This is a genomic window from Streptomyces sp. NPDC086549, assembly GCF_044746205.1.
Taxonomy (GTDB): domain Bacteria; phylum Actinomycetota; class Actinomycetes; order Streptomycetales; family Streptomycetaceae; genus Streptomyces.
In genome coordinates, this window is record NZ_JBIVBS010000004.1 from 512930 (window position 1) to 570600 (window position 57671).

At 70.8% G+C, this 57671-nt stretch carries 48 protein-coding genes and 1 tRNA gene (2 of these 49 running past the window's edge); 27 read left to right on the forward strand and 22 right to left on the reverse strand.

The annotated features are described in order from the left end of the window. The 3 genes in view from galT to galK are tightly spaced (each overlapping or abutting the next) and all read left to right on the forward strand, a layout consistent with a single transcriptional unit that may run on beyond the window. Positions 1-370, forward strand: partial view of a galactose-1-phosphate uridylyltransferase gene (galT, locus tag ACIPSA_RS17245; protein WP_402635036.1) — the final stretch only. 692 nt of this gene lie to the left of the window's left edge; only the last 370 of its 1062 coding nucleotides appear in the window; its start codon lies beyond the left edge, outside the window; it ends in the stop codon at positions 368-370. Beyond that, a complete protein-coding gene (gene galE, locus ACIPSA_RS17250) occupies positions 367-1335 on the forward strand; it encodes a UDP-glucose 4-epimerase GalE (protein ID WP_402635039.1) in 969 nt (322 codons plus the stop codon). Before galT ends, galE begins: the two co-directional genes overlap by 4 nt. After that, positions 1335-2489: a galactokinase gene (gene galK / locus ACIPSA_RS17255; RefSeq protein ID WP_402635041.1), complete on the forward strand. Its 1155-nt coding sequence runs from the start codon at positions 1335-1337 to the stop codon at positions 2487-2489. Before galE ends, galK begins: the two co-directional genes overlap by 1 nt. Positions 2490-2598: 109 nt before the next feature. On the opposite strand, the gene ACIPSA_RS17260 is transcribed toward galK, so the two are convergent. Both ACIPSA_RS17260 and ACIPSA_RS17265 read right to left on the reverse strand, forming a co-directional pair. Beyond that, complete coding sequence (locus ACIPSA_RS17260) at positions 2599-3072, reverse strand: hypothetical protein (protein WP_402635044.1); 474 nt, start codon at positions 3070-3072, stop codon at positions 2599-2601. Positions 3073-3231: 159 nt separating this feature from the next. Next, the gene (locus ACIPSA_RS17265; RefSeq protein ID WP_402635047.1) at positions 3232-3687 is read right to left on the reverse strand and encodes a GNAT family N-acetyltransferase; all 456 of its coding nucleotides are present in this window, start codon (positions 3685-3687) and stop codon (positions 3232-3234) included. Between the two features lie 266 nt (positions 3688-3953). On the opposite strand from ACIPSA_RS17265, the gene ACIPSA_RS17270 reads away from it, so the two are divergent. After that, on the forward strand, positions 3954-4727 hold the full coding sequence (locus ACIPSA_RS17270; protein ID WP_402635050.1) for a LuxR C-terminal-related transcriptional regulator: 774 nt from the start codon (positions 3954-3956) through the stop codon (positions 4725-4727). Positions 4728-4784: 57 nt separating this feature from the next. On the opposite strand, the gene tamR is transcribed toward ACIPSA_RS17270, so the two are convergent. Continuing rightward, positions 4785-5282: a MarR family transcriptional regulator TamR gene (gene tamR / locus ACIPSA_RS17275; RefSeq protein ID WP_402635053.1), complete on the reverse strand. Its 498-nt coding sequence runs from the start codon at positions 5280-5282 to the stop codon at positions 4785-4787. Between the two features lie 88 nt (positions 5283-5370). Here tamR and ACIPSA_RS17280 point away from each other — a divergent pair, with 88 nt between their 5' ends. Beyond that, a complete protein-coding gene (locus ACIPSA_RS17280; protein ID WP_402635056.1) occupies positions 5371-6183 on the forward strand; it encodes a trans-aconitate 2-methyltransferase in 813 nt (270 codons plus the stop codon). A 2-nt stretch (positions 6184-6185) separates the two neighbouring features. Beyond that, a complete protein-coding gene (locus ACIPSA_RS17285; protein ID WP_402635058.1) occupies positions 6186-6545 on the forward strand; it encodes a VOC family protein in 360 nt (119 codons plus the stop codon). A 2-nt stretch (positions 6546-6547) separates the two neighbouring features. Here ACIPSA_RS17285 and ACIPSA_RS17290 read toward each other — a convergent pair whose 3' ends face one another. Beyond that, positions 6548-7222 (reverse strand): TetR family transcriptional regulator, encoded by a 675-nt coding sequence (locus ACIPSA_RS17290; protein WP_402635061.1) that lies wholly within the window; start codon positions 7220-7222, stop codon positions 6548-6550. After that, positions 7219-8226 (reverse strand): acyl-CoA desaturase, encoded by a 1008-nt coding sequence (locus ACIPSA_RS17295; protein WP_402635063.1) that lies wholly within the window; start codon positions 8224-8226, stop codon positions 7219-7221. The genes ACIPSA_RS17290 and ACIPSA_RS17295 overlap by 4 nt, the downstream gene beginning before the upstream one ends. Before the next feature lie 300 nt (positions 8227-8526). On the opposite strand from ACIPSA_RS17295, the gene ppc reads away from it, so the two are divergent. After that, the gene (ppc, locus tag ACIPSA_RS17300) at positions 8527-11271 is read left to right on the forward strand and encodes a phosphoenolpyruvate carboxylase (RefSeq protein WP_402635066.1); all 2745 of its coding nucleotides are present in this window, start codon (positions 8527-8529) and stop codon (positions 11269-11271) included. Positions 11272-11370: 99 nt separating this feature from the next. On the opposite strand, the gene ACIPSA_RS17305 is transcribed toward ppc, so the two are convergent. From ACIPSA_RS17305 to ACIPSA_RS17335, 7 genes are all read right to left on the reverse strand, one after another. Further along, the gene (locus ACIPSA_RS17305; protein WP_402635069.1) at positions 11371-11874 is read right to left on the reverse strand and encodes a hypothetical protein; all 504 of its coding nucleotides are present in this window, start codon (positions 11872-11874) and stop codon (positions 11371-11373) included. A 52-nt stretch (positions 11875-11926) separates the two neighbouring features. Next, entirely contained in the window at positions 11927-12529 is a 603-nt protein-coding gene (gene pth, locus ACIPSA_RS17310) for an aminoacyl-tRNA hydrolase (RefSeq protein WP_402635072.1), read from the reverse strand. Positions 12530-12638: 109 nt separating this feature from the next. Further along, a complete protein-coding gene (locus ACIPSA_RS17315; RefSeq protein WP_402635074.1) occupies positions 12639-13232 on the reverse strand; it encodes a 50S ribosomal protein L25/general stress protein Ctc in 594 nt (197 codons plus the stop codon). Positions 13233-13470: 238 nt separating this feature from the next. After that, a complete protein-coding gene (locus tag ACIPSA_RS17320) occupies positions 13471-14451 on the reverse strand; it encodes a ribose-phosphate diphosphokinase (protein ID WP_402635077.1) in 981 nt (326 codons plus the stop codon). A 133-nt stretch (positions 14452-14584) separates the two neighbouring features. Beyond that, complete coding sequence (glmU, locus tag ACIPSA_RS17325; RefSeq protein ID WP_402635079.1) at positions 14585-16033, reverse strand: bifunctional UDP-N-acetylglucosamine diphosphorylase/glucosamine-1-phosphate N-acetyltransferase GlmU; 1449 nt, start codon at positions 16031-16033, stop codon at positions 14585-14587. A 115-nt stretch (positions 16034-16148) separates the two neighbouring features. Then, positions 16149-16219 (reverse strand) — tRNA-Gln (locus ACIPSA_RS17330). Positions 16220-16225: 6 nt separating this feature from the next. Further along, complete coding sequence (locus ACIPSA_RS17335; RefSeq protein ID WP_402635082.1) at positions 16226-17098, reverse strand: hypothetical protein; 873 nt, start codon at positions 17096-17098, stop codon at positions 16226-16228. A gap of 166 nt (positions 17099-17264) precedes the next feature. Between ACIPSA_RS17335 and ACIPSA_RS17340 the strand changes: the two genes are divergently transcribed. Continuing rightward, positions 17265-18575, forward strand: coding sequence for a sensor histidine kinase (locus ACIPSA_RS17340; protein WP_402635084.1), 1311 nt, complete (start codon positions 17265-17267; stop codon positions 18573-18575). Between the two features lie 79 nt (positions 18576-18654). Here the strand turns inward: ACIPSA_RS17340 and ACIPSA_RS17345 are convergent, their stop codons facing one another. Further along, complete coding sequence (locus ACIPSA_RS17345; RefSeq protein ID WP_402635087.1) at positions 18655-19149, reverse strand: SUKH-3 domain-containing protein; 495 nt, start codon at positions 19147-19149, stop codon at positions 18655-18657. Positions 19150-19217: 68 nt separating this feature from the next. Continuing rightward, positions 19218-19766, reverse strand: a complete 549-nt coding sequence (locus tag ACIPSA_RS17350; RefSeq protein WP_402635089.1) for a YwqJ-related putative deaminase — start codon at positions 19764-19766, stop codon at positions 19218-19220. 289 nt (positions 19767-20055) lie between these two features. Here ACIPSA_RS17350 and ACIPSA_RS17355 point away from each other — a divergent pair, with 289 nt between their 5' ends. The 3 genes from ACIPSA_RS17355 (at position 20056) to ACIPSA_RS17365 (ending at position 25078) form a co-directional block, all read left to right on the forward strand. Further along, positions 20056-21054, forward strand: a complete 999-nt coding sequence (locus tag ACIPSA_RS17355; RefSeq protein WP_402635091.1) for an SMI1/KNR4 family protein — start codon at positions 20056-20058, stop codon at positions 21052-21054. An 8-nt stretch (positions 21055-21062) separates the two neighbouring features. Beyond that, positions 21063-23996 carry an SUKH-4 family immunity protein gene (locus ACIPSA_RS17360; protein ID WP_402635094.1) on the forward strand — a complete coding sequence of 978 codons (2934 nt, stop codon included), beginning with the start codon at positions 21063-21065 and terminating at the stop codon, positions 23994-23996. 197 nt (positions 23997-24193) lie between these two features. Beyond that, entirely contained in the window at positions 24194-25078 is an 885-nt protein-coding gene (locus tag ACIPSA_RS17365; protein ID WP_402635097.1) for a cellulose-binding protein, read from the forward strand. Between the two features lie 117 nt (positions 25079-25195). Here ACIPSA_RS17365 and ACIPSA_RS17370 read toward each other — a convergent pair whose 3' ends face one another. Next, positions 25196-26815: a cation acetate symporter gene (locus tag ACIPSA_RS17370; protein WP_402635099.1), complete on the reverse strand. Its 1620-nt coding sequence runs from the start codon at positions 26813-26815 to the stop codon at positions 25196-25198. Then, positions 26812-27231 carry a DUF485 domain-containing protein gene (locus ACIPSA_RS17375; protein WP_402635102.1) on the reverse strand — a complete coding sequence of 140 codons (420 nt, stop codon included), beginning with the start codon at positions 27229-27231 and terminating at the stop codon, positions 26812-26814. Before ACIPSA_RS17375 ends, ACIPSA_RS17370 begins: the two co-directional genes overlap by 4 nt. A 344-nt stretch (positions 27232-27575) precedes the next feature. Between ACIPSA_RS17375 and ACIPSA_RS17380 the strand changes: the two genes are divergently transcribed. Genes ACIPSA_RS17380 through ACIPSA_RS17395 form a run of 4 tightly spaced genes read left to right on the forward strand, consistent with a single transcriptional unit; the run spans position 27576 to position 35017 of the window. Further along, the gene (locus ACIPSA_RS17380) at positions 27576-28496 is read left to right on the forward strand and encodes a toll/interleukin-1 receptor domain-containing protein (RefSeq protein ID WP_402635105.1); all 921 of its coding nucleotides are present in this window, start codon (positions 27576-27578) and stop codon (positions 28494-28496) included. Then, entirely contained in the window at positions 28497-30188 is a 1692-nt protein-coding gene (locus ACIPSA_RS17385) for a hypothetical protein (protein ID WP_402635108.1), read from the forward strand. It abuts the gene before it with no gap. Beyond that, on the forward strand, positions 30185-31246 hold the full coding sequence (locus tag ACIPSA_RS17390) for an AAA family ATPase (RefSeq protein WP_402635111.1): 1062 nt from the start codon (positions 30185-30187) through the stop codon (positions 31244-31246). The genes ACIPSA_RS17385 and ACIPSA_RS17390 overlap by 4 nt, the downstream gene beginning before the upstream one ends. Positions 31247-31252: 6 nt before the next feature. Beyond that, positions 31253-35017, forward strand: a complete 3765-nt coding sequence (locus ACIPSA_RS17395) for a TIR-like protein FxsC (RefSeq protein WP_402635114.1) — start codon at positions 31253-31255, stop codon at positions 35015-35017. On the opposite strand, the gene ACIPSA_RS17400 is transcribed toward ACIPSA_RS17395, so the two are convergent. The 3 genes from ACIPSA_RS17400 to ACIPSA_RS17410 all read right to left on the reverse strand — a co-directional run bounded on the left by ACIPSA_RS17400 (position 34976) and on the right by ACIPSA_RS17410 (position 37789). Next, the gene (locus tag ACIPSA_RS17400) at positions 34976-35185 is read right to left on the reverse strand and encodes a DUF397 domain-containing protein (RefSeq protein ID WP_402635117.1); all 210 of its coding nucleotides are present in this window, start codon (positions 35183-35185) and stop codon (positions 34976-34978) included. The genes ACIPSA_RS17395 and ACIPSA_RS17400 overlap by 42 nt on opposite strands. Next, positions 35157-35996, reverse strand: coding sequence for a Scr1 family TA system antitoxin-like transcriptional regulator (locus tag ACIPSA_RS17405; RefSeq protein ID WP_402635119.1), 840 nt, complete (start codon positions 35994-35996; stop codon positions 35157-35159). Before ACIPSA_RS17405 ends, ACIPSA_RS17400 begins: the two co-directional genes overlap by 29 nt. A gap of 299 nt (positions 35997-36295) precedes the next feature. Continuing rightward, positions 36296-37789, reverse strand: a complete 1494-nt coding sequence (locus ACIPSA_RS17410) for an MFS transporter (protein WP_402635122.1) — start codon at positions 37787-37789, stop codon at positions 36296-36298. A 500-nt stretch (positions 37790-38289) separates the two neighbouring features. Between ACIPSA_RS17410 and ACIPSA_RS17415 the strand changes: the two genes are divergently transcribed. The 3 genes from ACIPSA_RS17415 (at position 38290) to mfd (ending at position 45522) form a co-directional block, all read left to right on the forward strand. Then, complete coding sequence (locus ACIPSA_RS17415) at positions 38290-39078, forward strand: ABC transporter ATP-binding protein (RefSeq protein WP_402635124.1); 789 nt, start codon at positions 38290-38292, stop codon at positions 39076-39078. Then, entirely contained in the window at positions 39075-41642 is a 2568-nt protein-coding gene (locus tag ACIPSA_RS17420) for an ABC transporter permease (RefSeq protein WP_402635127.1), read from the forward strand. The genes ACIPSA_RS17415 and ACIPSA_RS17420 overlap by 4 nt, the downstream gene beginning before the upstream one ends. A 337-nt stretch (positions 41643-41979) precedes the next feature. Then, positions 41980-45522, forward strand: a complete 3543-nt coding sequence (gene mfd / locus ACIPSA_RS17425) for a transcription-repair coupling factor (protein WP_402635130.1) — start codon at positions 41980-41982, stop codon at positions 45520-45522. 15 nt (positions 45523-45537) lie between these two features. On the opposite strand, the gene ACIPSA_RS17430 is transcribed toward mfd, so the two are convergent. Next, on the reverse strand, positions 45538-46221 hold the full coding sequence (locus ACIPSA_RS17430; RefSeq protein WP_402635132.1) for a TetR/AcrR family transcriptional regulator: 684 nt from the start codon (positions 46219-46221) through the stop codon (positions 45538-45540). A gap of 124 nt (positions 46222-46345) precedes the next feature. On the opposite strand from ACIPSA_RS17430, the gene ACIPSA_RS17435 reads away from it, so the two are divergent. From ACIPSA_RS17435 to ACIPSA_RS17445, 3 genes are all read left to right on the forward strand, one after another. Beyond that, a complete protein-coding gene (locus tag ACIPSA_RS17435; RefSeq protein ID WP_402635135.1) occupies positions 46346-47260 on the forward strand; it encodes a hypothetical protein in 915 nt (304 codons plus the stop codon). Positions 47261-47433: 173 nt separating this feature from the next. After that, a complete protein-coding gene (locus tag ACIPSA_RS17440) occupies positions 47434-48147 on the forward strand; it encodes an HNH endonuclease family protein (protein WP_402635455.1) in 714 nt (237 codons plus the stop codon). Between the two features lie 114 nt (positions 48148-48261). Further along, complete coding sequence (locus tag ACIPSA_RS17445) at positions 48262-48945, forward strand: GNAT family N-acetyltransferase (protein ID WP_402635458.1); 684 nt, start codon at positions 48262-48264, stop codon at positions 48943-48945. Between the two features lie 74 nt (positions 48946-49019). Here the strand turns inward: ACIPSA_RS17445 and ACIPSA_RS17450 are convergent, their stop codons facing one another. Beyond that, positions 49020-49733 carry a hypothetical protein gene (locus ACIPSA_RS17450; RefSeq protein ID WP_402635138.1) on the reverse strand — a complete coding sequence of 238 codons (714 nt, stop codon included), beginning with the start codon at positions 49731-49733 and terminating at the stop codon, positions 49020-49022. Between the two features lie 166 nt (positions 49734-49899). Then, on the reverse strand, positions 49900-50592 hold the full coding sequence (locus tag ACIPSA_RS17455) for a hypothetical protein (protein WP_402635140.1): 693 nt from the start codon (positions 50590-50592) through the stop codon (positions 49900-49902). Positions 50593-50782: 190 nt separating this feature from the next. Here ACIPSA_RS17455 and ACIPSA_RS17460 point away from each other — a divergent pair, with 190 nt between their 5' ends. From ACIPSA_RS17460 to ACIPSA_RS17485, 6 genes are all read left to right on the forward strand, one after another. After that, on the forward strand, positions 50783-53032 hold the full coding sequence (locus ACIPSA_RS17460; protein WP_402635461.1) for an N-6 DNA methylase: 2250 nt from the start codon (positions 50783-50785) through the stop codon (positions 53030-53032). Between the two features lie 233 nt (positions 53033-53265). Then, positions 53266-53916 (forward strand): hypothetical protein, encoded by a 651-nt coding sequence (locus ACIPSA_RS17465; protein WP_402635142.1) that lies wholly within the window; start codon positions 53266-53268, stop codon positions 53914-53916. Between the two features lie 38 nt (positions 53917-53954). Further along, positions 53955-55439, forward strand: a complete 1485-nt coding sequence (locus ACIPSA_RS17470; RefSeq protein WP_402635464.1) for a protein kinase — start codon at positions 53955-53957, stop codon at positions 55437-55439. Between the two features lie 124 nt (positions 55440-55563). Beyond that, a complete protein-coding gene (locus tag ACIPSA_RS17475; RefSeq protein ID WP_402635145.1) occupies positions 55564-56394 on the forward strand; it encodes a glycoside hydrolase domain-containing protein in 831 nt (276 codons plus the stop codon). Between the two features lie 153 nt (positions 56395-56547). Next, positions 56548-57195 carry a SurA N-terminal domain-containing protein gene (locus ACIPSA_RS17480; RefSeq protein ID WP_402635148.1) on the forward strand — a complete coding sequence of 216 codons (648 nt, stop codon included), beginning with the start codon at positions 56548-56550 and terminating at the stop codon, positions 57193-57195. Between the two features lie 124 nt (positions 57196-57319). Further along, positions 57320-57671 carry the beginning of a nucleoside triphosphate pyrophosphohydrolase gene (locus tag ACIPSA_RS17485; RefSeq protein WP_402635151.1) on the forward strand. Its footprint extends 653 nt past the window's final position, so 352 of the gene's 1005 nt are visible here — the first part of the coding sequence; the start codon lies at positions 57320-57322; its stop codon lies off the right edge, out of view.

Consider the following 57671-nt stretch of genomic DNA (forward strand, 5'->3'; position numbering starts at 1 on the left):
CTGGCCCTACGAGGTCCACCTGTACCCGAAGCGCCGGGTGCCCGACCTGCTCGCGCTCGACGAGGCGGCGCGCTCAGAATTCCCCAAGGTTTATCTGGAACTCTTGAGGCGCTTCGACCGGATCTTCGGCGAGGGTGAACCTCCGACGCCGTACATCTGCGCCTGGCACCAGGCGCCGTTCGGCCAGCTGGAGGAGTTCGAGGGCGTCAGCCGTGACGACTTCGCGCTCCACCTTGAGCTTTTCACCATCCGCCGCACTTCCGGCAAGCTGAAGTTTCTCGCGGGTTCCGAATCCGGCATGAGCGTGTTCATCAACGACGTGCCGCCGGAACGCGCGGCCGAGCGACTGCGAGAGGTAGCGAGTTCATGAGCGGCAAGTATCTGGTGACCGGTGGTGCGGGCTACGTCGGCGGCGTCGTCGCCCAGCACCTGCTGGAGGCCGGCCACGAGGTCACGGTCCTGGACAACCTCTCGACCGGCTTCCGCGACGGCGTGCCCGCGGGCGCCTCCTTCATCGAGGGCGACATCCGCGACGCCGCCAAGTGGCTCGACCCCTCCTACGACGGAGTCCTGCACTTCGCCGCCTTCTCCCAGGTCGGCGAGTCGGTCGTGAAGCCCGAGAAGTACTGGGACAACAACGTCGGCGGCACCATGGCGCTGCTCGGCGCGATGCGCGAGGCGCGCGTCCGCAAGCTGGTCTTCTCCTCCACAGCGGCCACCTACGGCGAGCCCGAGCAGGTCCCGATCGTCGAGACCGCCCCCACCCGGCCCACCAACCCCTACGGCGCCTCCAAGCTCGCCGTCGACCACATGATCACCGGCGAGGCCGCCGCCCACGGCCTCGGCGCGGTCTCCCTGCGCTACTTCAACGTGGCCGGCGCCTACGGCGCGCAGGGCGAGCGGCACGACCCCGAGTCGCACCTCATCCCCCTCGTCCTCCAGGTCGCCCAGGGCCGCCGCGACGCCATCTCGATCTACGGCGACGACTACCCGACCCCGGACGGCACCTGCATCCGCGACTACATCCACGTCGCGGACCTGGCCGAGGCCCACCTGCTGGCCCTGACGGCCGCACAGCCCGGCGAGCATCTCATCTGCAACCTCGGCAACGGCGAGGGCTTCTCGGTCCGCCAGGTCATCGAGACCGTCCGCGAGGTCACCGGCCACCCGATCCCCGAGGTCGTGGCCCCGCGCCGGGGCGGCGACCCCGCCGTCCTCGTCGCCTCCGCCCGGGCCGCCCGCGAGCGCCTCGGCTGGAACCCGTCCCGCGCGGACCTCGCGGGTATCGTCGCGGACGCATGGGAGTTCGCGCAGAAGATCACAAGGGAGCAGTAGTGGGGGCACAGCAGGTCCGTGAGGGCTTCGCCGAGCTGTACGGGGCGGAACCGGACGGAGTCTGGTCGGCGCCGGGCCGGGTCAACCTGATCGGCGAGCACACCGACTACAACGACGGCTTCGTGATGCCGTTCGCGCTGCCGCACGTGGCGACGGCGGCGGTGTCACGGCGCACGGACGGCGTGCTGCGCCTGCACTCCTCGGACGTCGAGGGCGGCGTCGTCGAGCTGTCCCTCGACGCCCTCGCACCCGGGAGCGACCGCAACTGGACGGCGTACCCGGCCGGCGTGGTCTGGGCGCTGCGCGAGGCCGGCCACCCGGTCACCGGCGCCGACGTCCACCTCTCCTCCACGGTCCCGACGGGCGCCGGCCTGTCCTCCTCGGCCGCCCTGGAGGTCGTGATCGCGCTGGCCCTCAGCGACCTGTACGAACTCGGCCTCCAGCGCTGGCAGCTGGCCCGCCTGTGCCAGCGCGCCGAGAACGTCTACGTCGGCGCCCCCACCGGCATCATGGACCAGACCGCGTCGGCCTGCTGCGAGGAGGGCCACGCCCTGTTCCTCGACACCCGCGACCTCTCCCAGAAGCAGATCCCCTTCGACCTGGCGGCCGAGGGAATGCGCCTGCTGGTGGTCGACACCCAGGTCAAGCACGCCCACAGCGATGGCGAGTACGGCAAGCGCCGGGCCGGCTGCGAGAAGGGCGCGGCGCTGCTCGGCGTCGACGCGCTCAGGGACATCCCCTACGACGGCCTGGACGCGGCACTCGCCCGGCTGGGCGACGAGGAGGAAGTGCGCCGCCTGGTGCGCCACGTCGTCACGGAGGACCAGCGCGTCGAACGCGTCGTGGCGCTCCTGGAGTCGGGCGATACCCGGGCGATCGGCCCGGTCCTCACCGAGGGCCACGCCTCGCTGCGCGACGACTTCCGCATCTCCTGCCCCGAGCTTGACCTCGTCGTCGACACCGCCCTGTCCGCCGGGGCGCTCGGCGCCCGCATGACCGGCGGCGGCTTCGGCGGCTCGGCGATCGTCCTCGCGGAGGCCACCGACGTCGACACGATCACCAAGGCGGTCGAGGAGGCCTTCGCGGCGGCGGACTTCACCGCACCGCGGGTGTTCGAGGCGGTTCCGGCGGCGGGGGCGCGCCGGGTGGGCTGAGCCCTTGTACGACTTGGTCGGCCCCGTGCGCGAATACCACGTACGGGGCCGACCTCGTGCTCCGCAACCACAACATGGTGACGTGTTCAGGTCCGGTCCAACGGGCCGGTCAGGAACTCGGCTTGTCGGTCGAGGCGGATTCCTTGCCGGACCCGGAGGGCTGGTGGGTGAAGACCATAAGACGCCAAGTGCCCTTCTCCCGCGTCACGGTGAAGGTGTCTCGCAGGACCTTGCCCGCCTTGTCCTCGGCCACGAGGCGGGCGGAGCCGGTGGCAGGGCCCATGTCGTGGTCGATCCGCACGTCCTTGATCTTCCATCCCCGCCCGCCTCTGTCGGTGAGCATCCGGGCAGCCTCTTGCCTGGACCACTTCTCGTCCTTCACACCCCCGACCTGGATCAGCCCGGTGGCGCTGCGGGAGTTCAGAGCGTCCACGTACGCGACGACGGCCTCGCGGGCCCCGTCGGAGGACGCCGAGCTTGACGGGTTCGAGGAGCTTGGCGATTCGGCCTTGTCGTCATGGGACGAGCAGCCGGACGCGACGGTCAGAGCGGCCAGCACGGCCAGAAGACGTCGACGCTTCACAGCGCACTCCTACTTCCTGTGAGGGGGCCAGCCTGTCACGTGCGGTGGACGCATTTGTTGAGGAGCTTGGTTCTCCGTGAGTGCTTCGACGCGAACCAGTACCAGTTCCAGTACTTGTTGCCCACGGCCGACGCCCTGGGCGTCGCCCGTGGGCGCGATTCACCCCAGGCTCTTCGTCAGCGTGTACTCCGTGATCCCCGGCGGATAGTCGGGGATCACGCACACCACCTCGTAGCCCTGCTTCTGGTAGAAACCCGGGGCCTGGAAGTCCCACGTCTCCAGGCGTACCGAGCGGCAGCCGCGGTCCTGGTGGGCGATGCGTTCCGCCTCGGCGAGCAGCCGGGAGCCGAGGCCCGAGCCGCGGTGGCGCCCGTCGACCCACAGGTACGTCACGTGCAGCCAGGTCGTCCAGGTGTGGCCGACCAGTCCGCCCGCAAGCTCCCCGGTCTCGTCCAAGGCCCATACGTGGAGCGGGAGTTCCCGTTCCGCGGGGGTGCCGCGCAGCGCCGCAAGGACCGGGGACGCCGCCGTGTTGGTGTCCAGCAGCCGGGAACGGAGAAGATCGCGCCTCGCCTTGTCGACTTCCGCCTCAATACGAAACATGCGGCACACCATAAACGCGCTGGACGGCCAGTTCTGCAAATTGCCTTCCGCTCCCGGCCCCCGGCCGTACCCTGATGAACAGCACCGGTGGGGGCCGGTGCCGATCAGGGGGCGAGACAGTCGGGTACGACGCCCGCGGTGGGGGTAGCAGTGAACGCACGGCGGCGGCCGTGCGGTTTGCGTCACCCCCGCCCACGGGTGTCGTACCCGCGCCGGTCGGCGTTCTCCGGACGATGGGGTTTCCCCTGCTCCTTGCGGAGCTTGGGGAAGGGGGTTTCATGGTTCGTATCCGAGTCCTGGTCGTCGACGACCATCGCATCTTCGCCGAGTCGCTCGCCGCGGCACTTGCCGCCGAGCCCGACGTGGATGTCTCCGCGGCCGGCAGCGGTCCGGCCGCGCTGCGCTGCCTGGAACGGGCGACCGCCGAGGGCCGCCGCTACGACGTCCTGCTCGTCGATGCCGACCTGGGCGGTCATGTGCCCGGCGTGCGGCCGGCCGTGCCGGTGCAGGAGGGCAACGAGGAGGGGCTCGTCGACGGGATATCGCTGGTCGCGGGCGTCCGTGCGGCGCAGCCCGGCGTACGGACCGTCGTGCTCGCCGAGAAGGACGATCCGCGGCGCGCGGCCCTGGCCCTGCAGGCGGGTGCCTCCGGGTGGGTCGCCAAGGACTGCTCACTGTCCCGGCTGCTGAACGTCATCCGGGGCGTCCTGCGCGACGAGACCCACCTCCCGCCCGCCCTGCTCACCGGCGTGCTGCGGGAACTGACGGCCGCCCGCAAGCACCGCACCGAGAGCGAACGGCTGGTGGAGTCGCTCACCCCGCGGGAGCGGGAGGTGCTGCGGTGCATGGTCGCCGGCCTGGGCCGCAAGGCCGTCGCCGAGCGGCTGTTCCTCTCCCCGCACACCGTGCGCACCCATATGCAGAACGTCCTCGGCAAGCTGGGCGTCCACTCCACCCTCGCCGCCGTCGCCCTCGCGCGGCGCGCCGGGGTGGGGCCGGTCGACCTGGGCTCTGCCGGGCGGATCAGGCCGCAGGAAACCAACAGCGCCTGATCGGCGCGGACGTGCGTGCCGGGCCGCGGGTCTCCGGGTGATCCGCCCGGCAGGCCCTCAGCCGGGGATGTTGTCGAACGGGGCGGTCAACTGGCGTAGCAGTGCCGCCAGTTCGCTGCGCTGGGCGGTGGAGAGCTCGGCGAGGATCGCCCGTTCCTGATCCAGCAGGCCCGCCAGGGCCTGGTCCGCGCGGTCCTGGCCCTCGTCCGTCAGGCGCACCAGCACGCCGCGCCGGTCGCTCGGGTCGGGCAGCCGCTCCACCAGGCCCTTCTTCGCCAGGCGGTCGATGCGGTTCGTCATCGTGCCCGAGGTGACCAGCGTCTGCGTCAGCAGTTGTCCCGGCGACAGCTGGTACGGGTTTCCCGCGCGCCTGAGCGCGGTCAGGACGTCGAACTCCCAGGGCTCCAGCTGGTGCTCGGCGAAGGCCAGCCGGCGTGCCCGGTCCAGGTGCCTGGCCAGTCTGCTCACCCGGCTGAGCACTTCGAGCGGTTCCACGTCGAGGTCCGGGCGCTCCCGGCGCCACGCAGCGACCAGCCGATCGACCTCGTCCTCCATGGCGATCAGTGTAGTGGTTGTGTCGACGTGAAGTCTCTTGATATCGAGTCTCTTGACATCGAGATAAGCGGGCGGGGACAGTGGAGACATGACCAAGCCGACCTGGGACCCCGGCCAGTACCTCCGTCACGCCGGTCACCGCGCCCGTCCCTTCACCGACCTCCTCGCCCGCATCCCCGACCTGCCCGACACCCGGCCCCGCATCGCCGACCTCGGCTGCGGCCCCGGCAACGTCACCGCCCTGCTCGCCGAACGCTGGCCCGCCGCGCACATCACCGGCTACGACAACTCACCCGAGATGCTCGACAAGGCCCACGTCGACCACGAGGGGCCCACACCCGGCGCAGGCCGCCTGGACTTCGCCCACGCCGACGTACGGACCTGGACGCCCGAAGAGCCGTACGACCTCATCGTCAGCAACGCCACCCTCCACTGGGTGCCCGGCCACGCCGACCGCTTCGCCGACTGGATCGGCGCCCTCGAACCCGGCGGCACCTTCGCCTTCCAGGTCCCCGACAACATCGACGCCCCGCTGCACGCCCTGATGCGCGAACTCGCCGCCACCCCCCGCTGGAAAGCCCGCCTCGCCGACGTCCTGCGCCACGAGGACTCCGTCCACGCCCCCGGCGTCTACCTCGACCGGCTCGCCCGCCTCGGCTGCGCCACCGACGTGTGGCAGACGACGTACCTCCACGTCCTGCAGGGCGAGGACCCGGTCCTGGACTGGGTGAAGGGCACGGGCCTGCGCCCCGCCCTGACCGCCCTGGCCGACGACCCCGAGGCGCGGGACGCGTTCGTCACGGAGTACCGCGACCTGCTGCGGGAGGCGTACCCGGCCGCGCCGTACGGCACGGTCCTGCCGTTCCGCCGGCTGTTCGCGGTGGCCGTGAAGGGGGAGTGAGGATGCTCGTCGCGGTCGACCACGTACAGCTGGCGGCACCACCGGGGGCGGAGGAAGCGCTGCGCGCGTACTACGTCGACGTCCTCGGCATGACGGAGATCCCCAAGCCGCCGGTGCTCGCCGCACGCGGGGGCCGCTGGTTCCGGGCGGGGGCCGTACAGCTGCACCTGGGCATCGAGGAGGACTTCCGCCCGGCACGCAAGGCGCACCCCGGACTCCGGGTGACCGACATCGAGGCGTACGCGGCCCGGCTCGCCGCGAAGGGCGCGCCGGTGACCTGGGACGACAACCTGCCGGGCCACCGCCGCTTCTACTCGGAGGATCCGGTGGGCAACCGGCTGGAGTTCCTGGAGCCCCGCTGACCTCAGCTCCTGCGGTGCCCGATCAACCGCGGCTTCGGCTCCAGCCCGTCCAGCCCGTGCCACGCCAGATTCACCAGGTGGGCGGCGACCTCCGCCTTCTTCGGGCGGCGCACGTCCAGCCACCACTGCCCGGTCAGCGCCACCATGCCGACCAGCGCCTGCGCATACAGCGGCGCCAGCTTCGGATCGAAGCCACGGCTCTTGAACTCGCGCCCCAGGATGTCCTCCACCTGGGTGGCGATGTCCGAGATCAGGGACGCGAAGGAACCCGTCGACTGCGGGATGGGCGAGTCCCGGACCAGAATGCGGAAACCGTCCGTGTACTCCTCGATGTAGTCGAGAAGAGCGAACGCCGCCTGCTCGCACAGCTCACGAGGGTGGCCGGCCGTCAGGCTGCTCGTCACCATGTCGAGCAGCCGCCGCATCTCGCGGTCCACCACCACCGCGTACAGCCCCTCCTTGCCGCCGAAGTGCTCGTACACCACCGGCTTGGACACCCCGGCCTTCGCCGCGATCTCCTCCACCGACGTGCCCTCGAAACCCTTCGCGGCGAACAGGGTGCGCCCGATCTCCAGCAACTGCTGGCGGCGCTCGGCCCCCGTCATACGGGTCCGGCGCGCTCGCCGCGGCTTTTCGGTACTGGGAGTGCTGGAGTCGGTCGCCACAGCGTCAATCATGCCGCCTTCGCGGCCTCCGCCCCCCGTCGAGAGCCGCCTTCACCGGTGTTCCGGCGCGAATCGATACGCGAGCGTGACGGCCAGCGCACGTCGTACGCCCAGCCGAACATCTCGAACCAGCGGATGAGCCGCGCCGACGAGTCCACCTGACCCCGTTCCACACCGTGCCGCGCCGAGGTCGGGTCGGCGTGGTGCAGGTTGTGCCAGGACTCGCCGCACGACAGCACCGCCAGCCACCACACGTTCCCCGAACGGTCACGGGACTTGAACGGCCGCTTGCCCACCGCGTGACAGATCGAGTTGATCGACCACGTCACATGGTGCAGCAGAGCCACCCGCACGAGTGACCCCCAGAAGAACGCCGTGAACGCACCCCACCAGGACATCGTGGCCAGACCGCCGACCAGCGGCGGGAGGAGCAGCGACACCGCGGTCCACCAGATGAACTGGCGGGAGATCGCCCGGATCGCCGGATCCTTGATCAGATCCGGCGCGTACTTCTCCTGCGGCGTCTGCTCCTCGTCGAACATCCAGGCGATGTGCGCCCACCACAGGCCCTTCATCAGCGCCGGAACCGTCTCACCGAACCGCCACGGAGAGTGCGGGTCACCCTCCGCGTCCGAGAACTTGTGGTGCTTGCGATGGTCGGCGACCCAGCGCACCAGCGGGCCCTCGACCGCCAGCGAACCCATGATCGCCAGAGCGATCCTCAGGGGCCGCTTGGCCTTGAACGAACCATGGGTGAAGTAGCGGTGGAAACCGATCGTGATGCCGTGGCAGCCCAGGAAGTAGAAGAAGACCATCAGGCCCAGGTCCAGCCAGCTCACGCCCCAGCCCCAGGCCAGCGGCACCGCCGCCACCAGCGCGAGGAACGGCACGGTGATGAACAGCAACAGCGTGATCTGCTCGACCGAGCGCTTCTGCTCACCGCCCAGAGTGGCGGAGGGGAGTGGGGTGTCGGTCGCCTTCGGGGCGTCGTCGATCACATCGGACCTCGTGGTCATGAGCGTCCCCTGTGGGGTCGAGGGTTGGAACAGGTGCCGAGCCGCGGCGACCGAGTGGGACTGTACCCAGACTTCCCTACGGTTCCGTAACCTACGGCGTCGTAAGTATGGCAGCGCGATGACCGGCGGCAAGAGCCCGTGGCCAGCGCGTCCACATGGACACCTATCCTTGGACTCGGTCGGACAGCGCGGTCCGCTCTGTTTTCTTCCCGGATGTCCGGCCCGCATGCGGCACCCGCCGCGCGGCAGACACCCGGGTTCCCTCCCGGACGAGCTTCAACACTGCAAGGAGCCGCACCTGTGAGCAGTGCCGACGACCAGACCACCACGACCAGCAGTGAGCTGCGCGCCGACATCAGGCGACTGGGTGACCTTCTCGGTGAGACCCTCGTCCGCCAGGAGGGCCCCGAGCTGCTCGAACTCGTCGAGAGGGTCCGCCGCCTCACCCGCGAGGACGGAGAGGCCGCCGCCGAGCTGCTGCGCGGCACCGAACTGGAGACCGCCGCCAAGCTGGTACGTGCCTTCTCCACCTACTTCCACCTGGCCAACGTCACCGAACAGGTCCACCGCGGCCGCGAACTGCGCACCAAGCGCGCTGCCGAGGGCGGCCTCCTCGCCCGCACCGCCGACCGCCTCAAGGACGCCGACCCCGAACACCTGCGCCAGACCGTCCAGCACCTGAACGTCCGCCCGGTATTCACGGCACACCCCACCGAGGCAGCGCGCCGTTCCGTCCTCAACAAGCTCCGGCGCATCGCGGCGCTCCTGGAGAGCCCCGTCATCGAGGCCGACCGCCGCCGCCACGACATCCGCCTCGCCGAGAACATCGACCTCGTCTGGCAGACCGACGAACTGCGCGTCGTACGCCCCGAACCCACCGACGAGGCCCGCAACGCCATCTACTACCTGGACGAACTGCACGCGAACGCCGTCGGTGACGTCCTGGAGGACCTGACGGCGGAACTTGAGCGCGTCGGCGTCAAGCTCCCCGACGACACCCGCCCCCTCACCTTCGGCACCTGGATCGGCGGCGACCGCGACGGCAACCCCAACGTCACCCCCGCCGTGACCTGGGACGTCCTCATCCTCCAGCACGAACACGGCATCAACGACGCCACGGAGATGATCGACGAGCTGCGCGGCCTGCTCTCCCAGTCCATCCGCTACACCGGAGCCACCGAGGAACTCCTGGAGTCCCTGCGCACCGATCTCGGCCTCCTGCCCGAGATCAGCCCCCGCTACAAGCGCCTCAACGCCGAAGAGCCCTACCGGCTCAAGGCCACCTGCATCCGGCAGAAGCTCGCCAACACCAAGCAGCGCCTCGCCAAGGGCACCCCGCACGAGCCCGGCCGCGACTACCTCGGCACCGCCCAGCTCCTCCACGACCTGCGGATCATCCAGACCTCCCTGCGCGAACACCGCGGCGGCCTCCTCGCCGACGGCCGCCTCGCCCGCACCATCCGCACCCTCGCCGCCTTCGGCCTCCAGCTCGCCACCATGGACGTACGCGAACACGCGGACGCCCACCACCACGCCCTCGGCCAGCTCTTCGACCGCCTCGGCGAGGAGTCCTGGCGCTACACCGACATGCCCCGCGAGTACCGGGCCAAGCTCCTCGCCAAGGAACTTCGCTCCCGCAGGCCCCTCGCACCGACCCCGGCGCCCGTCGACGCGGCCGGCGAGAAGACCCTCGGCGTGTTCCTGACCGTCAAGAAGGCCCTGGAGGTCTTCGGACCCGAGGTCATCGAGTCCTACATCATCTCCATGTGCCAGGGCGCCGACGACGTCTTCGCCGCCGCCGTCCTCGCCCGCGAGGCCGGCCTCGTCGACCTGCACGCCGGCTGGGCCAGGATCGGCATCGTCCCGCTCCTGGAAACCACCGACGAGCTCAAGGCCGCCGACACCATCCTCGAGGACATGCTCTCCGACCCCTCCTACCGGCGCCTGGTCGCGCTGCGCGGAGACGTCCAGGAGGTCATGCTCGGCTACTCCGACTCCTCCAAGTTCGGCGGCATCACCACCAGCCAGTGGGAGATCCACCGCGCCCAGCGCCGCCTGCGCGACGTCGCCCACCGCTACGGCGTCCGCCTGCGCCTCTTCCACGGCCGCGGCGGCACCGTCGGCCGCGGCGGCGGCCCCTCCCACGACGCCATCCTCGCCCAGCCCTGGGGCACCCTGGAGGGCGAGATCAAGGTGACCGAGCAGGGCGAGGTCATCTCCGACAAGTACCTCATCCCCTCCCTCGCCCGGGAGAACCTGGAACTGACGGTCGCGGCCACCCTCCAGGCCTCCGCCCTGCACACCGCCCCCCGCCAGTCCGTCGAGTCCCTCGCCCGCTGGGACGCCGCCATGGACGTCGTCTCCGACGCCGCCCACGCCGCCTACCGCAGGCTCGTCGAGGACCCCGACCTGCCGACGTACTTCCTCGCCTCCACGCCGGTCGACCAGCTCGCCGAACTGCACCTGGGCTCGCGGCCCTCCCGCCGCCCCGGCTCGGGCGTCTCGCTCGACGGCCTGCGCGCCATCCCGTGGGTGTTCGGCTGGACCCAGTCCCGCCAGATCGTCCCCGGCTGGTACGGCGTCGGCTCCGGCCTGAAGGCACTGCGTGAGGCAGGCCTGCGGCAAGAAGGGGACACCGTCCTCGGCGAGATGCACGAACAGTGGCACTTCTTCCGCAACTTCATCTCCAACGTCGAGATGACCCTGGCCAAGACCGACCTGCGGATCGCCGGCCACTACGTCGACACCCTCGTCCCCGACGACCTCAAGCACGTCTTCGACACCATCCGCACCGAACACGAACTGACCGTGCGCGAGGTGCTCCGCGTCACCGGCGAGAAGGAACTGCTCGACGCCCAGCCGGTGCTCAAGCAGACCTTCGCCATCCGCGACGCCTATCTGGACCCCATCTCCTACCTCCAGGTCACCCTCCTCAAGCGCCAGCGCGACGCGGCGGCCGCCGGCGAGCAGCCCGACCCGCTCCTGTCCCGGGCCCTGCTCCTGACCGTCAACGGCGTGGCGGCAGGCCTGCGCAACACCGGCTGAGTCCCCGCACCACATGAGGGAGTGCCCCCGTACTTCGTGGCTTCGCGCGAAGTACGGGGGCACCCCCTCAAAGCGTCAGGAAAAGCGTCAGGAAAGTCGTCAAAGCGCCAGGAAAGTCGCCGTCAGCAACACGGCCCCCGACCCCGCCAGCACCCATGCCACCCGCGTCAGCCGCAACCCGCCCGCGACGACCACCGAGGCCAGCAACAGGGCCCCGCCCAGCGGAACCCAGGCATAGAGCACCCCGGCAGGCCCGGACCGTACGACATCGTCCGTGCCCGGCTTCACGATCACGGTGTACGTCTGCCCCTTGCGCACCGCGACCGACTTCTCGATCACCACACGCGGGCGCGCCGTCGCCCCCTCCGAGAGCGGCGTGAAGGGCCCCGTACACGTGTCCGCCCCGCAGCGCGTCACCTTGACCGTGCCGCGCTCCCGCCCCTTCGTCAGCATCACGTGCTGCGCGGTCCCCCAGGAACCCCACACACCCGCGATCAGGATCAGCACGGTGACCGTACCCATCGCCGCGAACCGCCCGAACCGCAGCGCGGCGACGGAGGCCTGACGGGAGGAGATGGCTGTGGCAGGCATGGCCGGGATCATTGGCCATGGCCCTCCGATCGGTCAACTCCCACCCGCCCGACGGACGGACAAGTCAGGAGTTGTACGTGCTTTGCGCCCGCTCCAGCCCCTCGATCACCAGACACTCCACCGCGTCCGCCGCCCGGTCCACGAAGTAGCCCAGCTCCTTGCGCTCCGCCGACGCGAAGTCCTTCAGCACGAAATCGGCCACCTGCATACGACCCGGAGGCCGCCCGATCCCGAACCGCACCCGGTGATAGTCCGACCCCATCGCCTTGGTCATCGACTTCAGCCCGTTGTGCCCGTTGTCCCCGCCACCCAGCTTCAGACGCAGCGTCCCGTAGTCGATGTCCAGCTCGTCGTGCACCGCCACGATGTTCGCCACCGGCACCTTGAAGAAGTCCCGCAGCGCGTTCACCGGACCGCCCGACAGATTCATGAACGACATGGGCTTCGCCAGGATCACCCGCCGGTTCGCCGGACCGGGCGGCCCGATCCGCCCCTCCACGACCTGCGCCTGCGCCTTACCGGCACGCTTGAACTTCCCCCCGATCCGCTCGGCCAGCAGATCGGCCACCATGAAACCGACGTTGTGCCGGTTCATGGCGTAGTCGGGACCCGGATTGCCCAGGCCCACGACCAGCCAGGGGGCATTGGCGGGGGTGCTCACGTCCATGTCTCCTTGATACGCGCCGACACGCGTCCTCGAAAAGTCTCCCTGACACACGCGTCAGCCGCTGCCCCCGGCCGGGAACAGCGGCTGACACGAACGACTACCGCGAGGATCAGGCCTCGGCGGCCTCCGTGCCCTCGGCCTCGCCCTCCGGGGCCTCCTCGGCCTGCGCGGCCAGGACCTGGAGAACGACCGCGTCCTCGTCGACGGCCAGCGTCACGCCGGACGGCAGGGCGATGTCCTTGGCGAGGACCGAGGCACCGGCCTCCAGACCCTCGACCGACACCGTCACGCCCTCGGGGATGTGCGTGGCCTCGGTCTCGACCGGCAGCGCGTTCAGGACGTGCTCCAGCAGGTTGCCACCGGCGGCCAGCTCGCCCTCGGTGACCACCGGAACCTCGACCGTGACCTTCTCGCCACGCTTGACCAGCTGCAGGTCGACGTGCTCCAGGAAGCCCTTGATCGGGTCGCGCTGCACGGACTTCGGGATCGCCAGCTCGTTCGACTTGCCGTCGATGTCCAGGGAGATCAGGACGTTCGGCGTACGCAGCGCAAGAAGCAGGTCGTGGCCCGGAAGGGTCAGGTGCAGCGGGTCGGAGCCGTGGCCGTACAGGACACCGGGAACCTTCGCGTCACGGCGGATACGACGGGCGGCACCCTTGCCGAACTCGGTACGGGTCTCGGCGGAGATCTTGACCTCGGACATGATCACTCCTCGTAGTAACTGGGAACGGACGTGGTTACCCGGCCACGAACGGCCTGCTACGAAGAGCGCGTCGATAACGGACCGCCGTACCCCGAGAAAACGGGAACGGCCTCCCTCGCCGAGCAACTGGAGCAGTCTACTCGGCGAGGAAGGCCGCAGAAAAATCGATCAATCCCAAGGGTGACGATCAACCCCAAAGGGAACGATCAACCCCAAGAGCGAACAAGGCGAACAGAGATCACTGCTCGTCGAACAGACTCGTCACCGAGCCGTCCTCGAACACCTCACGCACCGCACTCGCGATCGTCGGCGCGATCGACAGCACAGTGATCTTGTCCAGGTCCCGGCCCAGCTCACCCGGCGTCGGCAGCGTGTTCGTGAACACGAACTCACCCACCCGCGAGTTCTTCAGCCGGTCCGCGGCAGGACCCGACAGCACACCGTGCGTCGCCGTCACGATGACATCCTCCGCACCGTGCGCGAACAGCGCGTCCGCCGCCGCACAGATCGTGCCACCGGTGTCGATCATGTCGTCCACCAGCACACACACCCGGCCCCGGACCTCACCCACGACCTCGTGGACGGTCACCTGGTTCGCCACGTCCTTGTCACGCCGCTTGTGCACGATCGCCAGCGGCGCACCCAGACGGTCGCACCAGCGGTCGGCCACACGCACACGGCCGGCGTCCGGCGACACCACGGTCAGCTTGTCCCGGTCCACCTTCCGCCCCACGTAGTCCGCCAGCAGCGGAAGCGCGAACAGATGATCCACCGGACCGTCGAAGAAGCCCTGGATCTGGTCGGTGTGCAGATCCACGGTCAGGATGCGGTCGGCACCCGCCGTCTTCATCAGATCCGCGATCAGACGCGCCGAGATCGGCTCACGACCACGGTGCTTCTTGTCCTGCCGCGCATAACCGTAGAACGGCACGATCACCGTGATCGAACGGGCCGACGCACGCTTCAGAGCGTCGATCATGATCAACTGCTCCATGATCCACTGATTGATCGGAGCCGTGTGGCTCTGGATCACGAAGCAGTCCGCACCACGCGCCGACTCCTGGTAACGCACATAGATCTCGCCGTTGGCGAAGTCGAAGGCCTTCGTCGGGACAACCCCGATACCCAGCTGCTGGGCGACCTCCTCGGCAAGCTCGGGGTGGGCGCGGCCGGAGAAGAACATCATCTTCTTCTCGCCGGTCGTCTTGATCCCGGTCACAGCACTGTCTCCTCAGAGGTGTCTCAGCTGGATGTCCAGCGACCTCTCGGCTGGGCGTGAGAGGCCGTATCAGCTGGTGGGGTGCGGGTGTGCACTTATCACGGTACGCCGTGTTTGACGTACCCGAATCCGGTCAGTCCTCGCTCCCGCCCTGCCGGGAGGTCGCCTCCGCCGCCTTCGCGGCCGCACTCCCCGGACGCTTCCGGGCCACCCAACCCTCGATATTCCGCTGCTGACCGCGGGCCACGGCCAGCGAACCGGGCGGCACATCCTTCGTGATCACAGACCCGGCGGCGGTGTACGCGCCGTCCCCGACCGTGACAGGAGCCACAAACATATTGTCCGACCCCGTACGGCAGTGCGACCCGATCGTGGTGTGGTGCTTGTCCTGCCCGTCGTAGTTCACGAACACACTGGCCGCACCGATGTTCGTGAAATCACCGATCGTCGCGTCACCGACGTAGGAGAGGTGAGGCACCTTCGTGCCCTCACCGATGGAAGCGTTCTTCGTCTCCACGTACGTACCCACCTTGGCCTTCAGCCCAAGCCGGGTACCAGGCCGAAGATACGCATACGGCCCCACAGAGGCCTCCGGCCCGATGTTCGCCCGCTCGGCCACCGTGGTGTCCACACGAGCCCCCGCACCCACCTTGGTGTCCGTGAGCCGGCTGTTCGGCCCGACCTCCGACCCCTCCCCGAGATGAGTCGAACCATGCAGCTGCGTACCCGGGTGCACAAGCACGTCCTGCTCGAACGACACGGTCACGTCGACCCACGTGGTCGCCGGGTCCACGATCGTCACACCGGCCAGCATCGCGCGCTCCAGCAGCCGGTCGTTGAGGATGCGGCGCGCCTCCGCGAGCTGCACACGGTTGTTGATCCCCGCGATCTCACGATGATCACCCGCGACCGAGGCCCCGACCCGGTGCCCGGCCTCCCGCAGGATCCCGAGAACATCGGTCAGGTACTCCTCACCCTGACTGTTGTTCGTCCGCACCTTCCCCAGCGCATCCGCAAGCAACTGCCCGTCGAAGGCGAAAACCCCGGAGTTGATCTCACGGATCGCACGCTGCGCCGCGGAGGCGTCCTTGTGTTCGACGATCGCGGTCACGGCACCGGAGGCGTCGTCCCGGACGATACGGCCGTAGCCGGTCGCGTCCGGCACCTCGGCGGTCAGCACGGTGACGGCGTTCCCGTCCGCGTGATGGGTCGCCGCGAGCGCCTGCAGCGTCTCGCCGCTCAGCAGGGGCGTGTCGCCACAGACGACGACCACGGTCCCGTTCACGGCCCCGCCCAGCTCCTCCAGCCCCATCCGCACGGCGTGCCCGGTGCCGTTCTGCTGCTCCTGTACGGCGGTGCGGACGTTCGGGTCGACGCCGTTCAGGTGCTCGGTGACCTTCTCGCGGGCGTGCCCCACGACCACGACCAGGTTCTCGGGCTTCAACTCACGCGCGGCGGCAAGCACATGGCCCACCAGGGAACGGCCACAGATCTCGTGCAGGACCTTCGGTGTGGCCGACTTCATACGGGTGCCCTCACCCGCTGCGAGAACGACGACGGCTGCCGGGCGAATGGCGCTCACGGGGTTGCCCTTCGGCTTTGGATGGGTGGGGGTGACATCCGCAGGATACCGGGGCGTTTCTTGGGGGACATGGGAGTGGGCCCTGACGGTGCTGTCAGGGCCCACTGCGGTTGGGCTCCCGGGGGAGGACTCGAACCCCCATAAGCGACACCAAAAGACGCTGTCCTGCCCTTAGACGACCCGGGAACGCCCTTATGTCCGGTTCGATAGATCGCCCGGACGGACAGCACCTACTATGCCGTACCAGGCGCCTTCGATGCGACGGTACAACTCGGCGCCCTGCAGAACTCGGATGACAAGACAGCCGTGATAGGCCTCGCCCACGTTCTTGCGGACCGTCTTGGGGTTGTGTTTCTTGAGGGTCGTCCGCTGGAGCTGGGACACGTCGATGCCGACCAGGTCGGCCCAATAGCGCTCGGCAGCAGTCACGTCGGCGGTCTCGTGGATCATGACGCGGAAGCGCAATCGATCGCGGCCTACGCCCAGTAGGTCGAGCCAGGCAAGGTAGACCTGGATCACGCCCGGGTCGCTGTTGACGAAGAGCACGTCTTCGCGGCGCTGGTACGTCTTGCTCTTCTGTCCCTCGGCCCAGTACAGAGCGACTCCGGCGAGGAATAGCTCGCGGTCCGAGAGGGAGCCGATTTCTTCCCGCGCGGCGCGTTTGACCCGCTCGCGCTCCTCGTTCTCCGACGCGCGGCGCTTCGCTAGTCCCGCGTTCATGAGCGCCCGCTGTTCCTCGGGCGAATAGCGCGGCTGAGGCTTCGGTAGATCCCGCACCCACAGCGAGACCGAGCTCTTCGAACACCCCAGCTCCGCCTCGATCTGGTCGTACGTCCACCCCTGGAGCCGTAGCTCACGCGCCTTCGCACGCAGGTCGTCCTTGGCTCGCGGCCGCTTCGTCCATTCCGGCGGCGGCTCCCCCTTCACCAACTGGTTGAGGATGTCGTTGTTGAAGATCTTCAGCTCGTCCCGGATCTGCCGAAGGCTGTAGCCCCCGCGTCGCAGTGCGACCGCCTGCTCCCGCAACCCTTCGAAGTCCGCGTACTTGCCATACGAATGTGCCATACGCATACCGTCCGGCCGGAATGGACGGTTCCGGTGTCGAACGGGCGTGGTTCAGCAGTTCGAGGGATACCGGGGGGTTTCGCTGCTATTCGATTACGGAGTGTGGTGTAGGCCAGTAGGCGAAACTCACCGGAAAAGCCCACCCCACCGCCCGTAGGCTGGACGCATGACCACGACGGGGGAAGACCGCACCATGGCCGGGACAGGGCCGTGGTGGTGGGCGAGGTGGCGCAGCGCGGTGCTCGACGGGAGTCTCGCGCTGGTGTCGGCGTTGGAGTGCGGGGCGGAGGGCATTCCCTTCGCGAAGGACGCGGGGATCCCGGTGTCGGTCGGGATCGTGTTCGGTCTGCTGGCCGGTTCGGTGCTGTTGCTGCGCCGTAAGTGGCCGATAGCGGTTGTGTTGGTGGCGATTGCGATCACGCCGGCCCAGATGGGTTTCCTGATGGGCATCGTGGGCCTGTACACGCTGGCTGCGGCGGAGCTGCCGCGGCGGATCATCGCGGCGTTGGCGGGGATGTCTCTGGTCGGGACGATGATCGTGACGTTCGTGCGGGTGCGGCAGGACATGGCGCGGGGCGATCTGACCCTGGGTGACTGGTTCGTTCCGTTCGCGTCGATCACGACGTCGCTGGGGTTGACGGCGCCGCCTGTTCTGCTCGGTCTGTATGTGGGTGCCCGGCGTCGGCTGATGGAGAGTCTGCGGGAGCGGGCGGACAGTCTTGAGCGTGAGCTTCAGTTGCTCGCGGAGCGGGCGGAGGAGCGGGCGGAGTGGGCGCGGAACGAGGAGCGGACGCGTATCGCCCGTGAGATGCATGACGTGGTGGCGCATCGGGTGAGTCTGATGGTGGTGCACGCGGCGGCGCTGCAGGCGGTGGCGCGGAAGGATCCGGAGAAGGCGGTGCGGAACGCTGCGCTGGTGGGGGACATGGGCCGGCAGGCGTTGACGGAGTTGCGGGAGATGTTGGGGGTGCTGCGGTCGGGGGACGGTGCGCAGCGGCGTGAGGCGTCTGTGTCGTCGGCGGTGGCGGTTGCTGTGGTTGCGTCGCGGGCGGTGGATGCGGATGGGGGTGTGGCGGCGGAGGGGCCGTGTCTGTCGGAGTTGGATGAGTTGATCGGGCAGTCGGCGGCCGCGGGGATGGTGGTGGATCTGTCGGTCGAGGGTGATGTGCGGTCGTATGCGCGGGCGGTGGAGCAGACGGCGTACCGCGTGGTGCAGGAGGCGTTGACGAACGTGCACAAGCATGCGGCGGGTGCGAAGACGCATGTGCGGTTGGCGCATCGGGGGTCGGAGATCGCGATGCAGGTGGAGAACGAGCCGCCGTCGGAGCCGGCGTCGGCGTCGGCGGCGCGGTTGCCGTCCGGTGGCAATGGTCTGCTGGGGATGCGGGAGCGGGTTGTGGGGTTGGGTGGGGTGTTTGTGTCGGGGCCGACGGATGCGGGTGGTTTTCGGGTGTCGGCGGTGATTCCGGCGGCGTAGGCGGCGTAGGCGGCGTAGGCGGCGTCGGCATCGGCGGCGTGGGCGGTGACGGTGGCGTGCCGGGTGGGTGTCGGCGTGGTCAGCCCGCGGTGAGCCGGACGGGTTCTATTCCGGCGATGAGTGCGGCGAGGGCGTGGTCGATGTCGGGGCCGAGGTACCAGTCGCCGGTGTGGTCGAGGGTGTAGACGCGGCCTTCGGTGTCGATGGCGAGGAGGGAGTGGGTGTCGGTCTCCTCGCCGAGGGGGCAGACCTCGGTGTCGAGGGCGCGGCCGAGGTCGCCGAGGGTGCGGGCGTGGTGGAGGCCGTGCAGGGGGTCGAGGTGGAGGGTGGCGGGGGCGACCTGGCGGCCGGGGCCGGTGGGGGTGATGCGGAGGCTGCCGAATTCCGCCCAGGCTTCGACCGCGGCGGGGAAGACGGTGTGCCGGTGTCCGGCGGGTGAGGTGTGTTCGCGGAGGGCGTCGGCCCAGTATTCGGCTTGTTTTATGTCCCAGCGTCCGGGTTGCCAGCCGGCGGCGCGCAGGGCGGCGTCGATGGGTACGGGGAAGCGGGTGGAGGAGGTGCGGTCGGCGTGCATCTGCCCTTCGTTCGTCGAGATGGCTGAGTCCTGCTGGTCCTGCTGGGTCTTGCCGGGTGCGTGTGGGGTCAGCCGTTGTCGGTTGCGGGGTCGACGATGCGGACGCCGAAGTGGGCGCTGAGGGCGGTGCAGGCGCGGCAGGGGGTGGCGAAGCTGCCGTGGAGGGGGTCGCCGTCTTCGCGTATGCGGCGGGCGGTGAGTTTGGCCTGTTTGAGGGCTCTGCGTGCTTCGCCGTTGGTCATGGGTTTGCGGGCGGCGCGTCTGCTGCGGGCTGCGTCGGCGGTGGCGATGTGGCGGGAGATGAGGATGGTTTCGGCGCAGCGGCCGGTGAAGCGGTCGCGTTGGGCGCTGGCGAGGGTGTCGAGGAAGTCCTGGACGAGGGGGTGGAGGGGAGGGGGTTGGTCGCCGCGGGCGGCGGTGCCGGTGAAGGTGGCGCCGCGGACGGAGAGGGCGGCGGCGACGGTGGGCAGGATGCCGTCGCGGCGGTGCAGGAGGGTGGGGGCGTGCGGTGTTTCGGCGTGGCTCCAGCCGATGCGCGGGTCGCCTGAGGTGCGGTTGTGCGTGCTGGTGCGGGCGTTCGTGTGCGGCCCCGTTTGCGTCGCGTTCATGGTCATCATCCCTCCCGGGCATCCCCCCGAATGTCACAGGGTGCCAAACGCCATGGCGGGTGTGGAAGCTGGGGCGGTGCGACACGCCCGGGTTTGGGCAGGCTGTCACGGCGGGGTGACGGCTGGTCACGGAAGTGGAGGGCCGGTGACCGGTGTCCGTGTACCGCATAGGCTGTCGGCACCGCGATGCTCGCGGTCAACGTGTCGTAGACGTTGCAGAGACAGTCGGATACGGACCGTCGCGTGCCAGAGGTGGTGCGGTTTCGGTTCGTACAGAGTGCCGCAGGGGGCAACCGCCATGACGACAGGTCGGCTCGGGCAGCAAGCCGCGCCGCCGAACGCGGCCTATGCCGGGCAGGTCGTGCACTTCCCGGATCCGGTTCGGGCGGCACGTCACCCGAGAGGGGTACGGGTCGACGAGCGCGGGTACCCCGACTTCTCGCCCTATGCGCGTGCGGCCGCGGAGATCGCCGATCCGCCGGAGGGTTTCGGTGTCGACGAGTTGCGGCTGACTGACTATGTGTCGGCGAATGCGGCGCTCGCGGCGTCGGGGCACGAGTTGTGGGACACAGTGCCGGATGTGGCGACGCCGCACGGCTGGACGTGGCATCACGCGGTGGGTTCGCGGCGGCTGGAGTTGGTTCCGGTCGATGTGAAGGCGTTGCTGCGGCATCACGGTGGTGTGGCGACGGCACGGGTGGACCACGGCAAGCGGGGGACGCGGCCGTTGCAGGAGACGCGTCCGGCGCATGTCGGTCTGCCGAAGTCGGGTGTGGCGGTGACGGAGCAGCAGGTGCAGGGGGTCGAGGAGGACCTGGGGTACCGGCTGCCGGGTGCGTACCGTTCGTTCCTGAAGGCGGCGGGCGGGTGTGCGCCGGTGGGTACGGCGCTGGATGCGGAGTTGGGTCTGCTGGTGGACCAGCCGTTCTTCACGGTGCGGGACGAGGCGGCGGTCAATGACCTGGTGTACGTGAACAAGTGCCTGCGTGACCATTTGACGAAGGATTACCTGGGTGTGGCCTTCGTGCAGGGCGGGTTGCTCGCGGTGAAGGTGCGGGGCGAGCGGCCGGGTTCGGTGTGGTTCTGCGCGTACGACGATGCGCGGGATGTGGATCCTTCGTGGTCTCCGGCGGAGCGTGTGGAGCGGTTGCTGCTGCCGTGCGGTGACGATTTCGATGTGTTCCTGTCGCGGCTGGCGGGCAGTCCGCCGGAGTTGGAGACGGTGGCGAACCTGATGGTGGACGGCGGTTTCGCGCGCGTCGTTCCGGTCTCTTCCGTGTCGTCGGTGGGGGAGTGAGCTGAGCGATGGTGACGTTCGCGCAGGCGCAGGAGCGTGCGGAAGAGTGGATCAACGGGGACGTGCCGGCGTATCAGCACCGTGAGGTGCGGGTGCGTGAGTTCGGCCTCGGTTTCGTGGTGTGGGGCGAGGACCGTGCGGAGGGGCCGCGGTCGGACGCGGGTGCGCAGCGGCTCGTCATCGCGCGGGACAGTGGTGAGGCGACGCTGTGGCCCGCGCTGCCGGTGGGTGAGGTGATTCGCCGGTACGAGGAGGAGTACGGCCGTCAGGACGAGGTCGAGGACGCGGTGCCGGCGCCTGCGGCGCGGGTGGATCTGAACCAGACGTCGTTCTTGTTGAGTCCGCCGGAGTGGTTGCAGGAGGCGGCGGACAAGCTGGGGATTCCGGATCGGCGGTCGTCGGGCGGTGAGCTGCCTCAGACGCAGGCCGGGGTGCCTGCGGCGAGGACCGGCGGTGGGCCGGGGGAGCCTTCTGACATGCCGCCGGGTGCGGCGGCTTCCGCGCCGGGGGCGCCTGGTGGTGCCGGGGAGCCTGGTGCCGGTGGTGCGTCGTGGCCGGCCGCCGGTGGTGGTGCGTCGGGTGAGGGGGCGCGCGGTGTGCCTGACGGGGCGACGCCCTGGGCGGGTACGGACACCAACGGGGATGCAGGTGAGGACCGTTCGGTGCCGCTGCCGGCGACGGTGTTCGCGCCGCCGCTGAGCGATGCCGACAACGGGGCGGCGCTGTCGAATGCCGAGACGGCGCTGATGTCGGGTGGCAGCCAGTTGCCGCCCACGGCGGTCGCTCCGGCGTTCGATGATCGGGGCGCGCCCGGTGCGCCGCACGGCAGCACGCCTCCGCCGCCTCCGCCGGGTGCGCGGTCGTACGGGTATCCGCAGGGACCGGCGGCTCCGGGCACGCCGCCTCCGGGTGCCGTGCCGGGCGCGCCTTCCTATCCGCAGGGTCATGCGGCTCCGCAGGGTCATGCGGCTCCGCAGGGTTATGCGGCTCCGCCGGCTCCGGGCGCGCCGCAGGGGCACACGCCTCCGCCTCCGCCGGGTGCGCCCTCGTACGGCTACCCGCAGGGGCCGGGAGCTCCGGCAGCGCCGGGCACTCCTCCGCCGCCGGGCGGTCCGCAGGGCGGCGTCGGTTACGGGTATCCGCAGGCTCCGGGAGGTGCCCCGGAGGCGCCTCGGCCTCCGGCCGGTCCGGGTGCGCCGGGACGGTCGCTCGCGCCCAACGCCAGTGACATCGCGGACGCCGCGACGAGCAAGGCCGCGCCGCCGACGCGCCGGGCGCGGGGCGGGGCGGGCACACCGCCGCCGCCGCCGGGTGTCCCGGGTGCGCCGGGCGCGCGGCCGGGGAGTGCGCCTCCGCCGCCCGCTCCTGGTACGCCGGGTGCGCCGGGTGTTCCGGGTACGCCGGGTGAATACGCGCCGACGCAGCTCGTGTCGGCGCTCGGTCCCGACGGGTCCGAGGGCCCTGCCGGTCCGGGTGCGCCGAATCCGCCGGGCGCTCCCCACCCGCCCGGCGCGCCGGGCGGCACGCCTCCCGGCAACGTGCACCACGCGGCCACGATGCTGGCCGGTCCCGGTCCAGGGGGTGCGGGCACGAGAGGGGGCGCGCCGCAGCCTCCGGGCGCTCCGGTTGTACCTGGTGCGCCCGGCGTTCCCGGCGCACCGGGCACGCCGGGGGGTGCGCGGGAGGCCGTGCACCACGCGGAGACCGTCCTGTCGGCGCCCCCGGTGGCCGGCCCCGGCGTACCCCCGCCGCCGCAGGCCCCCGGGGCTCCCGGGATGCCGGGAGCGCCCGGCATGCCTCCCGGCGCCCCGCAGCCGATGCCGCCTGCCGCGATGCCGCCTGCCGCGATGCCGCCTGCCGCGATGCCGCACGGTGCCATGCCGCCGCCCGGTCAGCCCGTGCCGGGGCAGCCGGTGTCCGGTCAGCAGCCCCCGGCGCCCCCGGCGTACGGTTACCCGCCGCAGGGCCTGCCGACGGTCGGCCCGGGGTATCAGGCGGTGCTGCGCTACCGCGCGCAGGACGGCTCCGAGCAGCAGTTGATCCGGCGTTCGGCGCCGGGCACGCCGCACCCGGAGTGGCAGATCTTCCACGAGCTGCGCGCCATGAACGTGCCGCCGGACAAGGTGCTGGAGCTGCACACGGAGCTGGAGTCGTGTGCGCTGCCGGGCGCGTACTGCGCGCGGATGATCCGGGAGCAGTGGCCGCAGGCGCGGATCACGAGCATCGCGCCGTACGGCACGGACCACGCGAGCCGGCAGCAGGGCATGCACCAGTTGCTGGCGCACCAGGGTGAGTTGCACCAGGTGGCGGACGGTCCCGCGCGGCCGGCGCCGGTGCGGGTGCCGGTGCCGCAGGTGCCGCCGGCGCCGCCGATTCCGCCGGAGGGGATCGCGCAGGAGCTGACGGCGGCGTTCGGGCCGGGCGTGTTCCGGTTCGAGCAGGCGGCGGTGTCGCGTCAGGGCGTGCCGCCGGTCGTGGCGCACACGCTGGTGGCGGCGGGACTGCCGCTGGACATCGGCCCGTTCTTCTGGGCGCAGGCCCAGCCGGGCCGTCCGGTGCCGACGCTGGCGGAGCTGGCGCAGGAGCGCGGTGTGCAGCCGGCTCCGGACGCGGGCTCGTACCTGGTGATGGGCACCGACTTCGGCAAGGCGATCTGCGTGCAGTACGGCACGGCGAACACCGTCGCCGTCCCCATGGAGGCGGGTCCGGGTGGCGCGCCCGTACCGCCGCAGTTCGTGAACACCGGGCTGCCGGAGTTCGCGCGCTGTCTGGCGCTGCTGGGCCGGATGTGGAGGCTGCGGTTCGGCCTGAACCAGGAGCAGGCGGGCCGCTGGACGGTCGACTTCCAGGCGCAGCTCGCCTCGCTCGACCCGGCCGCGCTCGGTTCGCCGGAGAGCTGGTGGTCGGTGCTGCTGGAGCAGATGTGGGACGGGTTGCTGTGACCCGTATCTGACGCATGGTCGAGGGCGGGGCCCGGTCGTACGCATTCGTACGACCGGGCCCCGCCCCTTTTCAGGTGGCGTTTCGCCATGTCCGTTGCTTATGTGTGGAGTGTCGCGTTATAAACACTTGGGCCTGATCCATAAAGATGTGCGCAAAATCATCGGTTCGTGTGGGTCGGGTGGAGAGGGGTTCCACGTTGAGCAGCGCTTCGGAGTCGTCGCACGGCTTCGTGTCCGTGCGCCGCGGCTACCGCCCCGACCAGGTCGACGCGTACACCGCGGCCCTCTCGCAGGACCGCGACGCCGCCTGGGAACGGGCCGCGCGGCTCACCGTGCTCGCCAAGAACATGGAGGCGGACGCGAAACGGCTGCGCGAGACGGTCGTGCGGCTCGCTCCGCAGACGTACGAGACGCTCGGGGAGCGCGCACGGCGCGTGTTCCAGCTCGCGCTGGAGGAGTCGGCGGAGCTGCGGGAGTCCACGCGGTGTGCGGTGCAGGAGCACCTGGCGCAGGCGGAGGCCGACGCCTCCGCCGTGCGCCGGGCGGCGCAGGAGCAGGCGGACGAGCTGTGCGCGGACGCCGAGGAACGCGTCCGGCAGCTGCTTCTGGCGGCGCGTGCCGAGGCGGACGGCATGCGCGTCGGTACGCGCCGTGAGGTGAAGGAGTTCCGTGGCGAGGCGCTCGCCGCGCTGCGGGAGTTGCGTCAGCGGACCGCCGGGATGCTCGCCGAGCAGACCCAGCAGCACGCCGAGCGGTGGGCGGACGCCGAGCGGGAGGCCGCCGGGCGGGAGGCCGCGCTCGATGCGCGGCATGCCGAGCTGGTGGCCCGGGCCGAGGCCGTGCTGGCCGCGGCGAAGCGGGAGTTCGGGGAGGCGGAGGCGGCGGCGCGGCGGTGCCAGGAGGATGCCGGAGCGCGTGCCGCCGAGGTCCTCGCCGAGGCGCGGGCGCGGGAGGACCGCATCGGGCGGGAGACGGAGCGGGTGCTGCGTGAGCACGGGGAGCGGTGGGACGACGTGCGGGCGCACATGGATCACATGCGCGACAGCCTGACGTCGCTGACCGGGCAGGCCGCGCTGGAGTGAGACCGGCGCGAGCCGGCCCCTGGGCGCCCCCTCAGCGCTCCTCCAGCCCCCTCAGTGCCCCTTCGGTTCCCCTTCGACTCCCCCGCAACTGCCCGTCAACTGCCCGTCAACTGCCCGTCAACTGCCCTTCCGTACGGCCCCCGCCAGGATCCACCCCTCCACCGCCTCGTACTGCCGGCGCTGTTCCTCCGCCTTGCTCCGGCCGGAGCCCACCGTCCCCAGCCAGCCGAAGAGGAAGCCCGCCGGGATCGAGACGATGCCCGTCGTCGTGAACGGGAACCAGTTGAAGTCGGCCTCGGGGAAGGCCGAGACCGGGGAGCCGGAGACCAGGTTGGTGCCCGGCATCAGCAGCAGCACGGCGAGGGAGCCGCCGATCAGGGTGCAGATCAGGCCCGTTCGTGTGTAGCGGCGCCAGAAGAGGCTGTAGACCAGGGCGGGGGCTATGGCGGAGGCACCGAGGCAGAAGGAGAGGGTCACCAGGGGCTGCAGGCTGCGGTGCTGGACCAGCGTGGCCAGCACGATGGTCGGGGCGCCGATCGCCAGGGCCGAGAGCCGGGCCAGGGTCATCTCGCGGCGGGCCGGCATCTCCCGCACGCCGGCCGCGAACACGTCGTGGGCCAGGGAGTTGGCGCAGGCCAGGATCATCCCGGCGACGGAGGCCAGCAGGGTCAGGAAGATCGCCGTGGTCACCGTGGTGAACAGGAAGGTCTCCGCGGCCGACACGTCCGTTCCGAAGGCGGCTCGTGAGCCCAGCAGATAGGCCGTGTTGCCCTGCGGGTCGGCCGCGGCGATCGCCGCCCGGCCGATCAGGGCCGTCGCGCCGAAGCCGACGACGGTGACGACCAGGACGAACAGGGCCACGCTCGACACCGCCCAGGACATCGAGCGGCGTACCTGACGCGCGCTGGACGCGGTGTACGTGCGCATGGTGATGTGCGGCAGGCAGGCGCCGCCCACGACGATCGTCAGCTCGGACGTGATCATGTCCAGGCGGGGAGCGGCCCCGCCCGCGAACTGCAGCCCCGAGTGCAGGAAGGCCGTCCCGGCCCCGCTCTGCCGCGCGGCCGTGTCGAACAGGGCGCCGGGGTCCCAGTCGAAGCGGCGCAGGATCAGTACGGCGATCAGGGCGCCCGAGCCCAGGAGCATGACGATCTTCAGGATCTGGATGAGGGCGGTGCCCTTCATGCCGCCGATCGCCGCGTAGCTGATCATCAGCGCACCGAGGCCGATCACACAGCCCGTCTGGAGGGACTCGTTGGAGAAGCCGAGGATGAACGCCATCAGCTGCCCGGCGCCGGCGAGCTGCACCAGCATCAGGGGCAGCAGCGCGGCGATGGTCACCGCGCAGGCGGTGACGCGGACGCAGCGGCCGGGCATGCGGCGGGCCAGCGCGTCGCCCATGGTGAACCGGCCCGCGTTGCGCAGGGGTTCGGCCAGCAGGAACATCATCAGCATCAGGGACAGGGCCGTGCTCAGGGCGAGCACGACGCCGTCGTATCCGCACAGCGCGATCACGCCGCCGGTGCCGAGCACGCTGGCCGCCGAGATGTAGTCGCCCGCGATGGCCAGGCCGTTGCGCATCGGGGACAGGGAGCCGTAGCCCGTGTAGAACTCGTCGAGGTCGTCGCGGTCGGGGCCCGTCATCACGCACAGCAGGAGGGTGACGGTGGCGACGGCGGAGAAGGCGACCAGGGACATCGTCTGCGCCGAGCCGCTGAATCCCGTGAACCCGTTCATCGCACCGCCCCCCGCCTGGCGTCCAGCTCCGCCTGTTTGCGGATGCGGTCCGCGATCGGGTCGACGTGGCGGCGTGCGGTGTGCTCGTACAGCGCGATCGCCAGCCAGGTGACCGGCAGCTGGAGGAGCGCGAGGAGCAGGCCGGCCGGGATGCCGTGGGTGACGGTGCTGGTCATGAAGGCCGGTGCGAAGGCCGACAGGAGGAGGAACAGCGTGAAGTAGCCGAGGGCGGTGAGGGTGGCGGTGCGCCGCTGCCAGCGGTAGGCGCTGCGCAGGATCCGCAGGTCGCTGTGGTGGCCGAGGGGCACGCGGCGGGGTTGGGGGCGGGGGCGGGGCGGTTCGGGGGGTGGCGGCTGCCAGGGGTAGGTGAGGTGGGTGGGGGGTTGCGGGGTGTGCGGATACGGGTCGTAGGACATCCCGTGCTCCTTGCGTGGCTCGGGTCCGTGGCGGCGGACCGCAGGGAGGTGGGGGGTGCGAGTCACGCACGCTACTCGCAGGTATCCGGGGCCCGCGCCCTTTTCTCCAAACTGGACGGTCGGTATGCGCTTGCTGTCCGAAAAACGCTCTGACCTCGGGTGTTACCCGCGTTAACTCAGATTTTTGGCCGACGCGGCCGCCACTGCCCCGAGGCCCGCCGCCGATCGCCGTACACCGTTCCCCAGGTACGGGCGGACCTGGCCGAACCGGCCTCTTGACGGCCGGAGTTGGGTCATCATGTACCTACTTGTGGTGGTGCGCTGCGGGGCAAGGGAGAGGCCACATGAGTGAGCCGACGTCGCCGGTGCGGGTGTTCATCTCGTACGCCCATGATGACGACAAGCACGTCGACCAGGTCAGAAACCTCTGGACCTTCCTGCGCAGATGCGGCATCGACGCTCAGCTGGACCTGGCCGCTGGTGAACGCCTCCAGGACTGGGCGCTGTGGATGCTGCGCGGGATCCGGGACAGCCGGTACGTGCTCACCGTCGCCTCCCCGGAGTACAAGCGGCGCTCGGAGGGCGACGCGCCGGCCGGCGTGGGCTCGGGCGTGCAGTGGGAGGCCAGGCTGCTGCGAAGACTCGTCTACGAGGACGCCGACGGGTCCGTCGACCGGATCGTCCCCGTCGTCCTGCCGGGCGGCTCCGCCGACAACCTGCCGGTCTGGCTGGGAGGGCGCACCCGTACGGCTTACGCCGTCGAGGACTTCACCCTTGAGGGGGCGGAGCGGCTGCTGCGACTGCTGACGAACCAGCCGTACGAGACGGAACCGGCTCTGGGGACCGTGCCCTCGCTGCCGCCGCGTGAGGCACCGCCGCTGATCCTGCCCGCTCCGGTCGAAGCACCGACACCGGTCCCGCCGCCGCAGCCGCCGCCCGCGACCTTCGCGTTCCCCGAGCAGAAGGCCCTGATCGACGCGCTCATGACCTGCCCGGCGCTGCACCGTCTGGCCGTCCGGCATGAACTGCTGGAACTGATGGGCGACATCCTGGGCCTCGGCCACCAGTTCTCCGGTGTGAACGAGAGCCCAGACCCCCGGACGCACCTGCGGGCACTCGTGCGCCGCATCAGCCGCACCCTCACGCGCGACGCGGCACTGGATGCCCTGTACCTCGCCCTCCGCGAGATCGCACCGGACGACACCGGCACCGAACAGGTGCGGGTTCTGCTGGTGGAGTCCGGACTCGTGCTCGGGGAGGAGTGAGTGTTCCGTCGGTTCCTGCCGACCGGCGGCGGCCGGCCCGCGCATCGGGTCACCGCGCACGCGTCGCGGAAGACGGACCGGCTGCTCGCGGCCATCCTGTTCGGCATTCCCCGCCACCAGGAACTCCAGGGCCGTCTCCAGCTGCTCTACGAGGTCGGGCCTCCGCTCGAAGGCGCCGTACGCCAGGACACCCTCGCCCTCGACCATCTGCGCGCGATCGTCCGTGCCGCCCGGCGCGTCGGAAAGCTGCCCGAACTGCGGGACGCGGCGGCGGGACTCGAGCCGGACGGAGACATCGGCGTCGTGTGGTTCGACCTCGCTGTCACAGTGCTGACCTCGCCTCTCCAGCCGCTGCCCGCCGAGGACCTGTTCGCCCTCATCGAAGAACTGCACGACAGGGAACCCGAGTTCGGGCAAGGAGCGATCTACGCGTACGTGTCCGAACGCCGCAGGGACGGCCGGCCACTGGACGGCGGCCTGCTCCCGCAGCTTTTGTCGCAGCTCTGCGACGCTCGGGCGCGCTCCACCGACCTCGCCGCACGGCGCGCGGAACTGCTGCGCTTCCTCGAAGTGCTCCATGCGGAACACACCGCGCACGGGGGTGACGACCGGCTTAGCCGTCTGCTGGCCCGGGTCCTGGACCGCCACCGCGTCACGCCGGGCCGCGGCCGCTGGGCGGGCACCGCCGCGCAGCCCGCGGGACTCGCGGGAATCGCGGGGCCCGCGCAGCCCGAGGGGCCCGCGGGGCCGGCCGATGCCGAGCGGCGGGTCATCATCCAGATAAGGGTCGAGGAGCCCGACGCACTCATCCAGCAGCCCGACGTGCCCTACACCAGACGCCGTTACCTCCTGCGCGGCTTCCACTACGAGGGCGTCGGCGACGACCCGCCCACGTTCCACGGCGGCACGGCCGCCACCGACCTGTTCACCGGCGACGAACTGGAGCGCCGAGGACGCGAGTTCCTGCTCGCCTGGAAGGGACAGGCCGAAGCCGGAAAGGGAGCGAGCAAGCGATACGAGTTCCTGCTGCCGGACTCGCTGCTCGGTTTCCCCGCCGAGCTGTGGCCGGGGGGCGTGTCCGGGGTTCCGCTGAGCCACAGCTGCCAGGTCGTCGTACGGTCCCTGACCCGCTACCAGGACAGCACGATCCACGAGAGCTGGGCCCGGCGCTGGGACGCCCTCGACCGCGGCTGCCCGCCCGGCGACGCGCTGGCGCACATCGGCTGGATGAGCCCGGAGAAAGCCCTCGACACGGACTCCCCGAGCACGCCGTGGAGCTGCCCCTCCGGCACGTATCCGCCCCTCTACCTGACCGATCCGGCCGACCTCCAGGAGTGGCTGCAGTCGCACGCCGACCTGACCTGTCTGGGCCTGGGCGCCCCGTACACACTGCACGACGAGCTCATGCGGGACACCGTGCGGGACGCCCTGATGTACGACGGGATCCCGGTGATGGTCTGGCGGCGTGACGCGGGCGACCCCGCACTGCTACTGGACGCGTTGCGCGAGCCCCGGCCGCCCGCCCTCCTGGCCGAACTGCCGCACAGCGTCCTGGAGGCGCGCCGGCGCAGACGCCACGATCCGGCAGGCGTGGGCCGGCAGATCACCCTGTTGTGGGACGACCCGACATGCGTCTTCAGCCAGGACCACCCGATGTCCGGCACCCGGACGACCGGCGAAGGAGCAGCATGACGCACACCCAGGACTGGTGGGTCTACCGGGGCACCGGCACCCCGCACGACGGTATGCGCCGCCTCCCCGAGGCACCCCCGTGGCGGGCCTTCCGGCACGGTGGCGCGCAGCCCGACAACCTGCCCGAACCGCCCGGCGCACCCGACCACGACGCCGTACAGCGCCACCTCGGCCGGGCCGGACAGGGCGCGGCCTACCAGGCCGGCGAGCGGGAGATCCACCTCGTCAACCTCGCCCTGCACCTGCGCCGGCCCCTGCTGCTCACCGGCAAGCCCGGCACCGGCAAGTCCACCCTTGCCTACGCCGTCGCACACGAGCTGAAGCTGGGTCCCGTCCTGCGCTGGGCCGTTACCAGCCGCACCACCCTCAAGGACGGGCTGTACGAGTACGACGCCGTCGGCCGCCTGTACGACGCGGGGCTGCGCAACGCCGGAAACCGGGCCTACCACGACGGCCCGGCGCCCGAACCGGTCGAACCGCCCGACATCGGCAAGTACATGTGGCTCGGGCCGCTGGGAACCGCGCTGCTGCCCTGGCGCCGCCCCCGCGTCCTGCTGATCGACGAGATCGACAAGAGCGACATGGACTTCCCCAACGACCTGTTGAACGTCTTCGAGGAGGGCGAGTTCGTCATCCCCGAACTCGCCCGGCTCGGGCAGAGGCCGCAGAGGGTGATGACCGCCGACCGCAGGCCGGTGGAGATCAGCGGCGGCGAGGTGGCCTGCGCCGAGTTCCCGTTCGTGGTGCTGACCAGCAACGAGGAACGCGAGTTCCCGATGGCCTTCCTGCGCCGCTGCATCCGCCTGGAGATCGGCGCGGCCGACAAGGACCGGCTGGCCGGGATCGTCGCCGCCCACCTCGGTCCTGCCGGGAACGGGACCGCCCGGACACGGGCCGACCTCATCACCGAGTTCCTCACCCGGCAGCGGGAGATGGGGCCGCTGGCCAACGACCAGTTGCTCAACGCGCTGCTGATGGCCGAGCGCGGACTGTGGGACGGGGAGACGGGGCGGAACCTGCTTCGGGACGATCTGCTGCGGCCCCTGGATCGGGGCTGAACGACCGTGCCGCAGGGCGAGAGGTTCCTGCCGGGTGGTGAGCGGGCCGCGGCGCGGGCAGCAACCGAGCCGACCGCGCCGGACGGCATCCTCCGCGAGGAACTCGCCCGGCTGTTGGGCGCGGAGGGCGCGCCCGACGCCGGGGACGCCCTCGACGTGCTGTGGATCGCCCGGCTCAGCGGGATCGGCCCGGTCGACTGGTCGCTCGTCGGCGACGGCACCGATCCGACGGCCGCCCCGCCACCCGCCGACCCGTTGCCGCCCCCACCCCCGGACACCCACGTCCCCGAGGACACCGGACCGGAACCACCGCCGGCCCGCCTCCACCTGCCCGACGGCAACGGTGCGGCCCACGGCGGCCGCGGAGCCGCACAGACCGTCCGCGTCACACAACCGCAGGCACTCACCGACGCCCTGGCCCTGGGCAGGGCCCTTCGCCCACTGCGCCAGACAGTCCCCTCGGCCCGCGCCCGAACCCTGGACGTACCGGCCACGGCGGCCGCGTCCGGAGACACGGGACTGCTGCTGCCGGTCCTGCGCCCCGCCACCGAACGCCGCTTCTCCGTCGACCTGTTGATCGACACCGGTACGACGATGACCGTCTGGCACCGCCTCGCCGACGAACTGCACACCCTGCTCGCCCGGCACGGCGCCTTCGCCGAGGTCCGCGCCTGGGCGCTGCACACCGACACCCCGGAACCGACCGTGGCCCCCTTCCGCCGCGGCGCGCAGGCCCCCTCGCCCACCCGCCGCTGGCGCCAGGCCCTGGCCGACCCCACGGGACGGCACGTCGTCCTGATCTTCACGGACGCCGTCGGCCCGGCCTGGTACGGCACCGAACTGCCCGCGGTCCTCGCCGCGTGGTCCCGCGAACGCTCCGTCGCCGCACTCCAGGTGCTGCCCAGCCTCCTGTGGCACCGCACCGCCCTGCGCCCGGCCCCCGTCCGGGCACGCGGCACCGAAGCCGCCCGCGCCACGCTGGAGGTCAGTTCCTCCATGCCGCTGCCCGGAATCGCCCGCGGCCGCCACGGCGCCGCCGACCGGGCCCGCATCCGCTGGCTGCCGGTACTGGAACTGTCCGGCACCTGGCTCACACCCTGGACCCGGCTCGTCTCGGGCCGTACGACGGAATGGACCCCGCTCAGCGCCGCCCCGCTCACGGTCGTACACCGCCCCGCCCCCGCCCTGGCGGCCGACGAACCGACCACCCCGGCCGGCTGGATCGAACGCTTCGAGGAGGGCCACTCGCCCGAGGCGTTCCGCCTGCTGCGCCTGCTGGCGGCCGCGCCGCTGAGCCTTCCGGTGGTACGGCTGATCCAGCGCACCATGTTCCCCGCCTCCACGCCCACGCATCTCGCGGAGCTCTTCCTCTCCGGCATCCTGGTCCGCCGTTCCCCGGCGCACCCCGGGGAGGATCCGGACAGCGTGCTGTACGACTTCCGGGACGGCGTGCGGGAAGCGCTGCTGGACCGGCTGACCCGCACCGAGTCGCTGCGCGTGCTGCGGCAGGTGATCGAGGGCGTGAGCGAGCGGGTGGAGTCGACGCTGGGCGGGGTGACCGACTTCGCCGCGCTGGTCGCCGCCGCGGGGGAGGAAGGCGGGCTGGACGGCCTCGAACTGCCTGAGGAGAGCCGGGCGTTCGCCGAGGTGGCGCTGGCCGTGCTGAGCGGTGTCGGCGGGGATTACGCGGAGGTGGCTGCCCGGCTGGCGGGGGCAGTGGGCTCGGGGGTTTCTTCGGCTGCGGCGGCGCCGGAGGTGGCGGAGGAGAGGGGGCGGGTGCGGAGGGCTTGGCTGCCGTGGCGGTGGAGGCGGGCGCAGGCGGTGCCGGTGGACGTCGCGCCGGTGGAGGTCGTGACGGAGGCTCCCGTCGAGGCGGAGAGCAGCGAGGCCGCGGAGTCTTCGGACGCCGGGAGGGGGGGGCCGAGCCGGATTCCGGAGCTTCCGGAGCATTACGTCGCCCGTGCGACCCATGAGGTGGAACAGGTGCTGCTCAGGGCCTCCGCCACCCGCCACGACGGATTCCCTCGGAGCTTTCCGGTCCAGGGCACGGCAACGTGCGTGATCGAGGGGGGCCCAGGTGTGGGCAAGACCGCACTGGCCATCGCCTGCGCGCGGCACCTGGCAGAACGGTTCAGCATGGTCCGCTGGATTCGGGCCCACGACAGCGAGATTCTCTATGCGGATCTCGCAGCCTTCGCCCTCGACCTCGGCATCGGGTCGGTGGAGGCCATCGCCACCGACCAGGGCGGCGTGGTGGTTGACTCGCCCAATTACCTTCTGAGCCGAATCCACACCTACCTGCGCGAGAACCCCGGCTGGCTGCTGGTTTTCGATGGGGCAAGCGCGGGTGGCCTAAGAATCGAAGACGGCGGATGGAGGTCACGGCCGTGGCGGCCACCGGAGGGGTACGGCAGTGTGCTGGTGACCCTTCGCGGCGAGGGGCATTGGCCGTGGCAGCACACCCCGGTGGTCCTGGACGGCTTCACCCGGCGGGAGGCCCTGGAGTTCGTGTGGTTGGCGCTCGCCCGTGACCGCGGTGAGTTGTTGGCGGACGACGAACTATTGGCCGATCTCGTCGATGTGGTGGGGACCAATCCGCTCGCCCTGAACAGAACGGTCGAGAAGCTCAGATCGAACGGAACACCGATCGGACGCCATGTCATGAGCGCCCTGATGAGCCGACAGAACGTCATCGAGTTCTCGCCCTCGCTCGTCTGGATCACGCGTGGCGCTGACTTCGTCGGTACCGGGGTTGCGGTGAGCCCTGACACTGTGGTCGTCGCCGGTGGCGCCCTGTTCGGCAGGACGACTCGGGTCCATTACCGGCGCGATTCATTCGTTCCCGTGTCCGAGGTGTTCCAGCACAACCCCGGTCTGGGGGTGACTCTGCTGAAGGTGGCAGAGGCCGTTCTCACCCCGGCGCGTGTTGCCCGCTCCAGCGTGGCCAGCGTCGCGGCGTGGTACGTCGCGCCGTTGCATCGCGCGGCGGACGCGCACCTTGCGCTGCGTCCCGTCTCCTCGGCAACGCGCGGCCTCCGTCCGGGCACGGCACTGATCGACGCCGAGGGGAGACTGTGCTACCTGGTCTCAACAACAGGCGGCGGCGTCACAATGATCGACATCACCCCGGAACTGCTCAACGCACCTGAGAAGCGAGTTCAGGTTCGTGAGAAGCCGCGAGAGCCGTTGTTCTACCTGAGCTACGCCCGAGCCAATCACACTGGTGACAAGCGGGACAGCCGAGTGCAAAGCTTCTTCGACCTTCTGACCACGTTCATCCTCCAAATGACGTCGTACGAGGAACAAGAGGACATCGGCCTCTTCAACGACGGGGCGGCCCTGGGCCGGGACTGGCAAGAGCAGCTGCAACGCGCGGTGTCCAGTGCGCGAGTGTTCGTGCCGTTGTATTCGCCCCGCTACTTCACCAGCGAGTGGTGTGGCAGGGAGTGGGAGGCGTTCAGGCGGCGTTCGAGCCGCTCCACCGAACCTTGGATCATGCCTGTGATCTGGTCCCGCATCGATCCCGCACAACTGCCGCTGGTCGCCCGGAGGGTCCAGTACACAAGCCGAGAGTTCAGCGAAAGTTATACCCAAGTCGGCTTGTTGGGACTGCTGGAATCCGGGCGCCACAATCAATACCGTCGTGCGGTCTGGACGATCGCGCAAAACACCGTGGAAATGGCTCAGTCATCCCGTCTGAGGCCCGTCGAACCCACCCTGTTCGATGACCTACGCAATGCCTTCGACGAAGGCCGACCAGGCGGCGACTGAGAAGACGACTGCCGGGCCGGTGGGGTTCTTGCTGTCGCGGACGGGGACCAACGGGTGGACACCGATGCTCACTTCGAGACAATCGCCTCCGCTCTCGCCGCTGTAGCTCGACTTGCGCCAAGAGGTCAGGACCGATGCGTCAGGGATGCTGATCTCGCTGGGCTTCATGTTCGTAATCCTCCGCGACCGACCTGATCAACGCCAGGGACTTACGGTGCGACAAGGCGTCGCCCAGCGCGTGATCGTAGACGTCGTCCAACTCACGTACAGTGCCCTGCGGTTCCCAAATCCTGCCCGACTTCAAGCCCTCGACGTACGCGACGGACGGCAGTTCCTCGAACCACATGAGCTTGACCGGGCCCTCCAGGAGGGCGTGGGCACCCACTGTGAAGGGGAGTACGTGCACGCGGATGCGTCGGCTCTCGCCCAGCTCGACGATGTGACGTAGCTGTTCGCACATGATCTGCGCCCCGCCGATCACCTGACGCAGTACCGCCTCGCTGAGCAGAACCGTCACCCTGGGGGAGCTGAAGTTGTCCAGGATGCGGGCGCGTTCGAGACGCGTGACAAGGAGGCTGTCACGTTGTTCGTCGCTCTTGGGCGGGTTGCCGGAGCTGAGCACCTCGCGCGCGTACTCCGGTGTTTGCAGGAATCCCGGCACCAGAATGCTTGCGTACTGCTTGATGGCGACGGCCTGCCGCTCCAACTCCGCCGCCTCCGCGAAGTGCTCGGCAACCCTCTTGCCGTCCAACGTCGGCAGAAACCGCTCGAAGAACCCACCCGCCTCCAACACCTGATCCAGCCGCCGCGCATCCTCCAAATCCGGCCTCCGCCGCCCCGCCTCGATGTGGGCGATGTGCGTGCGCGACATCACCGCACGCTGGCTCAGCTCCTCCTGTGTGAGCCCGGCGGCTTCGCGCCTCCGCTTCAGCTCCTGCCCGTAGCTCTCCCGCGAACGCGGATTGTCCTCGATCGCCACCCGCCGACTCCCCTCCGTGCGGACCCCGTTGTCACGCTCAGCTACCTTCCGAGCGTACCCGTGGCGACGTCACTCTGTGCTTGCAACGGCACAGAAAGTGAAAGGCATCGGCGTGGAACACCCCCACCAGGCAGAAGACCAGGACGACTCCCTCATCGCCCCGTACCTCACCCTCCGCGTCTCCCGGGACGGCGGCCGGACCTGGGGACCCAAAGTGACGTACCGGCCCTCGCGCAAGGACACGCCCTTCGACCTCGCCGGCCGGTTCCCGCCCTGTCAGTGCCCGAGATGCGGGCGCCTCAGTCAGTGATCACCGGGAACCTGCGCGGCGCCAGAAGCAGCAGCGTCAGGAACGCCAGCGCCGCCGCGCACGCCGCCCCCAGGTACACCGCGTGCACGGCGTCGGCGATCGCGTGCCGCGTGGCCTCGGGCGCCGTACCGGCGTCCAGCGCCCGGGTCACCGAGTCCAGGTCGCCCGCGCCGCCCAGCCGCGCGGCCAGCACGCCGTTGGCGACCGCTCCGAACACGGCGGCGCCGACGGTCTGCCCGGTCTGCCGGCAGAAGAGCACGGAGGCCGTGGTCGTGCCCCGCTCCGCCCACCCCACCGTCGACTGGACGCCGACGAGGAGCGGCAGCTGGAAGAGGCCGAGCGCGCCGCCCAGCAGCAGCATCAGGAGCGTCGGCTGCCAGGCCGCCCCCGGGTACGGCAGGAACGGGAACGCGAACAGGATCAGCGCGGCCGTGCCGATGCCGACCAGCGCGGTGTCGCGGAACCCGATGCGCCGGTAGACGTGCTGACTGAGCGCGGCGGACACCGGCCAGCTGAGCGTCCACACGGACAGCACGAACCCGGCAGCCACGGGGGCGAGGCCCAGCACCGACTGCGCGTACGTCGGCAGGAACACCGAGGGCGCCACCATCAGCAGGCCGAGCGCCCCCAGTGCCAGATTGACCGCCGCGATCGTACGGCGCCGCCACACCCATCCGGGGATGATCGGCTCCGCCGCCCGCCGCTCCACCCACACCACCACGCCGACCAGCGCGAGCCCCGTGGTGAACAGCGCGAGCGACGGCGCGGACAGCCACGCCCACGCCACCCCGCCCTGCACCAGAGCCGTCAGCAGCACCCCGCCGCACGCGAACACCGCCAGCGCGCCCGCCCAGTCGACGCGCGGGGGCGTGCGCGGCTCACGCACCGGCTCGTGCAGATGGCGGACGATCAGCCAGAGCGCGGCACACCCTATGGGCACGTTGACGAGGAAGATCCAGCGCCAGTCCGCGTACGCCGCCAGCACCCCGCCGATCCCCGGACCGGCGACCGCCGACACCGCCCACACCGTGGACAGCTTGGACTGGATCTTCGGGCGTTCCTTCAGCGGGTAGAGGTCGGCGGCCAGTGTCTGCACCGTGCCCTGGAGCGCCCCGCCGCCCAGGCCCTGCACGACACGGAACGCGATCAGCGCCCCCATGTTCCAGGCGGCCGCGCACAGCAGCGAGCCGAGCAGGAACACGGCCGCGCCCACCACCAGGACGGGCTTGCGGCCGAAGGTGTCGGAGAGCTTGCCGTACACCGGGAGGGTGACGGTGACGGCGAGCAGATAGCCGGAGAACAGCCAGGAGAAGACGGAGAACCCGCCGAGGTCGCCGACGATCTGCGGTACGGCCGTGGAGACGACGGTGGAGTCCAGCGCGGCCAGTGCCATCGCGAGCATCAGGGCGGCGACGACCGCGCCCCGCCGCGAGGACGCGGTGCGCTCGGCGGCGTCCCGTGTTGCCGGTCTCGTACCGCCCACCCGGATCCCCTCCCTGATGCCTTCCCCGTTGTTTTCCCTGTGCATCTATCTGCCCCGGGACAGCTTCCCACTTGACCATGACGCGACGGGAGGGTGGAGCCTGACCGGGCCGCAGGGTGGACCCGACCCTGAGAAGGACTCCACCCGGCGGTGGAGTGCCCCTAGGGGTCCCTCCGCACTACGGCTCGGGGAGGGTTCGTACCACTGGAGGAGGAGACGGCCCCCCGATCGTCCTTAACCTGGCTTTACGCCGCAGGGGGGCGGTTGTCCGAACCGGCAGGGGTGGGGTTTTCCCCCGTGGAAGAGGGGGCTTCGCACCAGCGCGCGGCACCCCCGCCACCCACGAGACTCATCGACGTACCGCTTCGACGGACCAAGTCGACGCACCACCACGCACCACCACGACGCACCACCACGACGCACCACCACGACGCACCACCACGACCGGCCGGCGCGGCACCTCGCGCCGCCCATCCGCTGACCGACATAGGAGACTTACCGTGACATCGGCTGTGACCATTCCCAGGCACGGGGGCACTGGAGGGCCTACGGCCGTTGCCGCGCGGGCGCGGCAGGTCGTCAAGGCATACGGGTCGGGGGAGACCCGTGTCGTCGCCCTCGACCACGTCGACGTGGACATCGCCAGCGGCCAGTTCACCGCGATCATGGGCCCCTCGGGGTCCGGCAAGTCCACCCTGATGCACTGCCTCGCCGGACTCGACACGGTCACCAGCGGCCAGATCTACCTGGACGAGACCGAGATCACCGGCCTGAAGGACAAGAAGCTCACGCAGCTGCGCCGGGACCGGATCGGGTTCATCTTCCAGGCGTTCAACCTGCTGCCGACGCTGAACGCGCTGGAGAACATCACGCTGCCCATGGACATAGCCGGCCGCAAGCCGGACAAGGAGTGGCTGGACCGGGTCGTGGAGACCGTCGGCCTGGCCGGGCGGCTCAAGCACCGGCCGACCCAGCTGTCCGGCGGCCAGCAGCAGCGCGTCGCCGTGGCCCGTGCCCTGGCCGCCCGCCCGGAGATCATCTTCGGTGACGAGCCGACCGGAAACCTCGACTCGCGCGCGGGCGCCGAGGTGCTGGGCTTCCTGCGCCGCTCCGTCGACGAGCTGGGCCAGACCATAGTGATGGTCACCCACGACCCGGTGGCCGCCAGCTACGCGGACCGGGTGCTGTACCTCGCCGACGGCCGGATCGTCGACGAGATGTACCAGCCGACGGCCGACCAGGTCCTGGACCGCATGAAGGACTTCGACGCCCGGGGACGTACGTCATGACCGTCCTGAAGACCTCGATGCGCAACTTCTTCGCGCACAAGGGACGCATGGCGCTGTCGGCGATCGCGGTGCTGCTGTCGGTGGCGTTCGTGTGCGGCACGCTGGTGTTCACCGACACCATGAACACGACGTTCGACAAGCTGTTCTCGGTGACCGCGTCCGACGTCACCGTCTCCCCGAAGGGCGCGAAGTCCGACGAGACCCCGCAGAACGGCGTGCCGCTGTCGCTGCCCGCCGCCACGCTGGCGAAGGTGCGGACGGCGGACGGCGTCAAGTCGGCCGAGGGCGCGGTCAGTTCCATGAACGTGACCGTCGTGAACAGCGACAACGACAACATGGGCTCCAGCACCGGCGCGCCCACCATCGCCGGCAACTGGACGAAGAACGAGCTGCGGTCGATGGAGATCACCTCCGGGCACGCCCCGCGCGGGCCGACCGAGGTGATGGTCGACGCGGACACCGCCGACAAGCACCACCTCAAGCTCGGCGACACCCTGCGCACCATCGCGCAGACCGGCGACCTCAAGGCCAGGATCGTCGGCATCGCCACCTTCAAGGTGACCAACCCCGGCGCGGCGGTCGTCTACTTCGACACCGCCACCGCCCAGCGCGAGCTGCTCGGTGCCACCGGCCGGTTCACGCAGATCAACGTCACCGCCGCGGCCGGGGTCTCCGACGCGCGGCTCAAGCAGAACGTCGCACAGACGGTCGGCGCGGGGACGTACAAGTACCAGACCGCCAAGGAGAACGCCGCCGAGAACCGCAAGGGCATCGGCAGTGTCATGAACGTCATCAAGTACGCCATGCTCGGCTTCGCCGGCATCGCGTTCCTGGTGGGCATCTTCCTGATCATCAACACCTTCTCGATGCTGGTCGCCCAGCGCACCCGCGAGATCGGCCTGATGCGGGCGATCGGCTCCTCCCGCAAGCAGGTCAACCGGTCGGTGCTGGTCGAGGCGCTGCTGCTCGGCTTCGTCGGCTCGATCCTCGGCGTCGGCGCCGGTGTCGGTATCGCCGTCGGCCTGATGAAGATCATGGGCACGATGGGCATGGACCTGTCGACCCGGGACCTGACGATCAAGACGACCACCCCTGTGGTGGGCCTGATCCTCGGCGTGATCGTCACCGTGCTCGCCGCCTATCTGCCCGCCCGCCGCGCCGGCAAGGTCTCCCCGATGGCCGCGCTGCGCGACGCCGGTACGCCGGCCGACGGCAGGGCGGGACGGATCCGGGGCCTCATAGGCCTGGTCCTCACCGGCGCCGGCGCGGCCGCGCTGTTCGCCGCCGCCTCGGCGAAGAAGGCGAGCGAGGGCTCGCTCGTCCTCGGCGCGGGCATCGTCCTGTCCCTGATCGGCTTCGTCGTCATAGGCCCGCTCCTCGCGGGCGGGGTGGTCCGGGTGATCAGTGCGGTGCTGCTGCGCGCCTTCGGCCCGGTCGGCCGGATGGCCGAGCGCAACGCCCTGCGCAACCCGCGCCGTACGGGCGCCACCGGCGCCGCCCTGATGATCGGCCTCGCACTGGTCGCCTGCCTGTCGGTGGTCGGCTCCTCCATGGTCGCCTCCGCGACGGGTGAGCTGGACAAGTCGGTCGGCGCGGACTTCATCGTCCAGGGCAAGCAGCAGATCGTCCCGAAGGCCGAGCAGGCCATGGAGAACTCGCCAGGCCTGGCCCACGTCACCCGCTACAAGGTGCTGGACGCCCTTCAGACCTCGCCCGACGGCAAGGTCGACGACGGCGTCGTCGCGGCCACGGACCCGTCGTACGCCGAGGACCTGCGCCGTACGACCACCGAGGGAACCCTGAAGAACGCCTACGCCACGGACGCCATGTCGGTCGGCAGCGACTACGCCAAGAAGCACGGCGTGCACGTCGGCGACACCATCAGCGTCGCCTTCAAGGGCGGGAGCACGGCGAAGCTGAAGGTCGCCGCCATCACCGACGACGACACGGCCCTCGACAAGGGCGCGCGCTACATGAGCCTCGCGACCATGGAGAAGTACGTCCCGAAGAGCCAGATCCCGCCGAACGTGATCATGTTCGCCAAGGCCAGGGACGGCCAGGAGAAGCAGGCGTACGCGGCGCTGAAGAAGTCGCTGAAGAAGTACCCGCAGTACCAGGTCAGGGACCAGACCGACTACAAGAAGGAGCTGAAGGACCAGATCGGCCAGCTCCTGAACATGGTCTACGGCCTGCTCGCCCTGGCGATCATCGTCGCGGTCCTCGGCGTGGTGAACACCCTGGCCCTGTCGGTGGTCGAGCGCACGAGGGAGATCGGCCTGATGCGGGCCATCGGCCTCTCCCGCCGCCAGCTGCGCCGCATGATCCGCCTGGAGTCCGTGGTCATCGCCCTCTTCGGCGCGCTCCTGGGCCTCGGCCTGGGCATGGGCTGGGGCGCGACCGCCCACAAGCTCCTCGCCCTGGAGGGCCTGAACGTCCTGGAGATCCCCTGGCCGACGATCATCGGGGTCTTCATCGGCTCGGCCTTCGTGGGCCTGTTCGCGGCCCTGGTCCCGGCGTTCCGGGCGGGGCGGATGAACGTACTGAACGCGATCGCGACCGACTGACGGGAGCGGTCCTACGACCACCGCATACGGGGGTTGCGGGGGAAGACCCGGTGCCGGGAAGTCTTGGGGGACTTCCCGGCACCGGGTTCTTTGCCGCTTGCCGAGCCCCGCTTCCTGGCCTGCTTCTTGGCCGACCGAGTCGGGCGGTGGACGGGCATAGGCCGGGGTCCAGGGGGCGGAGCCCCCTGGGAGGTCTGTTGCAGCGCCGAGCACCGGGAAGCGCAGGTTGTCCACAGCCTCCGACGCCCACGAGCGCAGCGTCGTAGGCTGGACGCCCCCGGCCATTACACGCGTCGGGCTCTTCGCGTTGCCCCTACCCGGACGGAAAGCCCCCTCCATGAGCCTGCACGGTCTGCTCGACGCCGTCGTCAAGGACGCCGCCCTCGCGGAAGCGATCAAGGCGGCCGAGGACGGCAACCGCATGTACGTCGACCTGGTCGGCCCTCCGGCGACCCGGCCCTTCGCCATCGCCGCCCTCGCCCGCGAGGCCGGCCGCCCGGTGCTGGCGGTGACGGCCACGGGACGGGAGGCCGAGGACCTGGCCGCCGCCCTGCGCTCGCTGCTGCCCTCCGAGGGCGTCGTCGAGTACCCCTCCTGGGAGACCCTTCCGCACGAGCGGCTCAGCCCGCGCAGCGACACCGTCGGCCGCCGCCTCGCCGTACTGCGCCGCCTCGCCCACCCCAGGCCGGACGACCCGGAGACCGGCCCGGTCTCCGTCGTCGTGGCGCCCGTACGCTCCGTGCTCCAGCCGCAGGTCAAGGGCCTTGGCGACCTGGAGCCGGTGTCCCTGAGGACGGGGCAGACCGCCGACCTGAACGGCATCGTCGAAGCCCTCGCGGCCGCCGCGTACTCCCGCGTCGAGCTGGTCGAGAAGCGCGGCGAGTTCGCCGTACGCGGCGGCATCCTCGACGTGTTCCCGCCCACCGAGGAACACCCCCTGCGCATCGAGTTCTGGGGGGACGATGTCGAGGAGATCCGCTACTTCAAGGTCGCCGACCAGCGGTCCCTGGAAGTCGCCGAGCACGGCCTGTGGGCACCGCCCTGCCGTGAGCTGCTGCTGACGGAAGACGTACGCGCACGCGCGCGTGCCCTGGCCGAGGAGCACCCGGAGCTGGGCGAGCTGCTCGGCAGGATCGCCGAGGGCATCGCGGTCGAGGGCATGGAGTCCCTGGCCCCGGTCCTGGTCGACGACATGGAACTGCTCATCGACGTGCTCCCCAAGGGAGCCATGGCCGTCGTGTGCGACCCGGAGCGGGTACGCACGCGTGCCGCGGATCTGGTGGCGACGAGCCAGGAGTTCCTGGCGGCCTCCTGGGCCGCCACCGCGGGCGGCGGCGAGGCGCCCATCGACGTCGGCGCGGCCTCCCTGTGGTCCATCGCGGACGTCCGCGACCGGGCGCGCGAGCTGGACATGATGTGGTGGTCGGTGTCGCCGTTCGCCGCGGACCTCGAACTGGACACGCTCGACGGGGACACCCTCAAGCTCGCCATGCACGCGCCCGAGACCTACCGCGGCGACACCGCGCGGGCCCTCGCCGACACCAAGGGCTGGCTCGCCGACGGCTGGCACACGGTCTTCGTGACCGAGGGCCACGGCCCCGCGGCCCGCACGGTCGAGGTGCTCGGCGGCGAGGGCATCGCCGCCCGCCTCGACGCGGACCTCGCGGAGCTCAGCCCCTCGGTCGTCCATGTCTCCTGCGGCTCGATCGACTACGGCTTCGTCGACCCGGCGCTCAAGATCGCCGTCCTGACGGAGACCGACCTGTCGGGCCAGAAGGCGGCCGGCCGCGACGGCACCCGCATGCCCGCCCGCCGCCGCAAGACCATCGACCCGCTCTCCCTGGAACCGGGCGACTACATCGTCCACGAGCAGCACGGCGTCGGCCGCTACATCGAGATGGTCCAGCGCACCGTCCAGGGCGCCACCCGCGAGTACCTCGTCGTCGAGTACGCCCCCGCCAAGCGCGGCCAGCCCGGCGACCGCCTCTACATCCCCACCGACCAGCTGGAGCAGATCACCAAGTACGTCGGCGGCGAGGCACCCACTTTGCACCGCCTCGGCGGAGCGGACTGGACGAAGACCAAGGCACGCGCCAAGAAGGCCGTCAAGGAGATCGCCGCCGACCTGATCAAGCTCTACAGCGCGCGGATGGCGGCCCCCGGACACACCTTCGGCGCCGACACCCCCTGGCAGCGGGAGCTGGAGGATGCCTTCCCGTACGCCGAGACCCCCGACCAGCTGACGACCATCGCCGAGGTCAAGGAGGACATGGAGAAGTCGGTCCCGATGGACCGCCTGATCTGCGGCGACGTCGGCTACGGCAAGACGGAGATCGCGGTGCGGGCCGCCTTCAAGGCGGTGCAGGACGGCAAGCAGGTCGCGGTCCTCGTCCCGACCACACTGCTGGTGCAGCAGCACTTCGGGACCTTCAGCGAGCGGTACGCGCAGTTCCCGGTCAACGTGCGCGCCCTGTCCCGGTTCCAGACCGACACCGAGGCCAAGGCGGTCCTGGAGGGCCTCAAGGACGGCGCGGTCGACGTCGTCATCGGCACGCACCGGCTCTTCTCCTCGGAGACGAAGTTCAAGGACCTCGGCCTGGTCATCGTCGACGAGGAGCAGCGCTTCGGCGTCGAGCACAAGGAGCAGCTGAAGAAGCTCCGCGCGAACGTCGACGTCTTGACCATGTCCGCGACCCCGATCCCCAGAACCCTGGAGATGGCGGTCACCGGCATCCGCGAGATGTCGACGATCACCACTCCGCCGGAGGAGCGCCACCCGGTGCTCACCTTCGTCGGGCCGTACGAGGAGAAGCAGATCGGCGCGGCCATCCGTCGTGAACTGCTCCGCGAGGGCCAGGTCTTCTACATCCACAACCGGGTCGAGTCGATCGACCGCGCGGCCGCCCGGCTGCGCGAGATCGTCCCCGAGGCGCGCATCGCCACCGCCCACGGCCAGATGTCGGAGTCCGCGCTGGAACAGGTGGTCGTCGACTTCTGGGAGAAGAAGTTCGACGTCCTGGTGTCGACCACGATCGTCGAGTCCGGCATCGACATCTCCAACGCCAACACGCTGATCGTCGAGCGCGGCGACACCTTCGGTCTCTCGCAGCTGCACCAGCTGCGCGGACGCGTCGGCCGGGGCCGCGAACGCGGTTACTCCTACTTCCTCTACCCGCCGGAGAAGCCCCTGACCGAGACCGCCCACGAGCGGCTCGCGACCATCGCCCAGCACACGGAGATGGGCGCGGGCATGTACGTGGCGATGAAGGACCTGGAGATCCGCGGAGCCGGAAACCTGCTCGGCGGTGAACAGTCCGGGCACATCGCGGGCGTCGGCTTCGACCTGTACGTCCGCATGGTCGGCGAGGCGGTCGCGGACTACCGGCGGCAGCTGGAGACCGGCGAGATCGAGGAGGAGCCGCCGCTCGAGGTCAAGATCGAGCTGCCCGTCGACGCGCACGTCCCGCACGACTACGCACCCGGCGAGCGCCTGCGCCTCCAGGCGTACCGGGCCATCGCCTCGGCCAACACCGAGGAGGACATCAAGGCCGTACGGGAGGAACTCGTCGACCGCTACGGCAAGTTGCCCGAGCCGGTCGAGAACCTGCTTCTGGTGGCGGGCCTGCGCATGCTCGCGCGCGCGTGCGGCGTCGGCGAGATCGTGCTGCAGGGAACCAACATCCGGTTCGCCCCGGTGGAGCTGCGGGAGTCGCAGGAGCTGCGGCTCAAGCGGCTGTACCCGGGGACCGTCATCAAGCCGGCGGTGCACCAGGTGCTGGTGCCGCGCCCGAAGACCGCGAAGGTGGGCGGCAAGCCGCTGGTCGGGCGGGAACTGCTGGGCTGGGTGGGGGAGTTCCTGGCGTCGATCCTGGGTTCTTGACCGCTCCCCTCGCGGTCATCGTCCGGACTGGGCTGCGTTCTCTGCGTTCTCTGCGCTTTCCGTGTTTTCTGCGTTCCCGGTTCTGAACAGCATGGCCGCGAGGGTGCGGAACACCGCCTCCGGGTCCCGGTCGCCGACGGGGCCGTCCAGGTTGTGGCTGAGGAGCAGCGTGGCGAAGCCATGGGCGAGGGACCAGGCGGCGACCTCGGCGAGGCGGTCATCGGCGCCGCGCCCCGCCGGGGACACGGTGGAGACGGCGTCGCGCAGGGCGTCGCCGGCGAGGGCGCGGGCCGTGGTGAGTTCGAGGTCGTGGGGGCGCAGCAGTTCCGGGGCGAACATCACCTGGAAGTGCGCGGGGTGCTCGCGGGCGAAGCGTACGTAGCGCACACCCGCGTCCCTCAGGTCCGACGCGTCCCGCAGCGCGGAGGCCAGCAGCCCGAACCCCTCGGCTGCGATGACCGTGAGCAGCCCGGTGCGGTCCTTGAAGTGGTGTGCGGGCGCCGCGTGCGAGACGCCGGCCCGGCGGGCGAGGTCGCGCAGGCTCAGCGCGGTGGGGCCGTCGGCGGCGATGACGTCGAGGGCGGCGGTGAGGACGGCGCGGCGCAGGTCGCCGTGGTGGTACGGCCGCTGCGGGGAGCCGGCGCCGGCTCCGGCGGTGGGAGCGGGGCCGGGGCTAGAGGCGGGCCTGGTGGGGGTCATGGTCAGCAGCGTACGCCGAATCTAGGCATTGACAAGTTCTCCGCGCTCGGGCAATCTTGTCAGTGTCAAGTTGTGAGTGGTCGTCAACCCGATCCAGATCCTGGACGCGGTGAGGAGTCACGTCATGTCTGAGCACGTCAGCAAGGCCGTCGAGGGCGAGACGGTGCCGGACGGCGGAGTCGAACCGGCCCGCGCGCGGCAGCTCTGGCACCTGCTGGAACCCCTGCACGCGGTCCTGTACTACGCACCGGAGGCATTCGAGGAGGCCGCCGCACTCGGATTCGGCATCGCGGAGCGCTGGCCCAGCTATTTCCCCTTCCGTGCCGCGCCGTTGGGGGCGGTCGGCAGTGAACGGGTGGCCTCGGCCTTCTACAGCTTCAACCCCCGCATGGTCGCCGAGCACATCGACTCGGCATGGAAGGTCTCCGCTCCGGAGGAGGTCCTGAAGGCCAGGCTCCGGGCGATCGACCGCGCATACCGCTCGATACCGAACGTCCGCGTCGACAGCCCCGAACTGGCCGAGGCCGCGGCCCTGGCCCGGCGCGCGGCCGAGGCGGTGAACACCGCGGGCCGCCCGCTCGCCGCCGCCAACGCCGAACTGCCCTGGCCCGAGGCCCCCCACCTCCAGCTGTGGCACGCCGCGACGATCCTGCGCGAGCACCGCGGCGACGGCCATCTCGCGGCCCTCCTCGTCGCGGGCCTCGACCCGGTCGAGTCCCTCGTGTCCTTCGCCGCGATAGGCGCCGCCTCGGTGGAACGCTTCGAGAGCCGCGGCTGGAGCCCCGAGGAGTGGGCGGCCGCACGCGAGCGCCTGACAGCCCGGGGCCTGGTCCACGAGGACGGTACGGCCACGGAGGCGGGCCGCGATCTTCGCCGCGCCGTGGAGGAGCACACCGACCAACTGGCCGTCGCCCCCTGGCAGTCCCTCGGCCTGCCCGCCGTGAACCGCCTCACCGAACTGCTCGGCGACTACTGGGTCGCGGTCCTGTCCTCCGGTCTGCTGCCGTCGGAATCCACGCTGGGCATCGGCAAAGTCTGAACGGTCCCGCGCCACTGCCGGTCACATCCGCCGGACACGACCGGCGGTGCGCCCGGCATGCATCCAGCGCCCCTTGGGGCCCCGTCGGCCGAAGACTTCTCGGCGGCTACCGTGGGGCCAGGAGCAGTCCGCCCGTGCGGGGGCGGTGCGGGAGGCAAGGGGGGCGCGCCGTGATGCGTCTTAAGGGCGGGGCGATAGCCGCTGTCGTCATGACGTTCGCCGTGACAGGCTGCACGGACCAGCAGACCAAGGGGTCGTCCGGACCCGGGGAAGCGGGGAGCGGGGGCGCCGCCGTGGCCGCCGCGGACTCACTGACCGTCAAGGGACGGGCACCGAAGACCGGTTACTCCCGGGCCCGGTTCGGCACCGCCTGGGCCGACACCGACTCCAATTCCTGTGACACCCGTGACGACATCCTCAAGCGCGACCTGAAGGAGGTGAAGTTCACCGGCGGCACCTGCAAGGTCACCTACGGCCTGCTGGAACCCGACCCGTACTCCGGCAAGGACGTCACCTACCGGCGCGGCCGCAGCCAGGTGGACATCGACCACGTCGTCGCCCTCTCGGACGCCTGGCAGAAGGGCGCCAAGTACTGGGACCCCAGCAAGCGCATAGCCCTGGCCAACGACCCGCTCAATCTGCTGGCCGTCGACGCGAGCACCAACCGCGGCAAGGGCGACGGCGACACGGCCACCTGGCTGCCGCCGAACAGCGCCTACCGCTGCGCCTACGTAGCCGCCCAGGTTGCCGTGAAGAAGAAGTACGGCCTGTGGGTCACCGCCGCGGAGAAGACCACGATGAAGAAGGTCCTCACCGCCTGCCCGAACCAGAAACTCCCGTCCGGCGGCAACCCGACCAAGGCGCCGGAGCGCTTCCGGGCGCGTTGAGGAGGAGGTAAAACCGTTTCCCGGCCGTCGGCGCCGCCGCATACCTTGGCCTGTGTGGATGTGAAGGTAACGACCCTCGCCGAGCGGCCCGGCAAGCTGGAGCAGGTCCTCGGGATGGCCGACACCTGGCCGGAATTCACGGTCAACGACCCCGTGGGCGGCGCCTACTACGGCCGGATCCCCGTCGAACTGCCCGAGTACGTGCTGTTCGCCGAGGACGAGCACGGCGAAGTGGTCGCGCACGGCTACAGCGTGCCCTTCGCGCTCGCCGCCGAGGGCCGCGGAGCACTGCCCGCCCGCGGCTGGGACCAGGTGCTCGGCTGGGCCTTCGCCGACCTGCGCCGCGGTACCCGCCCCGACACGGTCAGCGCGATCTCCATCGTCGTCGCCCCGCACGCCCAGGGCCGGGGCCTGTCCGCCCTGATGCTCTCGGCGATGCGCGACAACGCCCGGACACACGGCTTCGGCGAGGTCGTCGCCCCGGTCCGCCCCAGCGCCAAGCACCTGGAACCCCGCACCCCGATCGGGGAGTACGCGCACCGGGTGCGCCCCGACGGTCTGCCGCACGACCCGTGGCTGCGCGTCCACGCCCGCGCCGGCGCCACCATCGACTCGATCGCCCCGGCCTCCATGACCGTGGGCGCCTCGCTGGAGGAGTGGCGCCGCTGGACCGAGCTGCCCTTCGACACCCTGGGAGACGTGGAAGTGCCCGGCGCGCTGGTCCCGGTCCGTTGCGAACCGGACCGCGGGTACGGCGTCTACGTCGAGCCCAACGTGTGGATGCGCCACCTGCTGTGAGCCCGCAGTGAGCCCGTGGTGACCCGGCGCCGGGCCCGACCCGGCAGATCAGGCGGATCCGCCCGCCTCGCGGATCACGCGCCCGTCCTGCCCTTCAGAGCCCCCAGGACCTGGGTCGTCAGCTTCTTCGCGGTCGCGGCCCCGTTGCCGCTGCCAGCCGTGGACAGCACGGTGACCACGGCGTTGCCGGAACGGGCCGCGATGAGCGTGGTGCCGTTCTCCCAGGCGTCGCTCGTCAGCGTGATCGTGTAGGCCTCGTCGCCGAGCCCGGCCGTGGACTGGCTCGTCACCTTCACCTTGGCGTGTGCGTCGGCGTCCGTGAACGTGGCGCACTCGGTGACGGCGGACCGCAGTTCCTGCATCACCGTCTTCGCCGTGGTGCCCTGGAACTGGTCGATCTCCTGGGCCATTTCCTCGGTCTTGTCCTGGTTCGCGTAGTCGTCCTGCGCGAACGACACGCCCCCCTTGAAGCCGGATACCTGGATCCAGGCCGTGCCCTCCAGCCTGGTGCAGTCGGGCTTCGCCGTGTTCCTGCTGGACACTGCGAGGAACTGGCCCCCGCTGTCCGAGACGCCGTCGGCCTCGCGGGCGAACCCGGACGGGAAGGCCGACGCGGGCGCCAGTGCCTTCTTGAGTTGCGTGCCGGTGAGCAGACCGGCGTTGGGGTTTGCTGCCTTGGTCGGCTTGGCCGGCTTGGCGCTCGCGTCGGTGCCGGAGGAGCAGGCGGAAAGAGCCAGGGGAAGCGCCGCGACGGCGAGCAGGGTGGCGGTACGGCACGGAAGACGCATGACAGTCCTTCAAGAAGCGATGTGTGGTGGGTGATGTGACCGGTGGTGCGGGAGAAGTGGGAGGAACGGCGGACGTGGGGAGCGGTGGACGCGGTGCCGTACGGCGACGGTGATGCCGTACGGCAGCCGAGGCGCGGCCTCCGCCGGGCGGTGGAGGCCGGCCGGGTCAGGCGGTCTTCTTCCAGTCCCCGCAGCCGGTGGTCTTGAAGTAGGCGTCGCTGGAACTGATGGTGACGACGGCGGTGCCGGTCACGTTGTTGTTCGCGATGATCGAGTCGAGCCCGTGCTCGGCGTCCTTGGTGCGCTCCCAGTAGCAGGAGTCGTCGGCGTTGCCGGTGGACCTGTACGTCCCCGGGGCGATGTCGGTGCCGACCTTGAACATTCCGCCGTTGCCGTCCATGGCCTTGGCGGGCGCCCCCTTCGCCTTCGGGTCGACAGCCTCCCAGTCCTTGCAGCCGCTGGACTTGAACAGCTTGTCGGTGGCCTTGACGGTGACGTAACTGGTGCCGCTGACGTTGTCGTTGGCCAGCAGCGAGTCCATCTCACCGGAGGCGTCCTTGGCGCGCTCCCAGTAGCACATGTCGTCGGTGTTGCCGCTGGTGCGGTAGGTGCCGGGCTTGACGTCCGAACCGACGCGGAAGTCGCCGTCCCCGTCGATCGCGGCCTTCTTCTTCGTGGCGGCTCTCGATCTGCCCGAATCCTTCTTGCCGCCGGTCTTGTGCTCGGCGGACGCCGAAGAGCTCTTGTCGCCGCTGTCCGATCCGCCGTTGCTCCCGCCCTTGCCGGCGTTCGCCGACACGGTACCGATGACGACGATCCCCACGACGGCGCTCAGCGCGACCTTGCCCTTCATGCCCATGGCTGTCCCCTCCCCGAGACGGCGACGGCCTCCGTCCGGCGGCCGTTCGTTCGCTGGGTCAATAAGAGCAGAGCCTGTGAACCGAGTCAACACGGTTCACATGGTCGGTCGAGTGCACGGCTGTGAATGAGGGGATCGCGTGTACACCGGTATGCTCGGCGTCACACACGGAACGAGGGGAGCGGGGCGGGTGCAGGACAACGCGACAGAAGTGACCGCCGCCGGAATCGCGAGGCTCGCCGGCGTCGGCCGCGCCGCCGTCAGCAACTGGCGCCGTCGACACGCCGACTTCCCCAAACCGGTGGGCGGCACCGAGACCAGCCCGTCCTTCGCCCTCGCCGAGGTCGAGGCCTGGCTGCGCAAACAGGGCAAGCTCGCCGAGGTCCCCCTGCGTGAGCGCGTCTGGCAGCAGCTCGCCGGTCATCCGGAAGGTCCGGTCACCGCCCTGGTGCACGCGGGCTGCGCGCTCCTGCTCATCCATGAACGCCCCACCGACTGGCTGGAGGTCGCCGCCGGCTCCGACGAGCGCCTGGCCGCGAAGCTGCCCTCCGTGCTGGAGCAGGTGATCACCCCGCGCTTCGGCGTGAACCGCGGCCGCCGTGTTCACACCGGACCGGCGGCGGGCGCGGCCGTGGCTGTGAACACTTCGGGTGATGTGAATCGTCTGGGAGCTGCTCACGCCCCGGGCGCTGTGAACACGCGAGCAGCTGCGGACCGCCCCCAGGCTGCTGTGAACACCCCGGCCGCGGTACACACTCCTGCGGCGGTCCACACCCCGACCGGTGCGCAGGGCACCCCAGCCGTGAACAGCACCCCTGCGATTCACACCCCCACCGGCCCCGAACTCCTCCCCTCCGTCCCCCTCCTGCGCGGCGCCGCCGAGCTGGCTGCCGAGACGGGGGCACGGCAGACGTTCGAGTTCCTGCTGGGGCGCCATCTGGACGCCAACCCGCGCCAGTACACACTCACCCCCGCCGAGCTCGCCCGGCTCATGGCCGACCTGGCCGGCCCCGCCCGCACCGTGCTCGATCCCGCCTGCGGCACCGGCGCCCTACTGCGCGCCGTGGACACCCGCCCCGACCAGGAGCTGTGCGCCCAGGACAGCGCGCCCGACCTCGCCACGCTCACGGCGCTGCGCCTCGCGCTGCACTCACGGGCCGCCGTGCGCGGCGCCGCCGGGGACGCCCTGCGCGGCGACGCGTACCCGGAACTGCGCGCCGACGCCGTCCTGTGCCACCCGCCGTTCAACGAGCGCAACTGGGGACACGACGAACTCGCCTACGACCCCCGCTGGGAGTACGGCTTCCCGGCCCGCACCGAGTCCGAGCTCGCCTGGGTCCAGCACGCGCTCGCCCGGCTGAAGGACGGCGGCACCGCCGTGCTGCTCATGCCGCCCGCCGCCGCCTCCCGCCGCTCCGGCCGGCGTATCCGCGCCGACCTGCTGCGCCGCGGTGCGCTGCGCGCCGTAGTCGCGCTGCCGGTGGGCGCGGCACCGCCGTACAACATCCCGCTCCACGTGTGGGTGCTGCGCCGCCCGGACAGGGCGCCCGCGCAGCCCGAGGTGCTGCTCGCCGACAGCGGGCAGTTCGCCACCGAGGGGCGCGGCGGGCCGGACTGGCAGGCGGTGCGGGACGCCGTCCTCGACGCCTGGCACCTCTTCGAACGGGCCGGGCGGCTCGACGAGCGGCCGGGGCTGGCCCGTTCCGTGCCCGTGATCGAACTCCTCGACGACGACGTGGACCTCGCCCCCGCCCGCCACCTTCCGCCGCCCGCCGTGGCCGACGGCGCGGAGCAGCTCACGGCCGTGCGCGAGCGGCTCGGCGAGACGCTGCGCCTGACCGCCGCCCTCACCCCGCCGCCCGCCGACTTCGCGCGGCCCGTGCGCTGGCCGCTCACCACCGTCGGTGAACTCGCGCGCGGGGGCGCCCTGGTGATGCGTACCGGCGGAAACGGCGGGCACACGCGCGTGCCCGTCCTCACCGACCACGACGTCCTCGCCGGAACCGCGCCCTCCGGGACGCTCCCCGAGAGCGACGAGGAGGCCGTGCTCACCGAGCCGGGCGACGTCGTCGTCCCGGTGCTCGGCGGCGGCTCGGTGGCGCGTGTGATCGACGACGCGACGGGGGGCGCCGCCCTGGGGCGCAGCCTCGTCCTCCTGCGCCCCGATCCCACGGCGCTCGACCCGTGGTTCCTCGCCGGCTTCCTGCGCGGCACCGCCAACAACCGGCAGGCCAGCAGCTACGCGTCCACGGCCACCCGGCTCGACGTGCGCCGCCTCCAGTTGCCGCGGCTCCCGCTCGACGAACAGCGGCGCTACGGCGCGCGCTTCCGCGCCCTCGACGAGTTCGAGCGGGCGCTCAGGCACGCGGGCCGGCTCGGGGAGCAGCTCGTACGCGGGATGTACGACGGCCTGACGGACGGCACGGTGGCACCGCAGTGACCCGGCGGGGGAGATCTCCCCCGCCGTCTCGTCCGGAACGTCCTGCTCCGCCCATCCCCGGCCGCACCTGCGATGTCTTGGTGAGTGACCGGCACGACAACGGTTCGGTACAACCCGGACCGCTTGTCCGTGTCGGGCCATATGCTCGAAGCGACAATCGCATGACCGGTGTTGTCCGCGCAGCGACGGCACCGGGCGGACATGTACGCCCATTTCAGGCAACAGGAGCAGCCATGCAAGGCCACGGCTACGCACAGCCGGTGCAGCAGCCGCCGCACCCCGCGACGCTGGTCTTCCTGCGCGTGCTGTTCGTGGCGATCGGGTTCACCTGCATCGGCTTCGTGTCCTGGGCGATGCTGCTGCGCCTGGCCATCGTGACCCGCAAGTCGCTGGACTGGGGCCTGTTCGTGGCGTTGCTGGCGGCCGATGTCCTCAGCATCGTGCTGCTGGGGAGCGAGCCCGGCGACGAGATCCACACCACCGGCGGCTACGTGGGCCTCACCCTGCTCCTCGGCTCGCTCGTCGCCGCGACGGCGTACTACCTCGCGGCGGACATACGGCACTTCCAGAAGCAGCGCGACGCCTACCGGGCGCAGCACCCGATGGCGCCGGCGTACGGCTATCCGGGCCCGGCGTCGCCGTACACCGCGACGACCGTGCCGACCATGCCGCAGTCCCCGCACACCCCGCCCCCGATGCCGCACACGCCCCACACGCCTCACATGCCCCACACGCCCCCGCCCGGGCCGCCGATGGCCACGCCGCCGCCCCAGCGTCCGGCTCCCGCGCGCATCGACCAGGTGCGCGCCGAGCTGGACGAGCTCAGTGACTACCTGCGCAAGCACGACGGGCATCACGAGGGCAACCACGAGGGCGGAAGGTGACCGTGGCGACAGGACGTGTCGTCGCCGGCCGTTACGAGCTGTCCACGCTGATCGGGCAGGGCGGCATGGGCCAGGTCTGGACGGCGTACGACAAGCGGCTCGACCGGCGCGTGGCGGTGAAGCTGCTGCGCCCGGACAAGGTGGCCGGGCAGGAGGCCGACGAGCTGCGCCGCCGGTTCGTGCGCGAGTGCCGGGTGACCGCGCAGGTGGACCATCCGGGTCTGGTCACGGTGCACGACGCGGGCAGCGAGGGCGAGGAGTTGTTCCTCGTCATGCAGTACGTCGACGGCGCCGACCTCTCCGACCATCTCGCCGAGCACGACCCGTACCCGTGGCAGTGGGCGGTGGCGGTGGCCGCGCAGCTGTGCGCCGTGCTGAGCGCCGTGCACGCGGTGCCGATCGTGCACCGTGACCTGAAGCCGCGCAATGTGATGGTGAAGCAGGACGGCACGGTCACCGTGCTCGACCTCGGTGTCGCCTCCGTCATGGACACCGACACCACCCGTCTCACCCACACCGGCTCGCCGATCGGGTCGCCCGCCTACATGGCGCCCGAGCAGGCGATGGGCGGCGCGGTCGGGCCGTACACCGACCTGTACGCGCTGGGCGTGCTGATGCACGAACTGCTCAGCGGTGACGTGCCGTTCGCCGGTTCGACGGCGCTCGGGGTACTGCACCGGCATCTGTACGAGCCGCCGCTGCCCGTGCGCCGGATCCGCCCCGAGGTGCCGGAGGCGCTGGAGGCGCTCGTCCTGCGCCTGCTCGCCAAGGACCCGCAGCACCGGCCCGCCTCCGCGCAGGAGGTGTACGAGCATCTGGCGTTGCTCCTGCCCGCGCGCGGGACGCCCACCGGGGCGCCCCTCGACCCCACGCGCCCTTTCCTGCGTCCGCACGCCCCCTGGCCGGACCGCGCGCGCACGCCCGCGCCCCAGCCCGCCCCCGTGGCGGCCGTGCCCGACAAGCCCGATGTCGCCGCCGCCGTGGACGAGGTCAAACGCCTTCTCGGCGAGGGCCGCATCACCCAGGCCGTCGACATCCTCGGCGCGATCCTGCCCGCCGCCGCCGAACAGCACGGCGAGCACTCCCCGGTCGTCCGCACCCTGCGCAAGCAGTACGCGGCCACGCTCATGGACGACGGCCAGTACCGGCGCGCGCTGCCCGAACTGCGCCGCCTCGCCGACGAACGCGCCGCCGAGGCGGGCCAGGCCGACCCGCAGTCCCTGCGCTTCCGCTTCGACGCCGCCCAGTGCCTGGAGCAGCTCGGTGAACCGGCGGCCGCGATCGCGGAGTACCGCGCGCTGCTGCCGTACTACGAGAACCAGTACGTCTCCGGCGACCCGCAGCTCGCCCACGACGTCCGCCGCCGCATCGGCCTTCTGCTGCTGGCCGTCGGGGACCGGGCCGCCGCGCACGACACGCTCGCGCGGCTGGTGCTCGACGTGGAGCGCCTGCACGGACCGGGACACCCGATGGCCGCGGAGGTCCGTCGGACGTTGCAATGGCTGGGGCAGGTGCGTGGCTAGGTTTTGCCGTTCCCTCAGGGAATCTTGTGGGTTCCGGGAGCGGATCTTTTCGAAAGTGTGAGCGGAGCCGGATAGCTTGCGGTTCGCTTTTGCCAGGCAACGCACAATCAAGGGTGGGGTCTTCATGTCCAGCCATCGGCTGTCGAAGAAGAGCAGATACGTCGCGTGGTCGGTCGCCGGTGCCGCCGTCGTCGCCGGAGCGGGCATCGCCGCGCAGGCCTCCATGGCCGCCACGACCTGGCCCGCGCAGAAGACGTACACCGGCCGCGCCTTCGACACCTGCACCGCGCCCTCCTCGGCCGCCATGAAGGCATGGCGCACGGACGGCTTCTATGGTGCCGCCGCCGTCTACGTCGGGGGCAGGAACCGCGGCTGCAACCAGCCCAACCTCACCGCCTCCTGGGTCAAGTCCGTCAGCTCGGCCGGCTGGAAGCTCATCCCGCTCTACGTCGGCGCCCAGCCGCCCTGCCAGAGCGGTTCCAACCCCGAGAAGCTCACCGCCGCCACCGCCGCCTCCCTCGGCAGGACCGACGCGGACGACGCCGTGTCCAAGGCCTCCGCCCTCGGCATGAAGACCGGCAGCCCGATCTACCTCGACATGGAGGCGTACGACACGACGAACACGTCGTGCAACGACGCCGTGCTCGTCTATGTGCGCGCCTTCGACAAGGAACTGCGCGTGAAGACGTACCGCGCGGGCTACTACGGCTTCACCAGCTCCAGCGCGAAGGCGATCGCCAACGCCACGGACAAGACCGATCTGCCGGGCAACCTCTGGTACGCGCTGTGGGACAAGCAGAACACCACGACCGCGGACTGGCCGTTCGGCGCGACCCAGTACACCGGGCACAGCCGGGCCCACCAGTACATGGTCAACAGCAAGGAGACCCGGGGCGGCTACACGATCACCGTGGACCGCGACGCGTGGGACGCCCCGGTGGCCATCACCGGCTGACGCCCGCCCCACGGCGGAGGGGCGGCGGTGGCGGCGGTGCCTGAAGCGCGCGTGAATCGTTGGTCGAATGGGTTGGCCAGAGCTTGCCCACTGCCTACCATCGATCACCGCAAGACTTTGTGCACCGTCGCACAATCTCCTCAGGAGGTTTCCTTGCCCCGCCGCCGTCGCACCGCGCTCGTCCTGTCCGCCGCGATCGCCGTCGCGGCCCCCCTCCTCACCGCCTGCGGAAACGATGCGCATCCGGGCGCGGCGGCCGTCGTCGGCGGCCGGCGGATCACCGTCGCCCAACTGGAGACCAGGGTGAACGAGGTGCGCCGGGCGCAGCGGGCCGCGGTGCCGGACGAGACGCAGTACCAGCAGGTCCTCGCCTCCACCAGCAGCCTCACCCGCGACACCCTGCACAACATGGTCCTCGACCGGGTCCTGCACCGTGCCGCGCAGGACCAGGGCATCACGGTCACCCGCAAGGAGATCCAGGAGATGCGCACCGGCCTGGAGCAGCAGGCCGGCGGCTCCGAGGCGCTGGCGACGGCCTGGCTGCAGAAGTACGGCGTCGCCCCCAAGCGCCTCGACGAGAACCTCCGTCTCCAGGTGGAGGCGCGCAAGCTGGCCCAGAAGCTCGGCACCGACACCAGCCGGCCCGCCTTCTGGAAGGCCCTGTCCACCGCGTCCGGCGAACTGCACATCGACCTCAATCCGCGCTACGGCTCCTGGGACGTGCAGAAGAGCAGCCGCGTCGACGCGAAGACGCCGTGGGTGCGGGAGGTCACCGCGAGCGGGACGCAGCGGACGGCGTAGGGCCGGGACGGCAGCGGAAGGCAGCGGACGGCGTAGGGCCGGTGCCGGTCACACGATCACATCGCCAGCCTCTGCCTGTGGACAACTCGCGAGGCCGTCGGCGGGCGTGCGTTACGTTCGATGCGTGAACACCACCAGCCTCGAAGCCGTCCAGGAACCGGGCCCGGATGCGGCCCCGGGCCGTGTCGTCCTGCTCACCACCAGTCACCGCGTCGCACCCGGGCTGCTGTCCTGGCCCGCCTGGCAGGCGCTGCGCGCCGCCGACCGCGTGCTGTGCGCGGACGGGGCGCATCCGCAGCTGCCCTATCTGCGCGAGGCCGGCATATCCGTGGACGAGGCGTCGCCCACCGCCCAGGAGCTGGTCGACGCCTGCGCCGGCGGACACACGGTGGTGGTCGTGGCCTCGGGCGAGGGCGAACCGGCCCTCACCGACGGCCTGGCGCGCCTCGCGGGCTCCGGCCGTGTCCGGATGCCCG

Coding starts and splice junctions, on each gene's coding strand:
- ACIPSA_RS17400 (WP_402635117.1), bottom strand. CDS start 35,185: ATGAAGCCCAGCGAGATCAGCATCCCTGACGCATCGGTCCTGACCTCT.
- ACIPSA_RS17280 (WP_402635056.1), top strand. CDS start 5,371: ATGACCAAGCCGACCTGGGACCCCGGCCAGTACCTCCGTCACGCCGGT.
- mfd (WP_402635130.1), top strand. CDS start 41,980: ATGAGCCTGCACGGTCTGCTCGACGCCGTCGTCAAGGACGCCGCCCTC.
- ACIPSA_RS17435 (WP_402635135.1), top strand. CDS start 46,346: ATGTCTGAGCACGTCAGCAAGGCCGTCGAGGGCGAGACGGTGCCGGAC.
- ACIPSA_RS17285 (WP_402635058.1), top strand. CDS start 6,186: ATGCTCGTCGCGGTCGACCACGTACAGCTGGCGGCACCACCGGGGGCG.
- ACIPSA_RS17455 (WP_402635140.1), bottom strand. CDS start 50,592: ATGGGCATGAAGGGCAAGGTCGCGCTGAGCGCCGTCGTGGGGATCGTC.
- ACIPSA_RS17340 (WP_402635084.1), top strand. CDS start 17,265: ATGACCACGACGGGGGAAGACCGCACCATGGCCGGGACAGGGCCGTGG.
- ACIPSA_RS17465 (WP_402635142.1), top strand. CDS start 53,266: ATGCAAGGCCACGGCTACGCACAGCCGGTGCAGCAGCCGCCGCACCCC.
- ACIPSA_RS17305 (WP_402635069.1), bottom strand. CDS start 11,874: ATGATCCCGGCCATGCCTGCCACAGCCATCTCCTCCCGTCAGGCCTCC.
- ACIPSA_RS17265 (WP_402635047.1), bottom strand. CDS start 3,687: ATGGTGTGCCGCATGTTTCGTATTGAGGCGGAAGTCGACAAGGCGAGG.
- ACIPSA_RS17290 (WP_402635061.1), bottom strand. CDS start 7,222: ATGATTGACGCTGTGGCGACCGACTCCAGCACTCCCAGTACCGAAAAG.
- tamR (WP_402635053.1), bottom strand. CDS start 5,282: ATGGAGGACGAGGTCGATCGGCTGGTCGCTGCGTGGCGCCGGGAGCGC.
- galE (WP_402635039.1), top strand. CDS start 367: ATGAGCGGCAAGTATCTGGTGACCGGTGGTGCGGGCTACGTCGGCGGC.
- ACIPSA_RS17475 (WP_402635145.1), top strand. CDS start 55,564: ATGTCCAGCCATCGGCTGTCGAAGAAGAGCAGATACGTCGCGTGGTCG.
- ACIPSA_RS17375 (WP_402635102.1), bottom strand. CDS start 27,231: ATGTCCTACGACCCGTATCCGCACACCCCGCAACCCCCCACCCACCTC.
- ACIPSA_RS17295 (WP_402635063.1), bottom strand. CDS start 8,226: ATGACCACGAGGTCCGATGTGATCGACGACGCCCCGAAGGCGACCGAC.
- ACIPSA_RS17355 (WP_402635091.1), top strand. CDS start 20,056: ATGACGACAGGTCGGCTCGGGCAGCAAGCCGCGCCGCCGAACGCGGCC.
- pth (WP_402635072.1), bottom strand. CDS start 12,529: ATGGACGTGAGCACCCCCGCCAATGCCCCCTGGCTGGTCGTGGGCCTG.
- ACIPSA_RS17370 (WP_402635099.1), bottom strand. CDS start 26,815: ATGAACGGGTTCACGGGATTCAGCGGCTCGGCGCAGACGATGTCCCTG.
- ACIPSA_RS17335 (WP_402635082.1), bottom strand. CDS start 17,098: ATGGCACATTCGTATGGCAAGTACGCGGACTTCGAAGGGTTGCGGGAG.
- ACIPSA_RS17345 (WP_402635087.1), bottom strand. CDS start 19,149: ATGCACGCCGACCGCACCTCCTCCACCCGCTTCCCCGTACCCATCGAC.
- ACIPSA_RS17440 (WP_402635455.1), top strand. CDS start 47,434: ATGCGTCTTAAGGGCGGGGCGATAGCCGCTGTCGTCATGACGTTCGCC.
- ACIPSA_RS17270 (WP_402635050.1), top strand. CDS start 3,954: ATGGTTCGTATCCGAGTCCTGGTCGTCGACGACCATCGCATCTTCGCC.
- ACIPSA_RS17420 (WP_402635127.1), top strand. CDS start 39,075: ATGACCGTCCTGAAGACCTCGATGCGCAACTTCTTCGCGCACAAGGGA.
- ACIPSA_RS17430 (WP_402635132.1), bottom strand. CDS start 46,221: ATGACCCCCACCAGGCCCGCCTCTAGCCCCGGCCCCGCTCCCACCGCC.
- ACIPSA_RS17390 (WP_402635111.1), top strand. CDS start 30,185: ATGACGCACACCCAGGACTGGTGGGTCTACCGGGGCACCGGCACCCCG.
- ACIPSA_RS17315 (WP_402635074.1), bottom strand. CDS start 13,232: ATGTCCGAGGTCAAGATCTCCGCCGAGACCCGTACCGAGTTCGGCAAG.
- ACIPSA_RS17450 (WP_402635138.1), bottom strand. CDS start 49,733: ATGCGTCTTCCGTGCCGTACCGCCACCCTGCTCGCCGTCGCGGCGCTT.
- ACIPSA_RS17360 (WP_402635094.1), top strand. CDS start 21,063: ATGGTGACGTTCGCGCAGGCGCAGGAGCGTGCGGAAGAGTGGATCAAC.
- ACIPSA_RS17350 (WP_402635089.1), bottom strand. CDS start 19,766: ATGATGACCATGAACGCGACGCAAACGGGGCCGCACACGAACGCCCGC.
- ACIPSA_RS17445 (WP_402635458.1), top strand. CDS start 48,262: ATGGCCGACACCTGGCCGGAATTCACGGTCAACGACCCCGTGGGCGGC.
- ACIPSA_RS17380 (WP_402635105.1), top strand. CDS start 27,576: ATGAGTGAGCCGACGTCGCCGGTGCGGGTGTTCATCTCGTACGCCCAT.